The organism is Bacillus sp. 17RED48 (assembly GCF_019837545.1).
Classification (GTDB): Bacteria; Bacillota; Bacilli; order Bacillales; family Bacillaceae_G; genus Bacillus_A; species Bacillus_A wiedmannii.
On sequence record NZ_JADAXG010000005.1, the window covers coordinates 1 to 57671 of the forward strand.

Annotated in this window: 48 protein-coding genes, 8 pseudogenes and 2 riboswitches (1 of these 58 running past the window's edge); of the genes and pseudogenes, 21 read left to right on the forward strand and 35 right to left on the reverse strand. The window is 31.5% G+C overall.

The annotated features are described in order from the left end of the window. Positions 1–883: N-acetylglucosaminidase (locus ILT06_RS20095; RefSeq protein ID WP_222655407.1), on the forward strand; the 883-nt coding region annotated here is incomplete at its 5' end. A gap of 148 nt (positions 884–1031) precedes the next feature. Here ILT06_RS20095 and ILT06_RS20100 read toward each other — a convergent pair. Beyond that, the gene (locus ILT06_RS20100; protein WP_001059762.1) at positions 1032–1586 is read right to left on the reverse strand and encodes a helix-turn-helix domain-containing protein; all 555 of its coding nucleotides are present in this window, start codon (positions 1584–1586) and stop codon (positions 1032–1034) included. A 659-nt stretch (positions 1587–2245) separates the two neighbouring features. On the opposite strand from ILT06_RS20100, the gene ILT06_RS20105 reads away from it, so the two are divergent. The 3 genes from ILT06_RS20105 (at position 2246) to ILT06_RS20115 (ending at position 5669) form a co-directional block, all read left to right on the forward strand. Next, positions 2246–2749, forward strand: coding sequence for a DUF3902 family protein (locus tag ILT06_RS20105; RefSeq protein ID WP_000833556.1), 504 nt, complete (start codon positions 2246–2248; stop codon positions 2747–2749). A 134-nt stretch (positions 2750–2883) separates the two neighbouring features. After that, positions 2884–3705: a peptidoglycan-N-acetylglucosamine deacetylase gene (locus ILT06_RS20110; protein ID WP_000694599.1), complete on the forward strand. Its 822-nt coding sequence runs from the start codon at positions 2884–2886 to the stop codon at positions 3703–3705. A 221-nt stretch (positions 3706–3926) separates the two neighbouring features. Continuing rightward, entirely contained in the window at positions 3927–5669 is a 1743-nt protein-coding gene (locus tag ILT06_RS20115) for a methyl-accepting chemotaxis protein (protein ID WP_222655408.1), read from the forward strand. 177 nt (positions 5670–5846) lie between these two features. Here the strand turns inward: ILT06_RS20115 and ILT06_RS20120 are convergent. Next, positions 5847–6326 (reverse strand): annotated as a pseudogene (locus ILT06_RS20120) (FAD-dependent monooxygenase); the annotation flags it as partial. Between the two features lie 246 nt (positions 6327–6572). On the opposite strand from ILT06_RS20120, the gene ILT06_RS20125 reads away from it, so the two are divergent. After that, a complete protein-coding gene (locus tag ILT06_RS20125) occupies positions 6573–7610 on the forward strand; it encodes a serine hydrolase domain-containing protein (RefSeq protein WP_222655409.1) in 1038 nt (345 codons plus the stop codon). A gap of 221 nt (positions 7611–7831) precedes the next feature. Here ILT06_RS20125 and ILT06_RS20130 read toward each other — a convergent pair whose 3' ends face one another. Beyond that, positions 7832–8950 carry an FtsW/RodA/SpoVE family cell cycle protein gene (locus tag ILT06_RS20130; RefSeq protein WP_222655410.1) on the reverse strand — a complete coding sequence of 373 codons (1119 nt, stop codon included), beginning with the start codon at positions 8948–8950 and terminating at the stop codon, positions 7832–7834. A 185-nt stretch (positions 8951–9135) separates the two neighbouring features. After that, positions 9136–9312: riboswitch (M-box (ykoK) riboswitch) on the reverse strand. A 507-nt stretch (positions 9313–9819) separates the two neighbouring features. Continuing rightward, positions 9820–9987, forward strand: a riboswitch (M-box (ykoK) riboswitch). Positions 9988–10266: 279 nt separating this feature from the next. Between ILT06_RS20130 and mgtE the strand changes: the two genes are divergently transcribed. Continuing rightward, entirely contained in the window at positions 10267–11595 is a 1329-nt protein-coding gene (gene mgtE / locus ILT06_RS20135) for a magnesium transporter (protein WP_222655411.1), read from the forward strand. A 158-nt stretch (positions 11596–11753) separates the two neighbouring features. Further along, positions 11754–12848 carry a phosphodiester glycosidase family protein gene (locus tag ILT06_RS20140; protein ID WP_222655412.1) on the forward strand — a complete coding sequence of 365 codons (1095 nt, stop codon included), beginning with the start codon at positions 11754–11756 and terminating at the stop codon, positions 12846–12848. A gap of 180 nt (positions 12849–13028) precedes the next feature. Here the strand turns inward: ILT06_RS20140 and xerS are convergent, their stop codons facing one another. Together xerS and ILT06_RS20150 are read right to left on the reverse strand one after the other, a co-directional pair. Beyond that, on the reverse strand, positions 13029–14105 hold the full coding sequence (xerS, locus tag ILT06_RS20145) for a tyrosine recombinase XerS (RefSeq protein ID WP_098103235.1): 1077 nt from the start codon (positions 14103–14105) through the stop codon (positions 13029–13031). A 1076-nt stretch (positions 14106–15181) separates the two neighbouring features. Further along, positions 15182–15283, reverse strand: a pseudogene (locus ILT06_RS20150) (DUF4879 domain-containing protein); the annotation flags it as partial. Positions 15284–15811: 528 nt separating this feature from the next. Between ILT06_RS20150 and ILT06_RS20155 the strand changes: the two are divergent. Continuing rightward, positions 15812–16573 (forward strand): hydralysin-2, encoded by a 762-nt coding sequence (locus ILT06_RS20155; protein WP_222655413.1) that lies wholly within the window; start codon positions 15812–15814, stop codon positions 16571–16573. A gap of 438 nt (positions 16574–17011) precedes the next feature. On the opposite strand, the gene ILT06_RS20160 is transcribed toward ILT06_RS20155, so the two are convergent. From ILT06_RS20160 to ILT06_RS20180, 5 genes are all read right to left on the reverse strand, one after another. Then, positions 17012–18364 carry an ANL family adenylate-forming protein gene (locus ILT06_RS20160; protein WP_061530405.1) on the reverse strand — a complete coding sequence of 451 codons (1353 nt, stop codon included), beginning with the start codon at positions 18362–18364 and terminating at the stop codon, positions 17012–17014. A gap of 38 nt (positions 18365–18402) precedes the next feature. After that, the gene (locus tag ILT06_RS20165) at positions 18403–18720 is read right to left on the reverse strand and encodes a hypothetical protein (protein ID WP_064474063.1); all 318 of its coding nucleotides are present in this window, start codon (positions 18718–18720) and stop codon (positions 18403–18405) included. A gap of 167 nt (positions 18721–18887) precedes the next feature. Beyond that, on the reverse strand, positions 18888–19976 hold the full coding sequence (locus ILT06_RS20170) for a hypothetical protein (protein ID WP_222655540.1): 1089 nt from the start codon (positions 19974–19976) through the stop codon (positions 18888–18890). A gap of 28 nt (positions 19977–20004) precedes the next feature. Further along, positions 20005–21327 (reverse strand): alpha/beta hydrolase, encoded by a 1323-nt coding sequence (locus ILT06_RS20175; protein ID WP_222655414.1) that lies wholly within the window; start codon positions 21325–21327, stop codon positions 20005–20007. 172 nt (positions 21328–21499) lie between these two features. Then, positions 21500–23584 (reverse strand): alpha-amylase family glycosyl hydrolase, encoded by a 2085-nt coding sequence (locus tag ILT06_RS20180; protein WP_222655415.1) that lies wholly within the window; start codon positions 23582–23584, stop codon positions 21500–21502. Positions 23585–24494: 910 nt separating this feature from the next. Between ILT06_RS20180 and ILT06_RS20185 the strand changes: the two genes are divergently transcribed. Beyond that, complete coding sequence (locus ILT06_RS20185; RefSeq protein ID WP_222655416.1) at positions 24495–25748, forward strand: MFS transporter; 1254 nt, start codon at positions 24495–24497, stop codon at positions 25746–25748. Positions 25749–25867: 119 nt separating this feature from the next. After that, complete coding sequence (locus ILT06_RS20190; protein ID WP_222655417.1) at positions 25868–26449, forward strand: hypothetical protein; 582 nt, start codon at positions 25868–25870, stop codon at positions 26447–26449. 647 nt (positions 26450–27096) lie between these two features. Here the strand turns inward: ILT06_RS20190 and ILT06_RS20195 are convergent. From ILT06_RS20195 to ILT06_RS20230, 8 genes and pseudogenes are all read right to left on the reverse strand, one after another. Beyond that, a complete protein-coding gene (locus tag ILT06_RS20195) occupies positions 27097–29079 on the reverse strand; it encodes a methyl-accepting chemotaxis protein (RefSeq protein WP_222655418.1) in 1983 nt (660 codons plus the stop codon). Positions 29080–29947: 868 nt separating this feature from the next. Beyond that, positions 29948–30238: a hypothetical protein gene (locus ILT06_RS20200; protein ID WP_041184987.1), complete on the reverse strand. Its 291-nt coding sequence runs from the start codon at positions 30236–30238 to the stop codon at positions 29948–29950. Positions 30239–30323: 85 nt separating this feature from the next. Next, a pseudogene (locus ILT06_RS20205) lies at positions 30324–30460 on the reverse strand (IS1595 family transposase); the annotation flags it as partial. A gap of 450 nt (positions 30461–30910) precedes the next feature. Beyond that, positions 30911–31138: a hypothetical protein gene (locus ILT06_RS20210; RefSeq protein WP_000438636.1), complete on the reverse strand. Its 228-nt coding sequence runs from the start codon at positions 31136–31138 to the stop codon at positions 30911–30913. Positions 31139–31396: 258 nt separating this feature from the next. Beyond that, a complete protein-coding gene (locus tag ILT06_RS20215) occupies positions 31397–31801 on the reverse strand; it encodes a PH domain-containing protein (RefSeq protein WP_222655419.1) in 405 nt (134 codons plus the stop codon). A 135-nt stretch (positions 31802–31936) separates the two neighbouring features. Beyond that, the gene (locus ILT06_RS20220; RefSeq protein WP_222655420.1) at positions 31937–32572 is read right to left on the reverse strand and encodes a hypothetical protein; all 636 of its coding nucleotides are present in this window, start codon (positions 32570–32572) and stop codon (positions 31937–31939) included. Between the two features lie 12 nt (positions 32573–32584). Continuing rightward, positions 32585–32847: pseudogene (locus ILT06_RS20225) on the reverse strand (hypothetical protein). Positions 32848–32852: 5 nt separating this feature from the next. Further along, a pseudogene (locus tag ILT06_RS20230) lies at positions 32853–33050 on the reverse strand (recombinase family protein); the annotation flags it as partial. A gap of 297 nt (positions 33051–33347) precedes the next feature. On the opposite strand from ILT06_RS20230, the gene ILT06_RS20235 reads away from it, so the two are divergent. Genes ILT06_RS20235 through ILT06_RS20250 form a run of 4 tightly spaced genes read left to right on the forward strand, consistent with a single transcriptional unit; the run spans position 33348 to position 35988 of the window. After that, positions 33348–33728 (forward strand): GntR family transcriptional regulator, encoded by a 381-nt coding sequence (locus tag ILT06_RS20235; protein WP_098103513.1) that lies wholly within the window; start codon positions 33348–33350, stop codon positions 33726–33728. After that, positions 33725–34423, forward strand: coding sequence for an ABC transporter ATP-binding protein (locus ILT06_RS20240; protein WP_222655421.1), 699 nt, complete (start codon positions 33725–33727; stop codon positions 34421–34423). The genes ILT06_RS20235 and ILT06_RS20240 overlap by 4 nt, the downstream gene beginning before the upstream one ends. After that, positions 34420–35214: an ABC transporter permease gene (locus tag ILT06_RS20245; RefSeq protein ID WP_222655422.1), complete on the forward strand. Its 795-nt coding sequence runs from the start codon at positions 34420–34422 to the stop codon at positions 35212–35214. The genes ILT06_RS20240 and ILT06_RS20245 overlap by 4 nt, the downstream gene beginning before the upstream one ends. A 39-nt stretch (positions 35215–35253) precedes the next feature. Then, entirely contained in the window at positions 35254–35988 is a 735-nt protein-coding gene (locus tag ILT06_RS20250) for a Bax inhibitor-1/YccA family protein (protein WP_222655423.1), read from the forward strand. Between the two features lie 387 nt (positions 35989–36375). Here the strand turns inward: ILT06_RS20250 and ILT06_RS20255 are convergent, their stop codons facing one another. Together ILT06_RS20255 and ILT06_RS20260 are read right to left on the reverse strand one after the other, a co-directional pair. Further along, entirely contained in the window at positions 36376–36747 is a 372-nt protein-coding gene (locus ILT06_RS20255) for a hypothetical protein (protein WP_078183139.1), read from the reverse strand. Positions 36748–36820: 73 nt separating this feature from the next. Next, positions 36821–37492 carry a lipoprotein BA_5634 family protein gene (locus ILT06_RS20260; RefSeq protein ID WP_078183138.1) on the reverse strand — a complete coding sequence of 224 codons (672 nt, stop codon included), beginning with the start codon at positions 37490–37492 and terminating at the stop codon, positions 36821–36823. A gap of 282 nt (positions 37493–37774) precedes the next feature. Between ILT06_RS20260 and ILT06_RS20265 the strand changes: the two genes are divergently transcribed. Beyond that, positions 37775–39199, forward strand: coding sequence for an IS4 family transposase (locus tag ILT06_RS20265; RefSeq protein ID WP_222655424.1), 1425 nt, complete (start codon positions 37775–37777; stop codon positions 39197–39199). Between the two features lie 268 nt (positions 39200–39467). Here the strand turns inward: ILT06_RS20265 and ILT06_RS20270 are convergent, their stop codons facing one another. The 5 genes from ILT06_RS20270 to ILT06_RS20290 form a co-directional block, all read right to left on the reverse strand. Next, positions 39468–40493 (reverse strand): alpha/beta hydrolase, encoded by a 1026-nt coding sequence (locus tag ILT06_RS20270; RefSeq protein ID WP_222655425.1) that lies wholly within the window; start codon positions 40491–40493, stop codon positions 39468–39470. A 349-nt stretch (positions 40494–40842) separates the two neighbouring features. Then, positions 40843–41016 (reverse strand): asparagine synthase, encoded by a 174-nt coding sequence (locus ILT06_RS20275; RefSeq protein ID WP_098103517.1) that lies wholly within the window; start codon positions 41014–41016, stop codon positions 40843–40845. Positions 41017–41515: 499 nt separating this feature from the next. Further along, entirely contained in the window at positions 41516–41794 is a 279-nt protein-coding gene (locus ILT06_RS20280) for a putative quinol monooxygenase (RefSeq protein ID WP_002169788.1), read from the reverse strand. A 359-nt stretch (positions 41795–42153) separates the two neighbouring features. After that, the gene (locus ILT06_RS20285) at positions 42154–42585 is read right to left on the reverse strand and encodes an SgcJ/EcaC family oxidoreductase (protein WP_222655426.1); all 432 of its coding nucleotides are present in this window, start codon (positions 42583–42585) and stop codon (positions 42154–42156) included. 296 nt (positions 42586–42881) lie between these two features. Next, entirely contained in the window at positions 42882–43019 is a 138-nt protein-coding gene (locus ILT06_RS20290) for a hypothetical protein (RefSeq protein WP_170960703.1), read from the reverse strand. Between the two features lie 392 nt (positions 43020–43411). Here ILT06_RS20290 and ILT06_RS20295 point away from each other — a divergent pair. Then, a pseudogene (locus tag ILT06_RS20295) lies at positions 43412–43777 on the forward strand (DUF4158 domain-containing protein); the annotation flags it as partial. Between the two features lie 119 nt (positions 43778–43896). On the opposite strand, the gene ILT06_RS20300 reads toward ILT06_RS20295, so the two are convergent. The 4 genes and pseudogenes from ILT06_RS20300 to ILT06_RS33135 all read right to left on the reverse strand — a co-directional run. Further along, on the reverse strand, positions 43897–44769 hold the full coding sequence (locus ILT06_RS20300) for a hypothetical protein (RefSeq protein ID WP_098015909.1): 873 nt from the start codon (positions 44767–44769) through the stop codon (positions 43897–43899). Positions 44770–44840: 71 nt separating this feature from the next. Then, positions 44841–47138, reverse strand: coding sequence for a hypothetical protein (locus ILT06_RS20305; RefSeq protein ID WP_222655427.1), 2298 nt, complete (start codon positions 47136–47138; stop codon positions 44841–44843). 173 nt (positions 47139–47311) lie between these two features. Then, on the reverse strand, positions 47312–48373 hold the full coding sequence (locus ILT06_RS20310; protein ID WP_098101954.1) for an alpha-xenorhabdolysin family binary toxin subunit A: 1062 nt from the start codon (positions 48371–48373) through the stop codon (positions 47312–47314). A gap of 426 nt (positions 48374–48799) precedes the next feature. Beyond that, positions 48800–48898 (reverse strand): annotated as a pseudogene (locus ILT06_RS33135) (recombinase family protein); the annotation flags it as partial. Positions 48899–49281: 383 nt separating this feature from the next. Between ILT06_RS33135 and ILT06_RS20315 the strand changes: the two are divergent. Both ILT06_RS20315 and ILT06_RS20320 read left to right on the forward strand, forming a co-directional pair. Then, positions 49282–49665 carry a hypothetical protein gene (locus ILT06_RS20315; RefSeq protein WP_098015912.1) on the forward strand — a complete coding sequence of 128 codons (384 nt, stop codon included), beginning with the start codon at positions 49282–49284 and terminating at the stop codon, positions 49663–49665. A 640-nt stretch (positions 49666–50305) separates the two neighbouring features. After that, the gene (locus ILT06_RS20320; RefSeq protein WP_098015913.1) at positions 50306–50581 is read left to right on the forward strand and encodes a hypothetical protein; all 276 of its coding nucleotides are present in this window, start codon (positions 50306–50308) and stop codon (positions 50579–50581) included. A 70-nt stretch (positions 50582–50651) separates the two neighbouring features. On the opposite strand, the gene ILT06_RS20325 is transcribed toward ILT06_RS20320, so the two are convergent. The 5 genes from ILT06_RS20325 to ILT06_RS20345 form a co-directional block, all read right to left on the reverse strand. Next, positions 50652–50882 carry a YuzF family protein gene (locus ILT06_RS20325; protein ID WP_222655428.1) on the reverse strand — a complete coding sequence of 77 codons (231 nt, stop codon included), beginning with the start codon at positions 50880–50882 and terminating at the stop codon, positions 50652–50654. 238 nt (positions 50883–51120) lie between these two features. Beyond that, complete coding sequence (locus ILT06_RS20330) at positions 51121–51354, reverse strand: hypothetical protein (RefSeq protein WP_098015914.1); 234 nt, start codon at positions 51352–51354, stop codon at positions 51121–51123. 296 nt (positions 51355–51650) lie between these two features. After that, a complete protein-coding gene (locus ILT06_RS20335; protein ID WP_000738553.1) occupies positions 51651–51797 on the reverse strand; it encodes a BC1881 family protein in 147 nt (48 codons plus the stop codon). A gap of 549 nt (positions 51798–52346) precedes the next feature. Then, positions 52347–52808, reverse strand: coding sequence for a CarD family transcriptional regulator (locus ILT06_RS20340; RefSeq protein ID WP_180229441.1), 462 nt, complete (start codon positions 52806–52808; stop codon positions 52347–52349). Between the two features lie 163 nt (positions 52809–52971). Then, entirely contained in the window at positions 52972–53865 is an 894-nt protein-coding gene (locus ILT06_RS20345) for an acyl-ACP desaturase (protein ID WP_222655429.1), read from the reverse strand. 542 nt (positions 53866–54407) lie between these two features. Here ILT06_RS20345 and ILT06_RS20350 point away from each other — a divergent pair. Next, the gene (locus ILT06_RS20350; RefSeq protein WP_098103626.1) at positions 54408–54707 is read left to right on the forward strand and encodes a hypothetical protein; all 300 of its coding nucleotides are present in this window, start codon (positions 54408–54410) and stop codon (positions 54705–54707) included. A gap of 271 nt (positions 54708–54978) precedes the next feature. Next, positions 54979–55071 (forward strand): annotated as a pseudogene (locus ILT06_RS33140) (TetR/AcrR family transcriptional regulator); the annotation flags it as partial. Between the two features lie 69 nt (positions 55072–55140). On the opposite strand, the gene alr reads toward ILT06_RS33140, so the two are convergent. Continuing rightward, complete coding sequence (gene alr / locus ILT06_RS20355) at positions 55141–56259, reverse strand: alanine racemase (RefSeq protein ID WP_308010596.1); 1119 nt, start codon at positions 56257–56259, stop codon at positions 55141–55143. Between the two features lie 1294 nt (positions 56260–57553). Here alr and ILT06_RS20360 point away from each other — a divergent pair. Then, positions 57554–57671, forward strand: partial view of a cold-shock protein gene (locus ILT06_RS20360; protein ID WP_000434817.1) — the 5' portion only. The gene runs 83 nt beyond the window's last position; the window shows 118 of its 201 coding nt (coding positions 1–118); its start codon is at positions 57554–57556; the stop codon falls past the right edge of the window.

Sequence of the window (57671 nt, forward strand, 5' to 3'; positions counted from 1 at the left end):
GTCTATAACACGCGCCGAAGCCGCTCAACTTACTGCTAAAACTGATGTGCTGCAAAAAAATCAAAACGATGGTTTAGAAAGAAACGAAATCATTACTGCTACGTCATATGAAGATTTAAATTTAACAGTGGCTTCAAAAATTACAGCCCAAGAGATTGATAGTTTTATTGCAAAATACCATTCAGATAGTCCGTTAGTTGGCCATGGGCAAGATTTTATTAATGCGCAAAATCAATACGGTGTCAATGCACAGTATTTAGCAGCACATGCAATTTTAGAGTCTGGATATGGAAAATCAGAAATCGCATATCAAAAACACAATTTATTTGGGTTACGTGCGTATGATAAGGATCCGTTTAAATATGCAAAATATTTACCAACATACAGCGACAGTATTGCTTATAATGCCAATTATGTGCGAGAAAGATATTTAGAAGAAGATGGTATGCATTATAACGGACCAACGTTAGTTGGTATGAACGTAAAATATGCATCTGATAAAGGGTGGGCTGGAAAAATTGCAAATATTATGGAACGTATTAAACCGTTCCGTGTGGAAGACTATACATCTGCAAAAAAATTACCAAAGAATCCTGAAACATTAGATGTTGAAGCGTTATCTAATAACATTCCGTATAACATGTATGAAGATGGGACAACAGCAAATGTGGTATCATCAACTGCTTATTACCAAGTACCTTATCCATTTCATTTAAAAATTAAAAGTAAATCAGATGTTGCAGTCGAGGAAAATAAAGTCGGTACAGTAACTCCTGGAACAAACATCTTTATTTATCGTGAAGATCCAAATGGATGGGTAGAATTCTCTTTTGAAGCTACTGGAGAAAAATACTGGACATTAAAAAGTAAATTAAGTATGTAATTAGAAAGGTCTCTTTCACTACTCATAATCGTTTAGAATTAAATGACATATAATTATAAGACAAGTTTTTTACTTTATTAAATATAGTTATGTATACAAAAAAGTTAGAGAATTATTTTCTCTAACTTTTATGCGGTATTACTTGAAATTAAAAAGATGGTGGGGTTACTCCAAATATAACAGTGACTTTGTGTAAAGAAGTGTTTTCCCATTTATGTTTTGCGTATGGTGGGATTTTCACACTATCACCTGGATTAAGAAGTAAAACCTCATCATTTAGATATAGTTTTACTTGTCCTTCCATAACAAATGCTATTTCTTCACCTTTATGTGCCATAGGCTCCATAGAAGAAGCGGTTTGAGGCAACAGATTCATTAAAGCTAATTCCAGTGATCCTTCTAAATTAGGTGATAATAACTCATACGAAACATTGCCGCTTTCAGGGAAAGTTATTTTTTTTCTTTGATTAGCTCTTACAACTAATTCTTCTGTATTGGTATCTTCTAAGAAAAAATTAAATAAAGCAATATTTAATGCTGCAGAAATTAGTTTTAGTGTTTGTAAGGATGGATTCGTGATTCCTTTCTCAATCTGACTTAACATGGAAGGTGTTATATCAGCTAATTCAGCTAACCGTTTACTAGTTAATCCGGCACCTTTTCTAAATACCATAATTTTTTCACCGATATTAATATTGTTCATATGCGTAATCCCCTTTAAATAAGTAAATAAAATTAAAATTAATTTTATTCACTTATACTAAACATGTTGTTAATATACTTAATTATAATAAAGTATGATTAATTTTCAAGCACCTGCATAGTTGTGAGAATAGTAAATAAGACGAGACATGATTGATACTTATTCTTCAATGTGAACTATAAGTATGATGACCTGATTATATGATTGAATTTTTGTATAAGATTTTGGGATTGACAATAATGCAATAGCGGATGGACTGGCACTTGGAATAGCATCTGGGTTTGTAGGGAAAGCAATAGAACCATTTTTAAGTGGAGCATATACAGTTGGTAATAATCATTTATATAAGCTATTAAAAGAAATAGTGGGTAAAGAGGATATTTAGCTAGAACCATCAGCATTAGCAGGAATGATTAGACTTATTAAATTGCATAAAGGGGGGGAGAGACTATTTACAAAATAATGATTTAAAACATAAATTGAATCAAGGTACACAAATTGTACAGGGAACAGGAGGAAGTATAATTCCAAAAAAATTAATGGAAGAATACTATCAAACAGATTCTCAGTTAATTAAAAAGAATTTCTAATAAGTAAATGAAAACATATGAGTAAACACCAATGCTTTATTATAAAATTTTTTAGGAAGTGAAAACATTATGAAATCAGCTTTAACTAACATTATGATCTCCTTGATTCTTGCAGTAGGAGGCGTCATTTCGCTTTTGTTTACTTTAATAGGAGGTCAAGATTGGATCTGGGATTGGATAGGGCTATTACTGGCATATCTATCTTTGGGCATTTTAATAGGCTTATATAATAAAACGGTGGATCACAAAACATTTCCTAGAATACTAAAAAGGATTTTATTTATTTCCTTTAATGCTACAGTATTAGGAATAATAATAGGGATAACATGCCAACTATTAGGAAAGGCGAATCTTACTATAATGATGTATTATTGGTTGATAATGTTATCACTACATTTCATTACTATAATAACATTAGTTATCCTAGTATTTGTACATCAAAATAGTCAAAATTACAGCCTGTTATATACATTTATTGTAATTTCGAACATTTTCCTTACCCTAGGACCAGTATTATATCCTTTGGTTCTAACTATCATAGGAAATGGCATGAATGCTAGTGCAGGACACTAATTTTTACCTATATAGATTATTAAAATAAGTAATCCAAAATTGACATTGGTTAAGTTAAAGAACTTTATAAGCTAATAGGATAATATAACTAAACAACATAAAGTGAAATAATAGGATAGAAAGAAGATTATAATATGAAAATTAAACTTAAGAAAAAAAGAATTATAAGTGTATTGTTGGCTATTACATTAGTAGCAATAGGGTATTACATGTTTCAATCTATTACAAATCCTAAGCTGGTAAATGCAGAAGAAGTAAACAGTGTTCAACAAGTGAGCAGTCTACCTAAAAATGAATTGAAAAAATTGATACCTACTCGTTTTGATGGTAAAGAAAGAAAAGTTGCATATTTAACATTTGATGATGGACCAGGAAAATATACAGCTAACCTATTAGATATATTAAAAAGAAATAATGTGAAAGCAACATTCTTTTTAATTGGCGACAATGTGAAAAGGTTCCCAGATTTAGTGAAACGAGAGCATGTAGAGAACCATTATGTGGGCATGCATAGTATGACACATGATTTTAAAAAGCTATACACCAATCAGCAATATGTTAAGGAAATGAAAGAGGATCAATCTTTAATTAGAAATGTTATTGGAAACTCACCGAAATTAACACGCCCACCATATGGATCAATGCCCGGGTTAAATGAATCACTTCGAAATGAAGTGGTCGGAAATAATTTAAAAGTATGGGATTGGACAATTGATTCTTTAGATTGGAAATACAATAAATTACCCGTTGATGTAGCAGCCGCAAAAATTGTTCAAAATGTCTTAGCAGGTGCGACGTCTTCAAAAGAAATTATTTTAATGCATGATATTCATCCACAATCTGTCTCGGCAGTTCCAGCAATTATAAAGGGATTAAAAGAAAAAGGTTATGAATTTGAAGCTTATGATGAGAATAATCATTTTTCAATAAACTTCTGGCATGATAACCAAATATAAAAAGGCTTTATGAGTTAAATGAATAGAATAAGAAAATGATATAGGGTTTAAATATATGTAAGAGCGCGTTGACCTAAATATATAACAACACGCTCTTTTAACCATTTATATTTATTATTTAAGTTAAATTATAGTATTTTCAATGTATACAAGTAATTAAGTGTATTTTATTTTTATACATCTAATTATTTAATCAATATATAACAATAAAGTGGATTTAATTGTCGTTTTTAAAAAACAGTAAAATTGGAACAACACTAAACGTAATGGTAGTTATAGCAAGTGTCTCTTGTATAATATTATCTATACTAGGATTTTGGGGCCTTAAAAAAGGGGAACATGCTTCTACTACTATGTATGAAGATAGTTTATTACCAATTCAGTGGATAGGAGCTATAGAGTCTAATTTTTATCTTATCAATATGAATGTAAAAGAAACAATCCTATCAAAAGATGAAAAACGAATAAAAGAACTTTTAACAGAAATAGATGTAGCTCGTACAGAAACTGATCAGTTATTAAAGAAGTTTGAGACAAGAGTTAGTTCTAATAGAGAAAAGGAATTGTATAACACATTTTATACAATATTTAAAGACTTAAGAACACAACTGAAAAAAGTGCAAGATTTGGGACAATCTAATAATGAAGAAGCATATGCTTATTACCTAAAAGAGGTTGATCCCAATATGAAAAAGTCAATTCAGTCAATTCGTGAACTTATCCAATTTAATAATAATAATGCAGATCAATTACAAAAAAATAATACTGACAGTGCAACAAATACCATGATGCTGTTTGTTAGTATCTCCATTATAGCAATCGCAATCGTTATTTTTATTGGCTATATCATTAAAAGTGCGATTAAACAACCAATTGTATTATTACAAAGGGATATGGAGCGAGTATCTGAAGGTGACTTAACGATACGTACTTCTTATAAATCAAATAATGAATTGGGAAGCATTGTGAAGTCTTTTAATAGTATGCTGGATAACTTGCAAAAATTAATTGGAGAAGTAAAAAACACAACACAAGAGGTTATTTCTTCTACCAATGGGATGTTGCAAGATACTAAACGAGCATCTCATATATCAAGAGAGGTTGTCCAAACTATATCTGAGGTCGATAAAAAAATAGAAGGACAAGTTACTAGTATTCAAGAAAGTTCCTCATCAATGGAAGAAATTGCGACTGGCGTTCAAACAGTAGCTGAATCTTCAGCAACGGTTACAGAAGTGGCTGTCACAACAACAGAACAAGTCAATTCTGGTAGTGAAGTAATAAAACAATCTATACTTCAAATGAATAGTATTCATGAGGTTGTTGAAGAAACATCCAAAGTAATAGAGAGACTTGTTACACGTACGCAGCAAATTGATAAAGCTCTGGATGCAATCACTAATATTGCAGAACAAACAAATCTTCTTGCCTTGAACGCCTCAATTGAAGCTGCACGTGCTGGAGAAAACGGAAAAGGATTTGCAGTAGTGGCTACGGAAGTAGGAAATTTAGCTGAGCAGTCTAAAACATCTGCATATGAAATCAATCATTTAATACAAGCCATTCAACAAGATACCAAAGATACAGTTGCTGCAATGCAAAAAGGCCAACAAAAAGCTTCAGAAGGAAAAGAAACAGCTAATAAAGCAGATCAAGCATTCTCATCTATTATGTCGGATATTAATAAAATCACTAGTCAAATTCAAGAAGTATCTGCAGCGACAGAAGAAATGTCTGCGGGTACAGAAGAAGTCAATGCCTCTATGTCTAGTGTTTCTGAAACTGCCACGCAAGTAGCTAAGGAAACAACTCAAACTGTACAGTCTATCCAATCACAAGCAGCATCAATCGAGGAGATATCGAATCAATCGAACAAAATAAAAGAAAAAGTAGAAGCATTGTCAGAATTAGTTTTAAAATTTACTATCGAGAAGCAAGAAAAAGAGCAATCAAATATAATGTAAGAAAAATAAAAAATTGCTATTAAAATAGGGCAATTTTTAAGTCTGGTTAACAGTTAAATTTAAATAGTTAATTATATTGTTGGATTTCCCACTCGGAGTTATTAATAGAAATAACTATTTTTTAATTAATATAATATATGAATACTTATGTTTATATATAAATATTTATTAATATATTCTTGCGCCATCAGCGCTTACTACATATGGAACTTCTATTATATATATTGTTTTTCCTTGTTCTATTTCTAATTGTACGAATGTTTCATACTGTTTTAAATCTTTTAAAGTATGACCATGTTTAATGTCTACACCTAATTCTAACGCACGCTCTTCTAATATTTCTTCTATAATAGATTAGGGAATAAAAAGCGTATATGGAAAATCGGTATCTAAATTTTTAAAGTTTAATCTTGTATCTAGGGCAGCAAAATGGCTTGTATCTAATTTCTTCCCTCTGGATAAAAAGCGATTTTCAATACCTCTCATAGCCATTAATTCTAAGGAGCGGGGATGAAGTATGAGTGCTCTAGAATTTCTTATCCGATTTAATCTTCTCACTAAAACCACAACTTTTACATCTTGAATAGCTAATTCACATGCTGTCATAAGTCCAACCGGACCACCGCCAACTACCGCTACATCATAATAAATTTCCATGTCATGCCTTCCATTTTTTTACGTAATTAAGAGCTAAGACAAGATTTTGCACAATGGATTTGTAAACGATATCTATTGTACAGATATAATTATACCCCACTTTAGTTTCCCTGGAAACTAAAGTGGGGGTAATTTGAGATATTCCCTATATCAAACATTCGATACGAAGGATAATTGGATTCAATATGAGAAAGATAATAGGGTAATCTATTTTTAATTATTTAATGGAAGGGGTACGAGATTGAGATGGTTAATTCATATAATGAAAAGACACATACATTGATTAAACAATTATTTAACAAGTTTTCACCAAAAGCTCCTGGCTGTGCATATATTGCTAGTTTTGATAGCGGGGTAACTTATAAAGGTGCGGTTGGCTTAGCTTCTATAGAGGAAAATTTACCTATAACCACAAAGAATATTTTTAACATTGCCTCAGTTTCTAAACAATTCACAGCATTTTCTATATTACTCTTAGAACAAGAGAGAAGATTGAGTTTAGATGATTCAATTGTGAGGTTCATCCCTTTTATTGGAACATATGCTGAACATGTAACATTAAGACATCTAATTCATCATACTGGTGGACTAGTTGATTATATGGAATTGGCTGAAACAGCAACTATTAAATTTACTGATACATTAACTGTGGAAGAATCGCTAAACCACCTTAATGGTCATCAAATTGCAAGGTTCGCAGCTGGTACAAAATTTGAGTATAGCAATACAGGATATTTTTTATTATCACAAGTGGTAGAGAAGGTAAGCGGCAAGTCTCTACGTCAGTTTACAAAGGATCGTATTTTTGATCCTTTACATATGAAAGACACAACAATTGTGGATTGCTACCCAACTACTATATCAATTGCTAGAGGGTATTCAAAGAATGAACAAGGAGCATATATGGTCTATGAAAGTCCTTGGGAACATACAGGGGATGGGGCAGTTCATGCAACAGTTGAAGACCTGATAAAGTGGGGAGAAAATTTAACTACAGGTACCGTTGGTGGAAAAGAACTTGTTAAAAGAATGAGCGAAATAGGTCCAAAAATTTCCCCAACTGGGCAGACGATTATTGACAATGAAGATTATGCTTTTGGACTAAGGCTTGCTGAAGGTTTTAACTGTCGGTACTTGGAACATTCAGGAAGTTGGGTGGGTTATCGTTCACACTTCATGCGGTTTCCACAAGAATATTTGTCTGTTATAGTCCTAAGTAACTATGATGGATTTGATTCTAAAAAATATGCTAATGAAATAGCAGAAATTGTTTTAGAAAAGTAAAAAATAGAGGGTAGAAGTCAGTATTTAAATTTGCTTTATCCCACGTTGTTTTAGGTGTAATCAATTTTGAGAACGGAAGGCAAGCATAAATTTATGCTTGCCTTTTTAGGTATTGAAATAAATATAAATATTAGCATTCATACAGTAAAAAATTAATTAAAAATTCTTTGAATATAGATTAATTAATAGGGTGGAATTTCATAATTTTAAAACTAAATATTCTAATTATCAAACTTAATTTTATTGAAAATTGAAATATTAAGCAATATTCCTATTGCTATTAAATTGACCATTAAAGAACTTCCACCAAAACTTATAAACGGAAATGGAGTACCCGTAAGAGGAAATAGTCCTGTAATACCACCTAAATTTACAACGGATTGCATACCAATCATACACCCTATACCAATTGCTATAAAACTGCCGAATGGATCTACACATAATTGTGCTATTTTTAAAGAGCGAAGTACTATAGTCAAAACACCAGCCAATAGAATAAATACACCAATAAATCCTAGTTCTTCAGAAACTATTGCCATTATAAAATCAGTATGTGGTTCTGGAAGATAACCTGTTTTTTGTATGCTATTTCCAAATCCATGACCAATAATTCCTCCAGAGCCAATGGCAATAAAAGAATTTACAAGCTGGTATCCATTTCCTTGTGCATCAACAAAGGGATTGAAAATCGTAGTAATACGTGTCTTTTGAACTTCTGACAAACTATATTGAATTAAAAAATATGAAATAGGTAATCCCAAAATAGAACCGATGGTAGTTCTTTTAATTAGTAGATTTATATTTATTCCTGAGCAAAAAAATATGCTAAAACCTATACCTATTATTAAAAGTGCTGATCCTAAATTTGGTTGTTTAAAGATAAGAAAAAAAATTGTAGCTAAAAACAATAAAAGTTTTCCACTACCACTCCAGCTATTTTTAGCTTGTTCTTGTCGTAATGCAAAAAAACGGGCTGTTACGAGTATTGTTCCTAATTTAAGAAATTCAGCTGGCTGTATTCCAAAGATCCATGATTGAGCATTATTTACCACTTTTCCTTTCCATAAAACCATAATTAATAAAAAAATCCCCCCAACCATAATACAAATAGAGACTATTCGTTTTTTCCATATTTCATATGGGAGTATGGCACAAACTATTAACCCTATTGTTCCTAAAATTAGCTTTGTTAATTGAGAATCAATAAAGTGTCTACTGTTATAACCGTAATGCTGGACAGCGACAATGGAACTCGCACTATACATCATGATAATACCTAAGGTACATGTTATGAGTAGAGGGAGGAGCAATAGATAATCGAGTTTTAATATTTTTTTCATTTTAATATCCTCCTAATTTAAAACAAAACATAATATTACATTTGCTAATCCATTAAACCTTTTTCTCGTCAATTACTTAACAGGATTTTTGTTTAGGCAGATTCTATCGCTTACACCCTGTTTTCTTACGTAAAAATCCCCCTAGTATATAACTAGGGGGATTCAAAATGGCATGACTAAATAAGGCTTTTTCCCCCTAGTAGAGCTTTGGCACTATACAACGTAAAGTAATGAAAATTCATCACTTAGCTATCTTAAGAAGAGCCTTAATCCGACAATTCCTGTTCTACCCATTGGCGTCTTTCGACATTTTTGGGCAATAGCCTGTGTTTGCATAGGAGCCTCACCTAACAGGTTAAGCAATATAAATTTTATGTATTTGTTTCGTGTAGCAAGCATAAATATATATTTTTTTCTTGTCAAGTAACCGTATTGCTAATTTTATATGTTTTATTGCTTTATAATCCTTTGAGAAATGATGTGAGAAAATGTATGTAATCATTCCGTATAAGTACATATTTTCGACTTGTAGTATATAGTTTGATTAAGTAGTTTAACCATATAAATTTGATAAACAGTAAAGAAGATTTTAATCATAAAAGAAGATTTTTTTAAGAATGTTCTTTTAAAGTACAGAATGACTAATCATTTATCTTTTGCTATAAAGTTAAAGATTAATTATAAACAATAAGTTTCATATACGAAATTTCATATGTTTTTTAACGTTTCTTCGAATGAATTCTATGTTTTTTAGTGCAATTTTAAATTTGTGATAGATATATTTTCATTTTCTATAAAAAAGTTTTTAAGAATAGAATTGAAAGTGAGTTGACAAATATTAAATTCTGGTTTAAATTTTGAAGTAATTCAATAATCTTTGTTAGGTGAGGCTCCTGTATAGAGAAACGCTGCTGCCCAAAAATGTCGAGAGACGCCAATGGGTCAACAGGAACGGTCGGATTAAGGCCCTTCTTAATGTAGCTGGTTATAAAAACCTATGCTATACAGTGCTAAAACTCAACGAGGGAGTGGTATACGATTTGATAGAAAGGCACCTCTGTGATTTTGGCAGGGCGGTCTTAATAATCATTTATTTGTATTGTGAAAAAACCTTTACTCCTTTTTGAGTAAAGGTTTTTCTGTTTAATTTTATTTGTTTTTATCTTGTCTATATTCAAAAAGGAGGTAATTCTAACTAATGAATTGATTGCAATGTAACTATTATTGCTCTAATAAAAAATTTAAGACAGATAAAATAAAACAAAACCACTCATGAAACTCTAGAGTCTCCCTTAGCAATATGAGGAGGAGTTAACATGAAGAAATTATTAAAGGAATTACTTATAACCAAAAATAACGTGGATGCAGAGAAAGTTTTACGTCATCCGTCGTATGATATTGCGCAAGAAGTAAAACAGTTTTCAATTGAAGATCAAGTCATATTGCTAAATACAATACCTGTATTAAAAAGCTCTAAAATTTTTCAATATATGAGTGCAGAAGAAAAATATAATATCTTAATTCACTTATCTGAAAATAAAGCCAAAAAGTTGCTAAATTTACAACCGATTGATGAATTAGTAGATTTACTTCTAGCGGTTCATCCGGAAAAACAGGCTAAATTAATGGCGTATCTAGATAAAATTACAAAACATAACGTGAAAAAATTGATGACTTTCAAACCTGAAACGGCGGGAAGTCTTGTAACAAGTGATTTTGTTGCAGTTAGAGGAAATTGGTCAGTAAAAATGACATTGAAGTACATTAGGGAACATTCTAAAAATGTAGAATCAATATCTTATAGTTATGTTCTTGATAATCACGGTTATCTTAAGGGAATCGTTTCCATACATGAGTTATTACTAGCACCAGATGAAGAGATATTATCTACTATCATGATTCAAGAGGTAATTTCAGTACAAGCTGAAATTAATCAGCAAGAAGTTGTAAAAAAGCTACTGAATTATAATTTAGCAGCAATACCTGTCACAACAGCAAATAATAAAATGATTGGTATTATAACATTTGATGACGTAATGAATGTTATGGAAGCAGAAGCTACAGAAAATATTCAAAAGTTAGGCGGAAGTGAACCATTAAATCAATCTTACTTTGAAGCTAGCATTTGGAGCATTTTCTTAAAACGTCTACCATGGTTATTACTTCTTTTTGTTGCTGAGGCATATACAGGTACAGTATTAAAGTATTTTGAAGACGAAATTGAAACTGTAGTTGCCCTTGCTTTCTTTGTTCCATTATTAGTAGGTACTGGAGGGAATACAGGAACACAGGTTGTAGCAACAATTACTCGTGCAATTGGTATTGGAGAGGTGAAATTTAAAGACATTTTCCGTGTAATGAAAAAGGAACTTGCAATTGGTATGCTTCTTGGACTTGCACTTGCGGTAGCTGGACTCACTCGTGCTTATATGTTAGGTGTTGGAACAGAAGTTGCACAAGTTGTAGCAATCACTTTATTATTTATTGTTATTTGGGCCTCTCTTGTTGCAGCTGTTTTACCTTTAATTCTAAGAAAATTAAAACTGGATCCTGCAGTTGTTTCAGGTCCATTTATTACAACATTTGTTGACGGAACAGGATTAGTAATTTATTTCATGGTTGCAAAAACGTTATTACATTTGTAAATATACACTGAAAAAAAACAAATGCGGAATAAGTATTTTGCCTTGATTACTAAAATATAGTGGGAAATTTAGTAATGAGAAAATCAAGCACTTTTGTCTTTAGATAAATAATATTTTAATGGATTTATTGAATGTAATGAACACTGGAGGATAAAACTATGAAACATCTAAGAAAAATCTTCAAAAGAATCTTGCTTCTATTTTCTATTTTAATGATTATTGGCATAGGAATATTATTTGGTACTAGCTATGGCCGAGAGCTTCGTATAACAATCGCTGGGAGTATACTAACTTCTCAGCATCCACAATATGCGAAATATACACTCCTATCCCAAAAGGAACTAGATAAACTGCAAGATAGAATTAATCATCCGAAATGGTCAAACAGTGATGAGCATATTTATAAAAAAATAGTAGGAAAAAGATTAGAAGAATTAAAAAGTCAGCCATTAGAAATTGATGTAGAAACAATTAAAAGTAATAAAGATAGTCGCTTTCTATTCGAAGGAAAGTTAGTCACTATTAGTAATCCTTTCAATGTTAAACTTGTTAGCCATCAAGGAACACAGGGTGCTAACAGGGGAGAAAAAATTAGTGTAATGGCAAAACGTAATCATGCACTTGTTGCTGTGAATGCAAGTGGATTTGCTGATGAAACAGGAAGGGGTGGAGGAAATGTTGCAACTGGAATAGTAATAGAAAATGGGAAAGCTATTGATACGAATATGGATATTAATACCCCTACAATTATTACGGGTTTAACAAAGTTTGGGCATATGATAACAGGAAATTATTCTACCCGACAACTTTTGGATAAACAAGTCGTTTCAGCAGCAGGATTTATGCCACAGTTAATTGTAAATGGTGAAAAAATGATTACAGAAGGAGACGGTGGTTGGGGTTCTGCTCCGCGAAGTATTATGGCCCAAAAAGAAGATGGTACAATTATGTTTCTAGTAATAGATGGTAGACAAACACATAGCATAGGAGCTACGTTAAAAGAGTGTCAAGATATTCTATATGAAAAAGGAGCAATAAATGCAATGGCAATGGATGGAGGATCCTCTGCTACTATATATTTAGGAGGCAGGGTTATAAATTCACCTTCTACATTATCACATGAAGATCGTTATTTACCAAATGCTTGGGTGGTAACAGCAAATCCGAAACAGAAAATAAATATGACGATAGATGGAGAAAAAGTAAATTCCGAAACATTGGATAAGTTTGATACAAATATTATATCTCATTAAATAGTAATAAGAAGCAAATGTAAATATGAAGTGTTTTTATAAACCAATTAATGTAAAATTTATATTATGTATTTTTTATACAATAAAACTAAATTTCAAGCTAAATATATATAATATGTAAACCCTTTTTTGGGGGTAAGAAAAAGAATAAGAGTTCAGCAATACAAAATTGCTAAAACCTTATTCTTTATTTTTTCCTATTCTTCCTAAACTATCTTTAATAGTTGTTTCTCCAAGTTGAGTATATAACAGAGCTGTATCTTGACTGGTATGCCCAAGCTGCTGCATCACTTGTAACGAGTCTTTTTCTTCCATATATAACTTATTTGCCAATGTATGTCGTAATTTATGAGGAGACATTCTTTTTCCATAAGCCTTAGTATATTTTTCTACTATATCCTGAATAGCCCTAACTGAAAGAGGCTGTGCAGTATGTTTATACTTTGATAGAAACACATTCTTTAATTCTTTCCCTGGAGCGTATTTGTTATCTCTAGTTTCTATATATTTTTCAATATCATTTAATGCAATGGGGGTAATCCAAACGGAATCTTCTTTGTTTCCCTTTCGGATTACATCAATTAGTCTTTCTTTTAAGTTTATATCTTCCATGCGGAGATCGGCCAATTCACTTACACGAATACCACTACCAAGAAAGAGGGAAAGAATAGCTACATCACGCTCCTTATCTCTTAAGAAATAGAATAACTGATGTTTTGTTAAAGATTTTTCATGTTCGTACTTAACATAATCCAGAAATTCTTGATCATCATCATTATGGAATATTTTAGACCTCATACGTTTTGCACGAGCATTTAATGTTTCTTTATCTTTATGTATTTCAATTTTAGCCATTACATTTCTATAAAAATAGCATTCTCCATCTTCATTCTCTGATAGGGAGGTGAGGTACTTAAATAAAGATTTTAAGGCCGAAATTTTTCTGTTAACAGAGGAATTCTGCATGTTTTGTTGTAGTTTTAGAAACCTCATAAAGTTCTCGACATCTTTTTTCTTTAAATTCTCCAAATCAGAGAAAGATACGTCTTTAATGGGCTTAAATTCAATAATTTGTTCAGATAATAGCCAATTAAAGAAGACTCTAAAATCATATACATAATTCAGTAGGGTGGAGGGAGAGGCATCATGCAATTCTTTATACTCCACAAATTCTTCTATGTAAAAGGGCATTTCATTTAAATTTTCGTATAATTTTTTACGATGTACGGATTTTTGACGTTGCTTGCTGTAATCCATAAAAATCACCTCATAAATACTATAACAGAAAAAAGTTACGAACACAAGTTCGCGTTAAATTCAATTTTTACACAGACTTATTTACATAATTAAATTATGGGTTACTAAAATATACTCAAAATTAAATAAGGATAGTGTAGTCATTCTAATAAAATTATAGATATGCATGTGATAAATCTGTATTAAGCTATAAAAATCACATTCACAGGTGTACAAAATAAAACAATTTTCATATATAAATTCATACAAAATGAATACACGAAAAATTTTTAACAGTTGTTATTAAATACTAATTGGTTAATTTAATCATGATTATAAGGAGTTAAATAGATCAACATAAGAAAAACTTTTATAAATTTAAATGTAATTTACTATAAAAATTTTGCAATGAGTAATTTAGTATTTGATAATTTCTATATAAAATATGAATTATATGGACACATGCCAATATAGGGAGATTCATGCTAATGAGCTCGAAATTCCTAAATACTGTATTAGAGTTTTATTAATACATCTTATTGTTCGTAAAATTGGTATTTCGTGCGAAGTTATAAGGTCTTTACTTTTTTACTTTTTTTATAATACTCTTATGTTAATTCAATAAAATGCATCATTCCCTTTCATCAGTATGAATATCTTTTAGTTTCAGATACATTCACCTATACATATTATATTGATTACATGGTTGCTTATAGGCTATAGCTATCATGTAAATACACTTTAATAAAAACAGTTAACTTTAACCCCTTAAGACTAAATAGCTTGTGTTGTACTCAAAACTTAATAGTGCGTGATGTCGATAGAGAGTGTTTCCTTTAGTTCTTTTGCATCCAAGGTTTTTTTATTGTACTTTCTTTAGGTAAACATTCAGTTTAGTTTCATTCAAATGCAGATTTTAAAATATAGCTACAAAATTTTCCTCTTATCTCAATAAGATAAGTATTCTTTTCATTCTGAGACGAGTTTCACTCTTTTTTTAAACTTATCTATAAAATTTTTTATATAAACATGACAACTTTATTCAAAACATCATATTTTTTATAAGTGGTACAATTTTATTTCAAATCTACATTTCACTTATGATACCAACCAACGATTGGTTTTCCGCCAATTAAAGTGGATCCATTCATTTTTACAAATGGGTTTTGACCCTATTCCATTTCTTTTGTGGTAAAATATTGTATTGCTTTTTTTACTAATTCATTCATAAATGAATCCTTTCTTAACCCATTTTCAAACCATGTCCCCAGATTTGTCCGCTGGTTTTGTTGAGTTTAAATTGAAGTCTACTTCTCCCGTTTTCCTTTTTTATTAAGTATTTCAAATCTACCATGTTGTGTATCTAAAGCATAAAGATTATTTGATTTTGAATCATCATAGTTAAAATTTAAACAGAGATATAGAGTAAACTAGTTAATGGTATTCTTTATTCTACTAATATCCCCTAGAAAGTCTGAATTAACTCTAATATTTATTAGTTAGATTTATTAATTATAGCCTTCTATTTTCCTAAAATTCAATTAAATATTTATAAATTTCTAACGAGTATTTATTGATAGGAATCCTGCAGTAAAAAATGGAATTTATTCTCAATAGTGATTATTTATTGTATCTGTCAAACTATTAGTTTATCTTCTCCTCATATTTCAATTGCTTTTCCACCACGATCAAACAAATAAAATCACGGATAAGTAAGGAGTATTAGTATGATTATACAAGAAAAATTATCTTTTTCAGATCTAGATTCATTAGATTCAACTACAGATTCCATAATGGACGCGTTTAAAGATTTTTATGGAATACTTCCTGATGAAATCGCAGTAAATAATGAGACGTTTCCAATTCATAATAAGCCTGCAATTACTGAACGTTATGGTCACGCTTGTTATAAAATGCTTGGCCCTTTTATATTTCGCAATATTGAAGAGCCTTCAAAGAATGAAGTAAGCCTAGGGGAACAATTTGTATTTAATGCTAATAATGAAGAAGCAGAAATTGTAGTCTCAATAAAAGAGCAATGGGCCAATATTCAATCTTGGACTTCGGTATCTACTACAGGTTTAACTTTAACATCAGATTTTATCATGTCAGGTGAATTTCAATCCGGTAACAAATTTAATATTTCAACTTTTGTGGGAGAAAGTAATTCAAAATCAATCATTACCTCTCCTTCCATTGAGCGTTCTATTAAAGTACCTCCAAATAGTAAGATGAAGATAACAACAATCGGCACATTAATTACAGAAATTCTACATTTTCAATCAATTATATCGGTACACGGTATGTTTGGTGCATGTTTTCCACGGATGGTCCGTGGGCATTATGTTGGATTCAAAAGCGCTGGTCACATCCTAAATAAAACATTTGGATCCATTAAAGGTTCTATTAATAATACAGCAATTCAGGATATTCAAATACAAAATGGAGAAGTCGAACCTTATTTCATTAAACCAAAAGTTGGAAAATAAAAACCAATGCATTTCAACCTTATTTTCTATACTTTTGGCTGGACCGATTATTACCATAAAATTCAATAAAGGATTTATAGGAGGGTTTGAATTTGAGTTATTATTAGCTGTATCTTTATTTTTGTACTAACTAACATCCAATCTATTTCCTTAGATAAATTACTACTAAATCATAAAACTAAACAACAGCAAACTTTATAAGTACACTAACAAAAATAAAGCTTCTCCCCAACACTTCATTATTTGTGTTAAGGAGAAGCTTATTTATGCGAAACTTGTAATTAAATTAAAAACAAGCCAATTCGAAAAAGGATAAGATAACATATCCCAGACGTAAGTCAGGCCAATCTATTTCCTAAATTAAAAGAACTTAAATAGAAGTACTTTTTTATTTGTATTTTAATCTAAGGCGACCTCTCCCTATTATAAAAACTATAATTACATAAATACTTTCTTGTTTTTTTTAAACCTATCTGTATGCATTTTCTCAGTTGTTAGAACCACTTTCTGTGGAATCTTATATACTGGTAGTTTATCTTTACAGAACTCTCTCAATCGCTTTCTAAATTCACTTACAGTTTCATTCGTATTCAATTTAACAACAGCCTTAACCATTTGCCCCGTGATTACATTTTTTTCACCAACTACGGCGACCTCTTCTACTCCACTCATTAGCTGTATTACATTTTCAACTTCAGCTGGAAATACTTTTTCTCCGCCAATATTTATAAGCTCTGATTTTCTTCCTAAGATTTTAATATAATCTCCGTCTACTTCCACCATATCGCCTGTCATAAGCCAGCCATCTATGGTAAATGGGCTTGGAGCATTAATATAACCAATCATCGTAGACACTGATTTAACCTGCAACATTCCATCCACAACTCTTGTCTCAATATTCCCATCGCTTAGTTTGATCCACAAAGAATCATTCGATTTAGATTGTGAATATAAAACCCCCAATTCTGACAAGCCATACATTTGTATAATTTTAATGTGAGGGAAAATTTCGTTTATTTTATTTAATGTAGCCTCCGGCATAACTTCTGATCCATAAGAAATAGTCTGCAAACTATTTAATTTATACTTTTTATAAACTTCACTCAGTATAAGTAAATTTATAAAAGTTGGTGATGCGGGTAAAGCTTGCACTTGATGTTTCTCAATCATATTACATACTTGATTAGGGGTACGATCATCTATAATTACCAAACACCCTAGGCTAGAAAGAATTTGGAAGAGCGTATTAACTCCTCCAATATGATCAAATAACATAAATGGTATAACCCGCTTTGCACTTCTTGCAACGCTGTACTTCTTTTGAAGTAACGTAAAGTCATGTACAATTGCTTTACTGCGTCCAGTTGTGCCAGATGAAAACAATACTAATCCTGGATGTTTTAACTTTTTCAGTTGTAATAATAATTCATTTTGAATGTAATCTCTTTGCATATTAATGATTTCAAAACATCCACTTTCAACTTTAATTACTTTTTCTAATTCAACTATTTCATAGTATTCTTTCTTCTTGCTGTCAACCAAGGAATTTAAGATTGGTACTACTGTACATCCTAATTCAATAAGTGCTAAAAACATTGCTATGGAATATGGAGAATAGTCCGCTTCTAAAGAGACTATTTTATACTCCATCTTTCTATGTTCATTTAACTCCCTAGTATAAATCTTTGTTTGATTTAGTAACCACTCATACGTGTAAGTTTTATCCTCCCAAACAATAGCTTCGCATTCTTTGTTCAGTTCAAACCTTTCTAATAAAAAATCAATATGCATACCCAACCTCCTTTTAAGTTTTATCCTTTATTATTTTGCTATGTTAGTGATTTTAATGTTTCCTGGGATTGTATGATATACGCAACTAATGTATCTATTGTTTTAAATGGGCTATTATGTTGTGACATTGTATCTAAATTAACCAAATCAACGGATAAACCCAATTCATCTTCTAAGCCTTGTTCAATACTTACCAGCAAAGATACCAGTCCCAACGAATCTAAATACCCTTCCCAATCATAAAGATGTGCTTTCAAGCCTTTTTCAAGATCAATTTTATTTTCAAGATTTTCATTCACTTCTTCAACACAGCACAATACGATTTGAATAATCTTTTCTTTATTAGTATTTTCCAAGTAAATGCACTCCTTTTTATAAATCATTTTTTACTATGAAGATTTCCTTCCAACACCTGTAGAAGTGTTTAACATGAACACTAGATACACGTTTTCATCTACTACTAAGATACATAAGTATACACATAGTAGTTCCCTTACTTTACTTCTCAATTATCTCTTCTCTATCAAGACTGGAGACTATAATTATGTTGCAGAAGAAATAAAATATTCTCGTGTAATACACTCTCTCTAGTAATAACATCCATCATTATCAAATTAAAAGATTCAAGATCACTTAAGTTACTATCTTTTTTTAATAATTTAATATGTGCAATCTTATACAGTCTTTCCCATGATTGCTTTATATCCATTAAGTCACTAGCAAGATGCATAAATTTATCTTTAAATAAATCATTCATATCTATAAGTAAGTCATATAAAAAATATCTACTCCATCTCATATCAAATAAACATTTTAAATACAAAGGAAACATGTTTCGTTGCTTATGAAAATCGGTATTTATATTTTCTTTAAGTTCAAGTGCTGCAGTCTTGCCAAAATAATATATCTTATTGTTTTTTCTCATAACTAAACCTCTAATATACTCACTCGATATCTTTTGTAATGTTCTCAAAAAAATATCTCTAATATTTTCTAGGTTTATTTTTGTCTCTATAATCACATTAATTGAGGAGTAAGATGAGATTCTTTCTATTCCTTTTGCCTGAACCAATTCAGGTATACCTCTTCCACCTTTCCAAAAAGAATGAAACTCCTCAAGTGATATCTCTCCCATATATTTATTAGGGACAGGATCTTGAACAAATACACTATCTTCTGTAAGTTTGTTAATCGCTAAGTAGTGGTCTGTAACATACTTATCCGTATGGATATCTATATGACTCTTTATAAATTTTGGATTCAAATAATCATTACTATAAGGTAGAAAAAATGTACTTCCTAAGGCAATAAAAACTTCTTGACGATTCAGACATTCTTTTATAAATTGAAGACCATTTCCAAAATCAGAATACACATTTTTCTCCATGCGAAATGTTTGATTATATTCTAACAACTGTGTATATCTAGCTACAGAAGGTGCAGATGTGGTAGTATCCACACGGTAAGATGGTATGCTATATAATTCTTCATTTGCTATTAAGCTCAAGTAACTAATACTACCCATACTTTTTAATTTATCGTGAAGAATTGGTATATAACATGAATAATAATAAGGAACATCAAAGGTTGGTGTTAATTCCTTCATTTTCACTGCAGCACTCACCCCACACTTTTAATTTTTATAGTCCTATCCAGTTCTCGACAGTATAATTTAACTGTAAGTCCTTAGTAGCTTTAAATTTCCTATTTTGAATAGGTTGTCCAAATTTATCCACTTCAAAGAGCCTAAAGCCTCTTGAAAACTTAAACTTGCATGCAAGATCCCTAGGCACTGTAAAGTTCCCAGCAAAACGATTTTTTTCTATTCTATCTAGTATCATTCCTACACTCATATAAATTCGTTCACCAGCTGGTGTATTTTCAGGTACTTCGACTGTTACGGAAACATCTACAAATTCTGATAATGTTTCTATTACCTTATATTTTTTTGGTATTCCCTTCACACCTTGTGTTACAAAGGTGACTTCGGCTTCTCCTATTTTTTTGGGTATAATCGTTCCATCATTCATAACCTCTAATACATCTGGGTTATTGACTAAAAACACACCATCTAAATCACTCATTTTAAAGCCACTATCGTACGTCATAATTGGATTAATTTTCACCTTCATTCCAGTTAATCCAACTTCATCTCGCCCATCTAAGGTAACATTAACTATATTCCCTATATCTCCAAAGAAATATATTAATGGAAGATGCATACGATCTCCCCAGTCTTTTTCAAAATGAGCACCATTTGGATCCTGATAAAAAATTAAATTATCTTTATATTTATAACCATTTTTTAATAAAGTTTCTGCAATATCTCTTACATGTTTCACCAAGAAAAAGCCTTCTGCACTACCTATATCCATCCAAACTTTCAAGTCTTTTTTCCCTTTATACATCTCATATAATTTTAATTCTGAATGGTCATCTTCGACTTTCACAAAGAATGGAGATATCATCCCTATTTTCCCAAACACTTTAGGGTTACGGAAACCGATATTATAAGTTGATAAACCTCCTGCTGAAGAACCTATTAAAGCAGTATTTTTAGCGTCAGACATTGTTCTGAAATTATCATCGATATAAGGTTTCACCTCATTGATTATAAATTTTTCATATAATAAACCTGAGCATTTTATATGTTTATCTGGTGAAATAAAATGGCAAAACTCATTGTTCTCTATAATTCTTTTATGTGCTATACCTACAATTATTATTTTTTGAATTTTCCCTTCAAGAATTAGCTCATCAGCTGTCTTGTGGACATTCCAAGATTCATCATTTTTTATTAAAGGCTCAAATAGACGTTGCCCGGCATGCATATATAATACAGGATACCTTTCCTGTGAATGCTTTTCGTAACCAGGTGGTAAATATACAAATAATTTCCTACTATTTTCTAGTGTTTCAGAGTAAAAATCTTCAATAGTAATCACTTTAGAAGCTTGTACCATAGCAACCTCCAAAATTGTTTTTTTCACTTCTCTTCATACAGTTCAACACGGATTTTTTAAACTCCAAAGCTATACTCTAGAAATCTTTAGTATAAATTTCTGATTTAACCCTCAAAACGAAATAGCTCATGGATATAAATTAATATTTTTAATAGCAAGTAGATTCATATCATTAAATCTCAACCAAGATAGATTTTTCTGCGGTTTGCCATTTTACCACAACCTCACCTGTTCCAAACTTTGGTGTCTGGTATCTATGATTCTCTCCCCCTTCAATATGTAGTGTTTTATTTACCCTTCTAATAAATTTAAATTCAAGCAGGGTATCTGCTGGAACACATATATCAAAATAACCAATAGGAAATTGATACATGATTTGGTTAAAAAATGGCCCTACTGCTTTGCAAGGGTTCATATCCCCTAATGAATATGTATTCCCCATTATAAAAACTTCACTCTCGGGTATTTCATATCCGTTTTCAATAACAAATCGAATACAAACTTGTTTTTTATTTAAGACCTCCACATGTTTATAGATATTACTTCTAGTTCCTTTATCTGTTACAACAGTAATTCCATATTTACCGTCGTTCACCACTGGAATTTTCACTTGAATACTAGTATGTGACCATGAAATCACTTCCGCCTCTTCTTCCTCAAAAAATACAGATCCTTTTTTAGAAGTAAAACCACATCCATCAATACAAATTATTTGACCAACTGTAGTCATTTTATGTCCCACAGTTCCTATTAAAGGTAAACTATTTACTCCTTTATGGTGCCAAACATGTACTGATCCTGGTCCGAGCCATAATGAATTTATACTATTATTCTCAACCGTAATTACCTCACCATCTAAAAGGCCCTCTAATATATCTTTATACTTTCTAGAAGGAAGTGCTGTTTTAACACCTTTTATTTCATACCCTTCTGTTAAATTTCGATTCAAAGCTATTAATACCACATCACCGCCAAAGCATCTTTCATATACATAGAGATCATCTGTTATATACCGTTCCTTAGTAGTTCCATATGGAAGTGCATTATTTAATCTACGTAACGAAGATAAAGCTTGTATTATCTTAAAATTGTCTGTATTTACATTAAAAGATTCCATTTGACCACGATTATTCGGATCTCCATTCCCAACCATATACTGTTCTGTACCGTAGTATATAGAAGGGATCCCCCTTGAAGTTAATAAAAATACTAATGATTGTTCTACTCCACGTTTACTTTGTTCCTTCATGTGAAAACGATCCATATCATGATTGTCAATAAAAGTAACAAGATTGTTCGCATCATTATAAATTTGATATGTTTCTTCAATCATTTTGTGTAAACCATAAATGGAATCAATTCCATCTCGAAAAACTTCACGTACTTTATGAGCAAAACTAAAATCTAACAAACTCATACCACTATTATTTGCAAAGTTAATATTTCTATGATCATACTCATTCGGATTTATATACCATTCACCAAAAATAAATACTGGCCTATGATTATAGATTGAATTTAGCCAACTTTTTTGCCAGCCGTATGACATATGTTTCACTGCATCAACCCGTATGCCATCTATTCCTTGATCTAACCATAGTTTAATAGCTTCTTTAAAATACAAATCAATAACGATATTTTGATGATTTAGATCTGCAAGATCAAATAAATTACGATAAACTCCATCTTCATATTCTTCAAAATCCGTCCCACCATTATGATGAAAATAATGATTGTAATCATTATCGTATCCACCAAGTAATAATCCATCATCATATAATCTACCATTTTCAGCATAGGTCGCATCATCGTGTAATGCAGGTGAGGTATGATTCGGCGCAAAATCCATAATAACTTTTATGTCTTTTGCATGAGCAGTTTTGATTAATGTTTGGAAGTCTTCAAATGTCCCAAAAAAAGGATTTGTTCTTTTAAAATCACGAGCCCAATACCCATGATATGAAGTACTTCCTACCAAATCATTTATTGGTGTAAAGATATTTTCTACCGGTTGAGATATCCATAGAGACGTCACACCTAGTTCAGTAAAATAATTTGCATTTAATTTTTCAATAATCCCTATCCAATCCCCACCAAAGTATTTCTTTTTATTTCTCCTAGATTCATCGTATAACTCTCCTTTTGGGTTATATGATGGACATCCATTAAGAAATCTGTCAGTTACAATTTGATATATTATATCTTTAGAAAAATTCACACTACTCCTACTAAATTTAAGCCTATCTTTTTCTTTCAAATGACAACCTCCATCCTATAGAAGTATTAATCAGCTATTTTCAAACATTCAGCACCCTACCCTTAAGTACCATTTGAAAAATAGTTAGAATATATTTTCCCTCCTAACTAGTAACTACTGTTTTTTTAATTTTTATATAAAATAACGTCTACAAGTAGGTTCTATATTTGTCCTGTAAACTGTACCATTTGATTTATGTCGAAGTAAGGGAAAAATTGTCATTATATAGGGAGGATAAATATAGAAAATATTTTCATTGAATCAGCTTACAAAATAGAGAACTAATAAAATATATAGACAAAACATTTTTAATTTGGTAATATTCACCTGAAAATATTTGGTAAAATTTTCTGAAGAGAGGAGTATTTATAATAAATGCTAGATTTTTAATAAAATCACCATTTATACTACTAATTTCAATCTTATATGCCTAAATTAACTATAAAATACAAATATAGTTTCTGTTCTTACAAATATTAAAAACCTAGGAAAAAGTTGTAAGTAAATTTCAAAATAATCTGGAGAAATATTTTATTTTTGAAAATCTTATATAAAAGTTAAAACATTATTGTACAGTTAAAATGTTCTCCCTTAAATATTCATTAACAATTTCTCTGTACATTATAGACTTGCTTCTACGAATGTAATAATGCTATTAGTAGTTATTTTCATGTAATTTGATTTCATAAAAATAATGTATAGGGATTATATTAGTTACTTATGTACTTAAATCTATCTCATCACTGCCTTTATTACCTCAGAATAACAATATTTTATATTAATATAACTCTAATGCAGCAAGATTCTATTTCATTAGCCTTCTAATTAACTTGATTACTTAAATTCACCACTTTTAGTTTGTAAGCAAATTTTCAAAATTAAATACTTAAATTTGTGAGGTGGCCATACTATGCAACAACAAGTCGAATTAGATTCTTCTCTTGCTGTTTCTTCTAAAAAGACAATATGGAAAAATCGTACATTTACATTTGTATTTACAGGTTATACTTTGTCAATGTTTGGGAATTCATTTCACAGTATTGCTTTAAATCTCTGGGTACTGCAATCCACCGGTAGTGCTAAATTAATGTCTACCATTGCTATAACTCATATGGTTATGAGCATGTTATTTTCTTCCATCGCAGGTACTGTTGCTGATAGGGTCGATCGCAGAAAATTAATGTGGATAACAGATATGATACGAAGTCTTTTGATACTAGGTATTGCACTTTGTATTGCACTTCCTGGCACACCATTTATTCTCATTATTATCTTAACTGCCCTCACTTCTTGCGCAGGGCTATTTCAATCTCCCGCCTTCCATGCTTCCTTAATCGATATTGTAGGAAAAGAAAAAGTTCAACAAGCAACTGGTGTATTAAATGTCGCAGATAACGTTTCCCGAATATCAGGGCTAGCTATAGGAGGAATTGTCGTTGCAGCCTTTGGTGGGAGCATCGCTATTTCAGTCGACGCATTTACTTTTATGCTATCTGCCATTCTAGTGTTGTTAAGTGGAAAATTTCCTAATTCTATTAAAAAATCTGATGTGAAAAACTCATTTCATGAAGACCTTATTGCAGGCTTTAAGTATATATGGAAGAATCCATTTGCTAAGTCTATTATTATTCTCTCACCCACTTTAATTACATTTTTCACCGCTTCTTTAATGCTTATCCAGGTAATGTCTGTAAAAGTATGGAAAGCAAATCCTATTGAATTTGGAATAATAGAATCCAGTATTCCAATAGGTTATATGTTAGGCGCAGGGATTATCATCTTTTTTGATAAAAAATTACATCGTCGTGGTTGGTGGATAATTCTTAGTATGGTTTTATTGGCTCCAATCTTTGTAGGAATATCTTTTGCTCCATCAGTACTGTATGCAGTGCCTTTAATTCTACTCTTGGGAATACTTTTTTCGTTCTGCACACTCTTAGTCAATGTCATTATTAAGGTTGAAGTATCACCAGAATTGCAAGGTAGAACCTTTGGAACACTTGGTTCCCTTACGAGTATAGCATCACCAGTCGCTCTAGCTATTTCCTCATTTTTTGCTGACATATATGGTCCACCATTAATCTTATTAATAAATGGAGTCTTATTATTTATTTCAGGGCTAATTGTGCTGTTCTTTCTTAAATCAATTAGATCATATAAATAATATTCTTTCGATATACCAAAAACACAATAAGTATCTAAACATGAAAAATGCAGAAAGTGTTAGGGATACCGATACCCACTCTTTCTGCATTTTTCTATACTACTTAAGGAGAGATTCATATGACAAAAAAAATCCTTCTACTAGGAACCTTTCTGTTAGCAGCTAGCCTATTAGGTTGCAAAGATACAGAACACAAGGATACTCTAAATAAAATGGAAACATCTCAAAAAAAGCATGAAGGTGAAAAAGAAAAAATTCCATTTAATAATATGACAACAGAAGAATATTTGAAGAACTATAATAATATAAAGAGTACATTATCTGCTCAGGATATCAAAATTCTCCCATTTAATCTTGAGCTAGAAAAAAAATCTAATACATATAGATTTTATTATCCAAAAACAAGAGATGATTCAGATAGAAATGCAAAATGGGTAAGTGTTATGTTAAGGGAAGGCGGAAAAATGATTGATGGAATTATGTATAATGGCCATGCAGATAAACCTACGATTAAAGCGATGATACAAGCTACTAACATTACATGGACTAATGAATTAGATCAATTAATTGATTCAATTGGACATGAAGATTTTTCAAAAACAGTACAACTTGAAAAGATGAAACTATCAGTTAAAGGTAATTCGAATAATATTACAGTTATGATAGATTCAATTAAGTTAAACCCACCTGAATCTCTTTAAAATAAATTATGTTCCGAATTTCTATTAAATATGTGACGCTCCTTTGATTTTACACTCAAAAGAAATTTATATAACCTTAAACACTTAACTATAACTATGAGACTATACAAAAAAATCGTCAGTGCTTTTAAACAGCGACTGACGATTTTTTATTCTCCTACACCTTTGTGACAAAAAGGCATCAGCAATATGCTCCACCTTCTTATTTAATCTTAATCCCAAATCATTATTCAATGATTTGGGATTAAGATTATTACCATTATTACCACTTGGTAAAATGAATTTTACATGTTGGTCTGCTGGAATAGTTATATAATGATATTGATCGGGTTTTGTTAATTTATTAGTACTTTTCCAAGTTCCTGAAGTCCAATAAGTTACTTGTGAAAAAAATGCTAGTGGCGGAAATTTCTCTGGATCAGATGGCTTATCATTTTCTGAAATAATTTCAGGTTTAATTCTAATTTTCTTTCCTGCCGCATTTTTAAATTGAAAGTCGTAAACAATTCCATAATTCCCTTCAAGAGTTGGGTTAGAACTTCCTAGATGCCATATAGGTAATACATACTATAATTTTTACTATGATATAAGATTTCTAATTCCCGTTCTTTAACACGCTTTCTAGTATTCTATCCTAGAATCTGAACTTATATCTTAAACCCACCGATTAGCTCTTGAAGTTCTTCCGCCATCTGTGCTAATTGTATTGCTGAAGAATTTATCTCTTCCATAGAAGCATGTTGTTCCTCAGATGAGCCAGCTATCGTTTGCATGCTTGAAGAATTCTCTTTTACAGCCATAGCTATTTGATCAATTGATGTATCGACTTTCATTGCATCAGTTGTCATTTTATTTGATAGTTCCACCATACCATGCACTTTTGATACAATATCATTTGCAGATTTTGAAATCTCATAAAAACTTTGTTTTGTGTCATTCGCAACCTGAATTCCCGACTCTACTTCTACTCCTACTTCATTCATAGCTTTTACAGTCTCATGTACGTCTGCTTGTATTTCATTGATTAAACTTCCAATTTCCATTGAAGATTCAGATGATTGCTCCGCCAACTTCCTAACTTCATCGGCGACAATTGCAAATCCTCGCCCCTGTTCACCTGCTCTAGCTGCTTCAATTGCTGCATTCAATGCTAATAAATTTGTTTGTTCCGCAATATTTTGAATCGCTTCTAATATACTTCCAATTTGTTGAGATTTCTTATCTAATAATTTTATTACATTATCGGATTGAGAAACCGAGTGATGTATAGACTGCATTTGTGTTACAGTTTGTTCTACTAATTGTTCACCTTCATTGGCTTTTTGTTTTGTATATATGGATGAAGCCGATACTTCAGAAGCATTCTCAGCTATGTATTGAATATTTCGTGTTACCTCACCAATTAATTTCGCTCCAGACGCAACTTCATTATTTTGAACCTCTGCACTGTTCGAGATTTCTTCCATCTCTTTTGTAATTTGTTCTGTCGCAACACTTGCTTGCTCTACACTAGCAGTTAGTTCCTCAGAAGACGCAGCTACATGACCTGCAGATGTGTTGATTTGAGAAATAATATTACGTAATGACTCTGCCATTGTATTGAAACTACCACCTAATTGACCAAGTTCATCCTTTGAACGAATATCTATTTTCTCGGTTAAATCTCCCTGACTAATCCTTTGAGCTGAAATAACTAATTGTCTTAGTGGAGTAATAATGGATCTAAGTATGAATAAAATTACAATTCCGCCTAACAATAATGAAGCCCCTATTATAGTGAGCGTTTTATAAAAAATAGGATTGGTAGCTTCTTCAATTTCTTTCGTAGGCATTACGCCAGCTATTTTCCAACCTGTTTTTTTGTTTGTCTTAAAACTTATGTTTCGATCTTCCCCGTTAAGGCTATAAGTAATTACGTCATCTTCTTTCTTGTACAGTTCATCCGCTAATGATTTCTCTAATTTCTCACCTGGCTTGAGCGTAGGATGAACAACTATAGTCTTATCTTGACTGACGATAGATACGAAGCCTTGTTTACCTATTTTTATCATTTTAGAAGTTTTTACGATATCCTCAATATTCAAGTCAACACCAATGACACCACTTTTATCAGCATTTTGCTTTGCAATTGCAATTACCATATTTCCTGTAGACTTTGATTTATATGGAGATGAAACAATAATCTCTCCATTTGCTTTTACTGCATCCTTATACCAACTACTTTCTAATGGATTAAATCCTTCTGGTATTTTGCCAACAGGTGCATGAATAAATTGATTGTTACTGGATGCTGTATAAATCGTTTCTATCTCTGGATGTAACTGTATATATTGATCAAATTTACTCTGTACATTTTGCGATTGTTCAGGATTATAATCCCCTTGTGTAAGTACCTTTGCAAAATGAGTGACATCTGTATGCTTATTTTCTAATTCATCATCAACAATCTTATCTAAAATACTTATATTATCTTTTGCTGATTGTAGAATTATTTCATTAAGATCTGTTTTTGCTTTATTATAAGATGACACTCCTACGATAAGACTTGGTATAATTAATATTGCGATAAATGCCATAGACAACTTCGTTTTAAGCTTTATTTGTCCCAATCTTTCTTTTATATTAAACACTAGATACTCTCCTTTTCATTTTTACTACTTATATAGTTTATTTAAATTTTTCTCCTTTATTTTTTCCACATTCATTTATGGTACCATTCGAAATGAAACCACAATTACATCCTATTATCTACACTTTCTTATTTTACGATTTGTATTTCACAGTCAGCGTTTTATCTATCCTCCTTTCAAATATGTTATCTTTTCATTTTCAGCAATTCTAAGACTACGAATTGTTTCCAATAAAATGGATGAAACATAACCTTCATTTAACAGATATTATTTGTCCTTAATTGGATAAAAAATTTAATTTAGTGCTATTCAAATCGGATGAAATCCTTACCATTATAAATTCTCTAAAACGTAACTACGTAAATTTATTCTTTGCATGATTATGTTTAACAGCCTTTGAACCATTCGAAATGCATCACCCTATTCATGAATCATTCACTACGGCCGATTTTGTTGTAAGGGATAACTAAACCATAAAATCTAAATGGGAGAATAAAATACATTGGAGAAATTCATTGTAACACGTATACATAAGTTATAGATATAAAATCCAATAACATATTATTTTTTTATAATATATCAATAACTTATTATAAACTGTATTTTATTTCTATAGAAGAATCTTTCCCTATATGCAATATTACATATAATCTACCTTATGTAGTTTGTTATACTATGCATGTGGATTTTTCATCCAAAATTCCACCCTAATGCATATTGATGAATATGCCACCCTAATTGCTGAAAGTGAGAAGAATGTTATTCATTCTTCTCACTTTTTTATTTAGGCTCTGTTAATATTGATTATTGATAAAAAGTATTAAATATGGGAAGACACCTTAGAGTTAGTGCTTCCCTTAGTTGCTGATTATTCACATTCAAATCTAAAATAGGTATTTTCTAAGCCTATTTTTTGCTTTAATGTTTTGCCCAAAGCATAATTATTTGGTAATTCTTTTTCAATGACACAAATAATATAACCTGCTTTTCCTGTTGTTAAATTAGTTAGTTGTAAGTAGTTATTGTTGTCGTAGATATAAGAAATAATATATTCATAGAAATCATTTTCTTTGTCTTCTCTATTCATACCAACATTGTACAACCTAACTCTTGCTCCTGCCCAAATTTCTTCATCATCATCAACATTACTTAAAGGCATCCATTTCGAGTTATCCAATATTTCACCCTTTTCTTAATTCATTCGTTTATACACTGAATGTTGCTAGACGCAAACTATCATAAGCATCAGTCATTTCATTGATTACACGGCCACCTACAGAGAAAAAAGGCTCAACATAGCGTTTTCCCCACTGAAACACTTGCTCTCTCTGTGAGACAAATCACGAATATGTTTCAATAGATTACTGAACGCTTTGCTCAACCTTAATATATCACGAACGTTCGTTCTTATACAAGAATACTAAGATTTCGGATTGGTTTCAAATATCAACATTTACCTTTAACAGAGCTTTTATTTAAAATGTGTGCTTGTACTTAATTCTTTAGTTATTTTTACATTTTGAATCTACGAAAATGAATCCCCTTATAATTACAAAGTTGTTTCATTTTTCTAAAAAAAAAGGAACCCTTTACGGATTCCTTTTTGCCTTGCACTCTTTTTCAAATAGTGCATCTTTGCACCTAATTTTATTATACCTTATAATTCACATAAGATAAATAAGGTTAATTGAAATTCACTTATATATTTTCTTAAAAAAGATGTGAGTCTAAAAATTAATAATACTAAGTTCACTTACGAAAGATTTGTATTCTTTCACCAACAATAAAACATCATCATTCCTTATAATTTTACAGATAAAATAGCATATTTTTAAAACTCATCCCTTGAACATTCCTTTAGTTGTTCCATTGCGATCTTTCGCGCATGTTCCTCACTATCTATCAAAGTCAATCCTTGTGATATATAACTCCAAAATTCATATCCACAATCCTCCATCCATCTATACGCTTCTGTTGTATATAGACCATCTTTTCTTTCAATGATTTGAACCTTATAGTTTTTATTTGGAGAAAAAAACTCTTGTATAACCTGCTCCATTTATGAAATGTCCTCCTTAAATCCGTTATATGAAATTATTTTTTCACATAAACCCGTAAATAGAAACCTCTTTTATAAAGATAACTTACTGTAATTTTTTGATAGTGTGATATTCCTTGCGTAATCCCTTACATCTTCCCATCCAATGGAGTACAAGCATTAAGGATAATTCTTCCTTTTAAACAAAATTACTCACCTAATAAGTCTTTAATCAAGATCTTAATCAAAATGGATTTTTAACTTTATAGAGACTGATTTTTAACTATACATCTCTTGCAGTTTCACTAAATTTTTTTTATGATTTGACAATCCAATTGTAAAACTATTTGGATTCATAACGATATCTCCTTTGTTACCTTTTAATGTAACAATAACTTTAGATTTTATTAGCCCTCTTTTTACTTTTATCCCCTCTACATCTTCAATATCTATTATTATCTTATTGCCATTAAACTTACCAGTTAATGGATTCAATTCAAGCAATATTACCCTCTTATTAGTAAAACAAATCACCTGATGTTGATTTTCTAAAAATGCACCAGGACCAAATTTAATATATTCTGATGTTGCTGCCATTTTCATAGTGTAAAAATAATAAAAATACGATTCATCCTCATGTGCTACCTCATTAAATAGTTCATCTAATACATTATTGTTTAACAATTTTTATTCCCCCGATATATTAATAACCCTTACCGTTTATATTGAGATGATAAATTTATTAGAATTTTCTTATTTTAATAAATTCAAATTTGCATATAATAATGTTGTTTAATTTTAGAAGCAGATATTAAAGTTTTACTTTGTTATTTCTTTATTGCTTGTAACTAAATCTTCGGCTTCATATCTAGGGTCTATCTTAACTTTATCATCTTTTGTTTTGATGACTCTTAGTCCACCAAACCACTGTGCATCGTTGAAGGTTATTCTACCTACTCTTACATTATACTCTTTACCGTCTATCTTTACGATTAGTATTCCATGTTCAGATATAAACCCTTTTTCTACATGTCTCCCTGTAATTTCAGCGTTTAATGAAGTTCCTTCGTGTACCAGTTTTGCTTCATAATACCCATCAATCATTGGAAATCCGAAAAAGACGAATGCTATTAGTCCAAAGACAATTACCTTCTTCTTTGTACTCCATTTATTCTTCTCTTTCAATTCTTTCTGTCTTGCTTCTTCTTTTTCTCGTTCTTCTAATCTCTTGTTTAAGTCTTCTTCCCATGCATCTAAATATTCTTCTTCGATTCTTGCTAGTAATTCTAGTTGTTCATCGGTTGCTACCATTTCATATGAGTTTTCTTCGACTAAACGAATTTCAATACCCGTTTTTCTTATTTCTTCTAAGTCTTCTTCTGTACCATTTAACTCTCGAATGACTTCCCCTTGTTTGTTAACGAGTTTAGCGCGAATGTTTTTTTTCTTAAACATCTGAACTCCTCCTTATTTGTTTCCTATCATAGATAACCCTATTGCAATTAAGAGAAAGAAAACAATAATAAGGACCTTTTTTCCTTTACTTACTCGTATATTAGAACTTCCCATGACAGCCCATATAAGAATTGGAAATAGAAGAATACCAAGGAGAACGTCAACAAACTTATTACTACTCTCCTTAGATGGTTTTTCTTCTCCAACAATTGGTTTCATCTGAACAGTTTTTTTCTTATTTGTTTCGGTTTCTTTTTCTTGCGTCTATGATTCACCCAATAATTCGATCAAGTTTGTAAACAACTATCTTATCGCCTTTGCGTAATACCTTTAGTAACTCTTCGAGTTGCGGACGATCTTTTTTTATTGCTGTCATTTTCTCCTGATATAGCTTTTCTACACCATATTGTTGCAAAGCATCTATTTGCATATCGAGATTTTGTTCTTCTGTGCTGACACGAGCATAACCAAAAATCAAATTGTTTCACTTCCTATCTAAATATATCCATTAAAATAGTACCAAAAACCTCATTGGATTAAAATAAAGAACTTTGTTTTTGAATATGAGTTTTGGTACTCGATATGAATGATTTTTTAACGCTTTTGTTAAAAAGACAAACCAGTTCCATAAACGGTCGTTTTTGGCACTTGGGTGTTTACATGAATTCACTAAATATATCACCTTCCATTTATTATGGTTTTCAAAATAACTATTTACATATAATTTACATTAGTGTACTATTTGTCTAGTACACTAATACAGAGGAGGAAAGAAATGAAAACTGAGTTTTCTCCTAATATCCCTATTTATGTTCAGGTAATGGAATACATCAAAAAAGAAATTGTAACAGGACGTTTGGCGCCAGGTAAAAAAATTCCTGCCGTACGTGAATTAGCGGGTGAATTACAAGTTAATCCAAATACAATTCAACGTACGTTTCAAGAGCTAGAACGGGAAGGTATTGCTGAGACACGTAGAGGAACAGGAAGATTTGTAACAATGAATGAAGAAAAAATTACAGGGCTACGCAAAGAAATGGCAAAAGAGTTGCTTGATAATTTTATAAATGGAATGAATAACTTAGGATTTATGGAAGAAGAGGTTCTCTCAATACTCCGTTCTTCTTTGGAAAAGAAAAAGGAGGGAAATGAATGAAAGAATTATTGAAAGTTGAAAATCTGTCGAAAAGATATGATTTAAAAACAGTGATTCAAGATGTAAGCCTAACAATCTCAGAAGGAAAAATTATCGGTCTTGTTGGTGAAAATGGTAGTGGGAAAACGACATTATTAAAAATGATTTCGGGTTTACGTTTTCCTTCTAAAGGAAGTATTACAATTAAAGATAAAAAGGTGGGATTAGAAACGAAAAAAATCGTTTTATTTATGCCCGATAGTCCTGTTTTTGAAAAATGGATGACCGTAAAAGATGCTTTGTTGTTCTATCGAGATATGTATGCTGATTTTAATCTACAACAAGCAATAGATTTAATAGCTAACTTTAAAATCCCGCTAGAGGAGAATATAAGCATTTTATCAAAAGGGAAAACAGGGATATTACAGCTAATATTAACTTTTTCAAGGAAAGCAACGGTATATGTATTAGATGAGCCATTAGGTGGAATTGATCTTGTTTCTAGAAAGCATATAGTAGATTTAATTCTTAACTTTTATCGTGAAGATAGTACCATTCTTATTTCGACTCATTTAATAGAGGAAATTGAAAATATATTTGATGAGGTAATCTTTTTAAAAGACGGGAGTATTGTATTGCATGAAAATGTAGAAGAAATTCGTTTTCACCATGGAAAAGCAGTACATGAGTTATTTAAGGAGGTTTTTGAGAAATGAATCCACTTTTTCGCTATTTATTTAATTGTAATAGAAAAAAGATAGCCATCCTTTATTTTGGATTTATTACTATTTCGTTACTTCTTTTATTTAATATGATGGGACTATCAAAGCTAACAAATCAGCTTACAAAGGATATAACATTAGGTATATATGTATTAATTATAGGTATCACTGCATTTTTACTGCTTTTAATAGCTTTACCTTCTTTCAATAAAATGCTAAAAAATACAATGATACGTTATACAGCCATCTCAGGAAAAAAATATATATATGCAAATTTATTCTTTTTCACGTTAATGTTTATTCTTTTACTAGTAATAGGCTTAATTTTTCTATACTATTTCTCCCAAAGTACCTACGGAGGAAAAGTGGTCGGGGGATACCAACAAGAATTTCATAAGTTATATGCATATGGATTTCACCATCACATACTTTCTGTTTTATTATGGGGAATCGATTTCATGAGTATATTAATCTCCTGCTATTTCACCATGGTAATTACAAAGCTGATTCCTTTAAAGTCATCAATGAGTAAGATGGTTTTATCAGTTATTTTCCTTGCTTTATTTTTAATAATCCAAACATTCATACTGGACGTTTTAAGTAAATTAGAGAAATATGTAATCACCATAAAGAGTACGGGGTTCATAGATAACAATGGTTTTATTGACACATCACTGTATCCTAGTGAAGGGTTCACTATTTTAGATATTTGTTTCACTTGCTTATTCATAATTGTCCTAACAGCTATTACAGGTCGTATCATTGATAAAAAATTAGAAATATAAAGATATGCTTCAAAGGTAGAGTGTATTTAGGAGGAAAAAATGAGAACAACTAATCCAATATTAAAAAAAGAAAAATTTCATAAAGAGAATACAAATGCTTCTAAGATGACTATTGGCGGAACGATAGCAAAAACATTCATTTTGCTTATCTTACTTCTTGTAGCATCTGTCTATTCATACGTACAGATGACACAAGGGACAATGAAAATACCTGTGTTAATTGGAATTATAATAGTTACTCTAATTGTCGCATTTGTAGTTATATTCAATCCTCGTATATCACCAATCTGCGCACCGATTTACGCAGTATTACAAGGAATTTTATTAGGAAGTATTTCAGCGTATTATACAATGCGATTTGGTGATTCTATCGTTTTAACTGCTGTATTACTGACAATTTCAATTTTATTTTCCATGCTTTTGTTATACGCAACTCGAGTAGTAAAAGTAACTAAAAAGTTTCGTGCGGTTGTAACGGTTGCAACACTTGGAATTCTTATTATGTATTTTATTGTTTTCTTACTGGGCATCTTAGGGGTGAAAGTTCCATATATTCACCAAGGTGGGACAATTAGTATCATTATAAGTACAATTGTAATTATTGTTGCTGCATTAGATTTATTACTCGATTTTGTTTCCATAGAAAATGGTACTCAGAGTGGAGCACCTAAGTATATGGAGTGGTACAGCGCAGTAGGGCTTATGATGACATTAGTATGGTTATACTTAGAGATCCTTCGTTTGGTTTCTTACATTATGAAAAATAAAGACTAAAAAACATCCTGCATGGTTCAAACATGCAGGATGTTTTTTATATCTCGTATTTTCAATTAAATTAATATAGGTAGTAACAAATGTATGATGTTGCTGTACAAAAAGTCCAACCAATACTTATAAGCTTTCAGCTCCCCCTCTGTAACCTTCCTTCGATTACTACAGACGAAATTAACTGTAAAAAAATGATTAACCCTTAGCGTATGAAATTCGCGTTTTGATAGTGCTACCCCATTGCCATCAAGCTAAGATTTTGAGACACCCCCATAACGAAATTTGTACCTTTTACAGTTATTTATGAGAATATAGTCTCTACATCAAAAAGACCACTTCTTGAAATAAAAGAAGTGCTCTTCCTAAATTATATATTTCATTAAAATAAAACTATTATAATATGGTCCCATTCAGCCAGCCGTTTATAGCAATAAGATCCATCAATACATGTAATTCTGTACCTATTAAAGCAGAAATAAAAATAATTTTTAATGAAGAGCTCTGTTTATAAGTAAACAGTTTCATTAATCTAGGCATCGTTTTAAGTCCTATCATAATTAGTAATGTCAAAACTAAAGCACAAGCTAGTCCACCTAAGAAACTTTCATCCACAGCCCCCCCTGGTATAAGGGGTACCTTTCCAATGAACATACTTATAGCATCCGGAATCGCCATACCGAAAAATAAAGTTGTAATATTTAAGTGTTTTTTATATATTAATCCTGCAGTTGCGGTAACTACTGTATGTCCTATAACGCCAGCCATATGAATCCTCCGTAATATTTATATTATTTTCTAGTTAATACCGAATTTAATTTTCACCTTTTTTATAAGCTTATTATTGTTTTATAATTGATAATCCTTCTAAAAACTGTGAATTATCTTTTCTACTCTCAATAAGTTTTTGAAATTCGTTCTCCACTTGTACTGATTTTTTATCCTTGGTATCAACAACTCCATGATTATTTCCATAAACTTTGTTAAGTTCAAAAATTCCCATATAAGTTTCTTGTACAGGAATTTGAGTAAATGTAGAATTATTGACAATTAAAATACATTGTTCATAATTCGAGTCACGACTATGCCCAAACCAAGTATTACTATCATATTTTACCGGTATTTCCTTGTCAGCAATTACTACTTTTTTTAGTTTTTTATTTCTTTCACCTGCAAATAACACAGCATTATCATTTGTTATTTTAGGTATAGACTTTATTGGATCTGAAATCGGTATAACATCATCTTCCCCCTCTCGTAATATCCCTTTTTTTATTACGGCTTCACCAGTTTTTTGATCCATAATAAATACGGATTCTCCATTATATTGTGCTGTTTTAACTTTATATAAATCGATAGACTTAATTTCACTTTTGTTTTCACTTCGTATATCTTGTAGAGCCTGTTTATCTCCTAATATCAAAATTCCATTTCTTGGTTCCTTAGGTGTGAACGCCAAGTATAAACCAAATAAGAGGGCTCCAATCACACATAGGTTAATGATTTTTCTCATTTTTAATCTCCTTAGAATTATTGTTTAAAAGTTGGTTGACTAGTTAAGATAATTGCTGCAAATCATCTATACCTATACCATTTCTTTAATTCGTATTTGCTCCTTATATAGAATAATTGTTTGATGGAATTTCACATATTCATTTACCTTACATTTATATTACATTTATGTAAGGTAAATAGATTATTAGCACCCTACGCTATCAATCTCAAAAAACTATATCGATAAAATGAAAAAGTGTTAGTCTTTCTGTAAAATCCTAGGAAAGGATGGCGTTTCTTTATGAATCTTCCGATTCTTGACGAACTTCAACCGATTGCTGAAGAATTACAACGACATATGTCTCCTCATGCACTAGAACACCTAGCTAAAGAAAAAGGATTCGTTCAGCGAAAGAGTAAATATCAAGCACAGAAGTTAGTTGCTTTATGTGTATGGCTTAGTCAACAGGTCGCAAGTACATCCCTCACACAATTATGTAGCTGTCTTGAAGTATCTACAGGTGTTCTTATTAGTCCTGAAGGACTTAACCAACGATTTAATGCTTCCGCAGTACAATTTCTTGAACAAGTTCTAGCTAACCTTCTAACTCAAAGAATTCATTTAACAAAAGAAATAATTCATCAATATACCACGATTTTTAAGAGTATTCGGATTCTAGATTCTACAACATTTCAGCTTCCAGATAAATTTTCTTCACATTATCAAGGTTCAGGTGGAAGTAGCCATACGGCAGGAGTCAAAGTTCAATTGGAGTATGACCTATTGAGTGGGAAATTCTTGCACGTTTATGTAGGAGAAGGAAGAGAAAATGATAAAACCTTTGGTTCAACAAGCCTACAAACCATTCGACCAAAAGACTTGTATATAAGAGATTTAGGCTATTTCGACTTACAGAAGATCCATGATAAAGGAGCTTACTATATCTCACGTTTGAAATTAAATTCCCGAATCTATTGTAAGAATGATAAGCCAGAGTATTTTCGAAATGGGACCGTGAAGAAAGGAACACTTTATATTCAGTTAGATATGGAAGAACTCATGAATCAATTATCCCCTGGTCAAACAATGGAAATTTCAAAGGCATACATTGGACAGTATCAAAAATTACCAGCTCGTGTTATTATTCATCGATTAACAAAGGAACAAACAGAGAAAAGGTTAAAGGAACAAGCCAAAAAAGAAAAGAAGAAAGGTATTACCTACAAAGAACGAAGTAAGCGGTTGAGTGGGATCAATGTATATATTACAAATCTTCCTGCAGAAAATGTTCCAACAGAACATATCCATGACTTGTATTCATTACGCTGGCAAATTGAAATTTTGTTCAAAACATGGAAATCTTTCTTTCAAATCGACAAGTGCAAAGAAATCAAGAAAGAACGCTTACAATACCATTTATATGGGCAACTCATTAGTATTTTACTCTGTTCATCGACGATGTTCAAAATGCGTCAGCTACTCTTGGATAAGAAAAAGAAAGAGTTAAGTGAATACAAATCCATCTATATGATAAAGAATTATTATCTATTGTTTTATGAGGGACTACAGAAGGGCATCCATGAATTATTAAAAGTTTTATTGCGTCTGTTTTACCTGTTAGAAAAAAACGGACGAAAATCTCACCGTTACGAAAAGAAAACAGTCTTTGATATCTTAGGCGTTGTGTATGATTGTACGTTGTCACAAAGTTTCCAAGTTGCATAATTTTTTTAAAACACCTATTTAATAGGTTTATTTGTTATGCACATCTTTAATGTAGTCGCACAAATTTCAAAAAACATATTCACATATACCCTCTTGTCCCCCTTAACTTGATAGCGATGTGGTGCTACCCCATGCCCATCAAGCTAAAGTTTTATTACACCCCCAGAACGAAATTTTTAGGCTTTCTTGTAACGAAAAAGCTTATTTATCGTTTTGGGGTATTTGCTTTTCTTAGGTTGATAGCGATGTGACGGTATCCCTAAACGTATCATTTATTTTCACTTAAAAATTCCAGAACTTTGTTAAAGGTTTCTAAACCTGCTTGGGTATTCATTTTAAATTGAAATTCATGTGCTAACTCACCAGAAATATTTTTATCAAAGAAAAGACTATCTACAGGCACTCCTTTACTTTGTAAAGCAGAAGCCAATGTTTTACCTTGCTCTTCGAATGATCCAGTGTTCCCATCTGTGATAAATGCTGGTGGATAATTATTTGTAACATGATTTAAAATCGAAGCTATTTTTACTTCTGATGATCCTTCCCAATTTTTTTTGCCCAAATAAGCCCAACCAGTGGTACGCATAAAATCTTGTATTTCTTTAGTTGATTCTATCTTAGCTAATTCAGACATATTATATGGACCGCAAAATAGCAGTATGCCCTTTATTGTAGAAGGATCAACAATAGCGTCAATCTTTGTTAATTTTGCATACTCTTCAGATGTCTGAATATTAACGAATTGACCAGATATTTGTGCTCCAGCAGAATCTCCTGCAAAATAAACACGATCTAGTTTTAAGTCATATTTCTTTACATTTTCTTTTATGTATTCATAAGCTTCACCTAGTTGGAGTACTGGCGTAGGATATTCTCTTTTAGGAGCAAGAGCGTAGTTTATATTCACCACTGTATAACCACGAGCAGCTAATTCTACCGCATATCCAGTAATATCTGATTTATCTCCCCCCACAAATCCACCTCCATGTACCCAAAAAATAACAGGAGTTTTTTCTGTATGATTTTTCGGATAAACGATGTCCAATGTTCCATCTGGAAATTTAGATTTATAATTGATATCTCTAACGATTCTTGTTTCTTTTAAGGCATTGTCATAGTTATCCGATTGAACAAATGTTCCTCCGTCAAAAGCTTTTTTAATCAAAAATGCCTTTGGATCTGGTGAAAGATTCCAATAACTGACTCCCACAAGAGCCAATCCGAAAACTACTATAAGGGATATAAGCATCCTTTTTTTCCATACACTTTTAGATTTTGGTTTTGCTATTTTCATTTTCAAAGTAACTCCCTTCCTTTGAAACTATTTTTGATAAATCTGTGTCAAAAGATAAAGTAGAATATTATGAAATTTATGTTTCTTTATTCCATATATAACTTATATTAATTAAAAAGAACTTTCCCAATGACCATAACTAATACTCACTATATATCCTTCTGCATGCGATATCTTAAGTACGTTTCTTTCATTAACCTTATCGGACTTTAGCTATTTTCAGCAAGATTAACAACAAAAGTTTACTTTCAAAACACTATAAATAAAGAGCTCGAGAAATCTATTAACAAAAATAATACATACTGACGATATTAAAAAGGTAAGCATCAAAATGTGCTTGCCTTTTCTTCTAACGACGATGTTCTAAAAGATCAATTACACCTAAAACAACGTGAGCTAAGCCAAATCCAAATACTGTATTTGCAATCATCTTATTAGATCCACGAGTTTGCTTCAAAGCATAACCCGCAGCTGTAACTGCTGTACCTAATGTAGTCGGAATTAATCCTTCACGAATATTCATAGTAACGTCCTCCTAGTATCGCAGTTAGTAATCCTGTTTTAATACTTTGGAATTAAAGTACTAAAACAAGTATTAGTATTTTCATGTCATGTGAAAATATGTGGGTTTATTTTAAATATTTTCTTTATATTATACCTTTATGAATAAAAAAACTCCTTCCATGATTTACGAAAGGAGTTACGATACTTTGAAAGGGTATTTTCATTTTAATATAAGAGGAAAAAAACTTGCATTGATAAAGTATAACTTTTTCGAATAGTTTTTATTTTCACACTTCTAAAGATGAAAGAATCCTTTATACGTCTGTGAAGCGTTTCGAAAGGTACAACTTTTAAAACATGTTTAATGTTCATTTAGTGAAAACGAGTTTTACAAATGTATGAAAATAGCAAACACCCTTCTAACCACTTTATATTTTTCTACATATACCAAAGCACCTAAACATAAAAAAAATCATCATTTTTATATTTTATCAAAACTACAAGAACAACCAATCTTGTTAATTCACATTACTTCTAATTACCCATTCTATTTCTGCTAATTCTTGTTTTAGAGTATTTTGAGTGTGTGGTTTGGTGAAATGAACATTAAGAGCTTCTTCATTTTCCCAAATCTCCCACAGCATTAATTTTCGTTCTGAGGGTTCAAGAGGGTACACATGAAATTGAATACATCCTTCTTCTTTAATAGTTTCTTTTTCAAGTTTTTTGAACTCCTCTATTATTTCATTAAGGTCTTTATCACTAATAATTTTCAAGCATGCAGTTATGTAATGCATCAGATTGCCCTCTTTCCATTCCTAAATTTTAGTCGGTATCAAAAAATATATTCAATTAATATTTTATAATTCCTTGTTTTTAGATGCGAGGTGATGGCTGGGTGAAGCAAGCCGAGGAGCTAGCCCTTCTAATTTCCCTTTCCTTAGACTTAAAACATGAAAGTAAACTTTTGAATATTAGTTTACTTTCAGTTCCTTTTAAATATTTACTTCTCCCCGAAATCCTTGATATCCTCAAAATCAACAAGAAAATTATACATTTAAAACACTATAAATAAAGAGGTCAAAAATCCATGAACAAAAAATTACATTGGAATCAACAAAGAAGAAAAAGATAACGCTCTAGATATATTTTGTATTTAATTATGGACAAATGTATTCTGTCCAGCAGCGACCTGCCAAGTTCCGAGTTCTTTGACCATCACATAAATAGCAAGACTGCCTTGCCCGTTTTCTATTATTGTCCCTTCAGAGGTTGTCGGGTATTGCCTAATATGTGTAATTGCTACATCCGAACGCACAAAGTTAATGCTTTCAACTGTATAGGAAGCATATGAGTTGCGAAGTGGTCCTGCCAAGATAATCTTGTGCACTTCATTGATTTGCTTCCAACCTGATAGCAGTTCACCAAGTACATTTACCCATGTAGCGTCTGAAGTGAAGTGACGATCTAATTCATCCGCATCATGTTGATTAAATGCAACCTCAATCTCAGTGATCGTTTGTTGAATGGCGTCAATTTCTTCCTGCTGATTCTCTTTTAAACCGTGAACTTTAGACTTGTTAGACATATTCTTTTCTCCTCCTATGTTAGTTTGATATCTATAGTTTATTCAAGTAAAGTCATCATAACATCCAACAATAGTAGTATCTTTCTAAAGAGAAATTCATACCACGGTAGGATGGTAAGACATATTTTGTATACCCTTACTTATATTTATCTGCAAATTCCCCTTGTATATTATATACATGTCATGTTTACATAACTTCACTTATCAGTAGTCAATGTATCTAGCAACCTAGAAAAGTCCCTTCAGAAGATCTGAAGGGACTTTTCATTCACACAATCAATGTTATCCGTAGTTAATTAATCAATGACATTTATTCTAATCCAACCTGTTTCACCAAGGAAATCTTCTCTTGTAAGTTTTTGCTTCGTTAAGATTTCACGATATGCTGTAATTGTTCCATCATGAGAAACGATAAAAATCTTTTTCCTTCTCATGGCTTTACACCATAGGAGAAAGTTATTTGCAATTGAGTTGAATTCCTTATGAGGCATACAATTGATTCCTTTTTTCCATAAATCATCATTGGTATTATGTATTTGAAAATAAGGAAAATCTTTTCTAATTGAATCAATGGACAACATTTGATCACAAGGTAATGTTCTATCTTCTGTTAGTAAAGGAAACGTTCTTGGGGAAACCAAAGGACTTACGTATTTTTCACAAGTAATTGAATCACTCCATATGGGCCTAGTGACAGGGTTGCTACTCTAGTCCGCAGTAACATTTCCTAATAATGGATTTTCTGTGTTTTTAAGCGTTAATTGTCCATTTCCTTTATTGGAGTTTATACTCTTTAAAAACAATATAGAGAAAAGGGGTTCAAGCATTGAAAAGAAACTGGAGCCAAATTGAACTAGAAGAACAATTTTCCTTATTCCCAAATGAAATTAACTTAATCATGAATAAACGAACTAATGCTAACCGTCTGGGTTTTGCAATTCTACTTAAATACTTTCAACAAGAAGCTCGATTTCCTAATGACAAACATGATGTACCCACAGTTGTTGTACAATATGTAGCTAATCAAATTGATATTGCTGGTACTGATTTTTTTGATACATACGGTTGGGGTGGCAAGGAGCGGAGCTAAACAGCTCATCGAAAAGAAATACGTAATCGAGAACTTACTGCGAAAGATAAGGAACTCTTTTTTGAGTGGTTAAAAGAACAAGTTCAATCTACACATGATACGGTTCGATATGATAATCGTTCACCTAAGCCAAGTAAATATAAAAAAGCTCAAAAACAGAGGTTTCTGAGCTTTTTTATAACATAACTTCTATTAAAATATCTACTTATAAATGCTTTTCTTCAAGAAAAGTTCTCTGCATTTTTTTGAAAATCTTCAGCTTCCTCACGAATTGCACTCCAATTTTCAAATGCTAATTCAAGTTCTAGAGCAGCAATAATATCAGGAAGACTAACTAAATCCTCACTCATGTTCTCCCCTAATTCTTTTAAATCATAAGAGATAGCACTCCATATTAGATGGATTTTTCGAATTACAGGTAAAATCTTTGTTTCAGAAGGAATTACGCTGCTAATTGCACCTAATAAAAAAGTTCCCGTATTATGTACAACGGCATATTCAAGATGATCTCTTATTGCTATGCGTGAAATCAGATTTAGGCAACTTTGATGCGTATCTTTACACTCTCCAATTACTGTATAAAAATCAGATAGATATGCCAGCATCGTTTGAGACTGTAAATGATATCTTAGGGCGTGTTCAGATAAATCTTTACATACATTTATAAACTTAGTTTTAGTACTTGGAGACATATTTCCATTATGCGCTTCCAATAGAACTTGATTAAGATCATCACGGTGTTTAATACAAATCAGATCTGCATAAGCTACAATATTTTGAGCGAGAGCAATGATTGCTGCACGTCCTCCAGTGCCCCAAAATCCAGAGGCTTCTTTTACCCTAGTAGTCATTTCTGTACCTGTTAATACTAGTGTAGAATATGCAGTACTTCTTTCTATGAGGTTAAACCAACTTTGCGTTAATTGTCCGTTATTTATATTAGATATTCTCTCCTGTAGAATGCTTTGAGTAGTTGGTAGTGAGATGCATTTTTTCATATAATTAGAAAAATCTCTCCATTCTTCTACTGAGAGGAGAAATGGAGAACTTTTCCCTCCCAATTCATGTGTTGAAAAGGCTGCAGCATAATTCATATAAACCCCTCACTATTCATTTTTTGATTAATGAATCATTATATTTTAAAAATTTATCTGTACATGTTTAATTAAATTAGGGATTTTTTCTTATAATTAGTAACTAGAGAACCTGCTAATTCCATTCTGATTTTTGTCACGTTAGAAAGGTCTGGTCCATCCTGTACTTTAATTGTCCAAGTTGTGTAAGGGTTTGGAATAAAGTAATCGTAAGCAAATTCGTCCGCAATGATTCCATCAGTAATAATGGTAGCTCCTTGATAACTAAATCCTCGATTAAAGGATTCCGAATTAAATTGAAACTTTTTCTCCATATAATTATCATAATAGTGTCCTGAATTCGTAATCCGTATTTGTACTTTAGAAGTAGCGTCCATTCCATCTAACCAAATTCGCATTAATTTAAGGCGAACACGAAACTCATTTTCAAAAAGAGAATCGTTTAAGTTGATTTCCCAAGAAGCTTCTCTTTGTTCCTTCAATAACTCTAGAATTTTTGAATCTGTAATTTCTACTATTCTATTTTGAAAGAGTTGAGGAGGTGGATTAAATTGTTTTAAAGCCTGCATACAATCCGTTTGTATTGTGGCTACATCCACTTTTAGCTCGGCTACATCTTTTAAGATATTTGGGTTTACATCTGAATCTCGCAGAGCCCAATATTTATAAGCATGTTTGTAATTTGCTAATGCCACAAATAGAATTTGCTTCATGTCTATATAGCGTTGATACAACTTTTGTTCCATTTCTTCATTTTCAGATTCTTGTCCCTCTAGATTTCTAATATACTCTTCTAATCTTGCAAGGTCAGCTTGATGGATATGTTTTTCAATTAACAGACGGAATAGTTCTTGACCACAACGAATGACAGCTACTTGAATTGAAGCAAGTGTTTGTCCATAAACAGCTAAAATGTCTAACTCTAGTAGATATGCCCTAGCACCTTCAATTTCTTTCTTAATTGCATCGTCTAAAGCTGCAGCTGTCTTTAACTTAAATATGTCCCAAGTTGTTTTACCAGTTAAATCTTCTTGAGGAATATCCCATTCCGTATCTTTAATTTTTTCAAATAAATCATCTGGGAATTGCATATCTCCTGATGCCTCTGATATATCTTCTGCTAATGCATATACCTTGTTAATTAATTCAACGAGGTCATTTAGTTTCTCCATATTTTCTTTTAATGCTTGAGCTAATGCTGATAGCTCACCACCAGCTTCTATAATTTCCTTTAAAGCATTAATTATCCCTATTATTTCTCCAGGGGCAGAAGCTCCTCCTGAAGCAATTATGGAACCCATAGATTGTGCGAAATTTAGTACAGTACTTACCATTTTAAAAGCTAATCTCATCTGTTGTTCATATTCATATTTCTTAAGTCCATACTCGAACTCAATTTTAGCTAATGTTAAGACATGTTGCTGTTTTTCAAATTGGCGTAAAGATGTCTCAATGGCATCTCGAGAATTTTTTAAATTGTTTTTTGCTTGATTAATTAATGTTTCTTTAAATAATAGGGTATCTTGTTCATGTTTTAGCATGAGCAAGGCTGCATTTTTGCGATCTTCAATTGACAAATTTTTATCTAAGTAACGATGATATTGTGCCTCAAATTGCTGTGCAGCTCCCAAGAAAGCATTAATTTCATCTCTGTAGAGTTCTTTATCTAAAAGGGGCACAAACGTATTATCACCACGATTAGCAGTTAAAATAGCCAACAATGAAGTGCTTTGTACACACAATGAAGTTAGTCCGTCATATTGGGTAGTAAATATCTTTAACCAATTTAACTGATTGGCTGCAATATCAGGCCTTGATTCAAAAAATAGACATGCTACTTGGAAAACTGAAGTAAAAAGCTTTGGAAGTTGTGGTGTTGGGACTACGTGTGTAATTTCTTCTGCAGTAAATATTCCATCCTTATCAGACAATCTTACGCCTTTATTTTTGAGCTCTATAGAATAAGGAGGTGGAGAACTTTGATTATAAATTGGAGTTGCATGTAACACTCCAGAAAGTTCAATACCATATATCGTCAACTGAGCTAACTTGCCTCCATTCTTATAGTCTAGTACAATCTCTGCGGTCCCTTCTGATTGTATTTCCACTCTTCTTGCTCTAATAACTAGTTGTATATCTTGTAAAGTACAACTAAATTTGTCAGGAATTCGAACAACATCCGCAAAGATTGAAATCATTCTTGGTGCTAATTCACCGTTCTCAATAGACTTATATACTTCACCTAAGTCCACAAATAAATCTCGAATTTCGTATTTTGTTCTTGTTGCATTTAAGTAAGACGTTCCTGGAATTGGTTGATTTGTTAATAATTCCTCATACAAAGCTTTATAATCAATACTACTAACCATTATGAATTCCTCCATTTAAAAAATGAGAGACAAAAGAAAGAATGTATAGAATAAATGCGGATTTATCCTTCTTATTCTTCTTTTGTCTCTAGATTTATAGCCCAAGCTGTTTTTAATTCAGTTATTTTTATATTAGGGCGGTTTATATTATAAGTGACATGAATATTTCATACTTAAGCTGTGTATTGTTCAACAACAAACCCAACATCTGCATTAACTCGGAAGTCATCCGCTTGTTTTCCAACAGCTTCCCACTGCATAATAGCCAATTCAACCCCAAGATCAGCAAATTCTGGATCATCATGAATATCTTCCATAACAATTTTAGATAGTTCATCAAGATCACTATGAAGAGAATTCCAAATGCCATGAATTTTCTGTATGATAGGTAACGCAGCAGCCATTTGTTCTTGGATTTTATCCGTACCTGTATCAGTTTTATCAAGTAAAGACATCAGATAAACATTTCTTTGAATTATTTTATCAGATTCTTCAATTTGTTGTTTTGTAGCATCAATTCGAGCTTTTAATGCTTTACCTTTTGTACTATCGAGAATCCCTTTTAATACAAATCCAAAAATCGGACCAAGTAACAGAGATAACCATGATTGAGATTGATAGTCCTCATACTCATCCATATACTCCTCTAAGTCTTCCCGTAATCGCTCTACCGAAGCTCTAAGTTGTTTTACTTCTTCACTATGTTCACCATATTTTTTATCATATTTATCCTTAACTACTATTAAACTCTGATAATCGTTTGCCGTATCAGTTGCAAATGCTCCAATCATCGTTGCCAATGCACCGGCATGATCACGAAATTCGGCTGCTTCCCTTGCTAGCCTCTCACAAATTCTCTTAAACATTTCTAAAGCCTCAGTATCGCCATCTATAATAGCTGGTAAATAATCGATTAATGGTTTGTAGTAAACTTTTGCTCTTCTTGCATAATTTACAATTTCATTAGCAACTCCAAGAACTTCTCTATATGTGTTATCTGTCCAGTTTTGACAGTGATTTTTAACATTTGTATAAACAGAATATAATTCATTAAAATCTGGCATCTCGTCTGAGGCTGAAAGTGCTAAAGCTTTACGCATTTCGGCTTCATTCACAGGTACATATGCTCCATCTCCTGTATATTTTTGAATCGTAATCCATTCCTCTTTAGAAAGTAAAAATGGGGAATCTTCTTTACCTCCAAGATCTCTTGGAGAAATATCTCGTTTTACCATTACAATACACCCTCTCAATTATATAAAATTAATTCGCATTATTGGTAATACGCCTGCTATACGTAGCAATACAATTAATATTTCGAACTTCAAACTTTATATAGTAAAATACAATGCAAGAGCAATAAGTAACTCATCACCTCTTAATTTCGTTATTTTAATACCCATTAAGTATAATTTACTAACTCCTAATCTAGAATTGAGAAATATATTTGTCGGTTTAATTCCTAGAGTGTTCTCTTGGACTTTACGTACCTCATATAGATACTATTAGAAATTACCATTTCCAGAATAGAAAATTATACGTTTAGGAATCAGTATTATTTTTATATTTGAGAGATATGTGAAGTGAACAGCTAATACGGAGCTAATATAGAATTCCACTAAAAAAAGAATCAGATTACGACTGATTCTTTTTAATGTACTTTCATATTCTTTTATTACCTTATAAAGTGTATTCCTCTTCAGTTCTACCATTTCGAGAAACTTGACTTCATTTATTTCTCCAATTTTCCACTTAGGATGTTAGGATGGGGTGAGTATCAATTAGATTTGTTTTTTGTTCATTGGGTTCTACACCTATTTATGTATAGTGTTTTGAATGTATACTTTCGTTACGTATTTTGAGGATATTAGAGGATTCAGCTTGAATTCAATGTTTGTGAAGAACTTAATGTAAACTAATGGGCAAAAGTTTACTTTGGAAAATAGATAAAAAAATTATTCATATCATTCGCGAACATAATTATCCAATAAAGATACTTAATTACAAATACAATTTTTTAATTTATAATTATATTTAGAAAATATAATAAAAAGGTCTTGGTAATTTGTTGGGTATTATGGTATATTATTGAATATATTGGATAACATTATTATGTAAATCAGGTAAAGAAAGGGTGGATAAAATGAAAAAATTTGGACAACTACTTTTAACAGCACTTATCTTAACTAGCGGATTGCTTTTCAGTACTTCAGATGCCTTTGCAATGGGATCAAAAGGTGATGCTAAGTTGAAGTTAAGCACTAATGCAGATGTGTATTCTAATAATACTCCTATCGTTGTATCTGGATGGACTTCTGGAGGAGCTGTTTCTATCGAATTAATAGCTAAGGATGGTAAAGTTGTAGGCCGTAAAGATGTAGATTATGAAAATATGAAAAATGGGAATTTTACTGTTAGTTTCCCAACAAAAGGACTAAAAGGTTTATATGATGTACGTTTAAATGGCGCTTGGGGAAAAGAAGACTATCATAGAGTACTTACAAACTACTTGAAAGTAAATCAATAATAAAAAATAAAGATCATAGCAACAAGTATTTATACATACTTGTTAGTAAAAAAGAACTTGTAGAAATACTACAAGTTCTTTTTGTTTTGAATTAGATTGTAATTCTAAATCCTTCTGGATGATGGCCTTTGATTATACATTTCCATGCACTCTAGGTTTACATAACAACTGATTATCGGTAGCGAGGAAAAAAGCGGGTCCAATAGTAGCTGTTTGTAGCTTTGAAAAGTAACTTAAATCCTTAGAGATCTCTTCAAAAATAAGAAACAGTTTTTATCCAACTTTCATACAAATTATCAATCTTTTTTTAAATTACCAAACTTTATGCAAATGATACAAAAAGCCAATGCACATATGCGTATTAAAAAAAAAGAAGGTCATAGTGCGGAAATAAATTCCATGCTATGACCCAATTTTACACGCATCTCGGCTGAACCCCTTATTTGTGGTCACCATATCAAAAAAAGAAAATTGTACGTTTAGACATAAAAATGACACATTTCAATTAGTTCTCTGTACGTTAAGGAATTAGTTTGTATATTTGAGGAGATGTACGAGACAGATGTGAATTTAGGGGGATCCAATATTTTCTATTCAAATATGATAGAATAGAAGTATATGCAAAACGGAGGAAAAACAAATGAACTCAAACACAAAACAGTTTATTAATGATATCCAGCAAAGAAAGAACAATTATATAGAAAATGTATTAATAGCAATACAACACCCTAAAAAAGAGCAATCTGAACAGGTCATTCAAAATATAGTAGAGAAGATGGATATGATGATTAGTCTAGTTACTACTTACATGAGGATTGAAACAGGATCTACGGAAGAATTAAAAGAACTTCAAAAAGAAATTATTCATGCTCAAGCATATATTCAAAAACGAAAACTTGAAGAAACACAGAGATAAAACCCTGTGTTTTTATTGGGTCGTTTATGACGCCAATCTGTTATAAATTAAATTAGATGTAATTTGATTATTATTTTGGCATAATCCATACAATTTGTTGAATGCGTACGATATATGGCACCGTATCTTCAATGAGCAAATGATCTGGTTTCACATCTTTTAACTTTCCTCTTACATTACCTCTTACAGTTTCAATAACCACATGTTTACCAATTACTGATTGTAATGTCTGATATACGTAGGGATTGGGTACACTTACCATATGTTGTTCACTCAAGTCATTTCCTTCCGAATAACTCATTCTATAAGACTCCTTTCTAACTTACATTCTTTCTCCTAATATATGATATAAATCTTATAAATATGCTAGAAGGATAATTCATTATAGGAACGGAAATAACATTTTAATACGGTACGGTTTCTATTCCTAAATTGCTAAAAAATTATTTATATTAGATTACTTTTACTAGTTAATAGGTAATGATTTAGGGATATTTTGAATGTACATCTAGGTTGTTCCTTTCAAGATATGTATCATTTTAAATGCGCCCTTTATTAGAATAGTACTCATACTTTTTTTGAGATTCTTTCGTAATACGTGCGTTAAGTAAAATTGCTAACAATAAATACACTCCATATTTCCCCCCTGTAGCTCCTATAATAATCACACTGCTACAAACAAGCACAATTAATAGGATAAACGAAACTGAATACATACGGTCATAATTCTTTGACATCTTTTCGTATTTTATGCGTTCTTTCCTTGCATCCATCTAAATTCCTCCTTTAAATTATCCATTTCACTATCAAATAAATCTCGCCCTTAAAAAGGAAACAATATATCGTTATGTAAATTAGTTTGTTTTTTTATCAACTAATTTATATAACGTAAAAAGAAATCCTACCAATATTAAGCTTTCCACCAGGATAATCCCGACCCTCTCCTTCCTTTTAACCCCAACACATCAGAAAAAAGTTACGTATATCCCAGATTAGCTGTAGCAAACAAAAAGGATCTTCCCTTCTCGTAAAGGTTGATCCTTTTCTTCTTTCATTCAACTATTTTTAGCTATTCTTGATTAATTAGAATAACAGCTGGTCCATCTACACGAATTCCACCAACTTCAATTTTTTCATAAGACTCAACTGTAATAGAAATGACGCCTTCTCGCTTCTGTAATTCATTACTTAATTCTTTTGTTAACATTTTTTTCATTTGTGCACTCCTTCTTACTGCTTCATTTACTATTGTAATGTAAATAAGATTAAAAATGGTTTCCTGGTCTGGAAACCATTTTTTTGTAGTTGACCATATGGTGTTACCAGTTCGTTTATCAATTTTACGTAAAGAAGATAAACAATTACTATTCACTGTCTCAGTAGATGTAAGGAACTCTTAAAGAGATAGCGGTGAGATTGATTGTTTTTTCTTCTAGAAATAATGACTTAGATAATATATTACCTAAAACAATGAAAGCCCTACCTCTCTTCCATCCTTACGGATCCTTGTCCGTGCCAGTGTGAATCAGGATTGCAAAAATCAAGTGACTATTTAATCGAGTTATTTGATTAAACTTTGAACGTTCGTAAAAGAAATTTAAAAATAAAAATGGATAAGATTGAAGTAATAACAAAAGAGGTTCCTACTCTAAAAGTGAGTTGAAGAAGTTGAATGTCTTTGAAATGATTTACTTTTAATACTCATCATATTCCCGAAAAATTCAGGATATTTTCGGGGGATTTAATACATTATCTATAATGAATCTTAACAGAAACTTTTTATTTGATTTTCAGTGATCCCTTTAATTAATCCTAGTTCACTAATCAAAAATTCATGTGCGTTATCCAACATTTTTTTTTCGCTTGTATTCAGTGCCTTCTCTTTCTTCATACGCATTAAATCACGTACAACCTCAGCACCTTCTTGTATTTCACCCGTTTTTATTTTGTCCGTGTTCACTTTATACCTTTGTTTCCACGGCAATGATTTATCTGATTCCCCATGCTGAAAAATGTGTATAATCTGTTTTAATGCAAGTATATCAGTAACTGGGCGTATACTCGAACTTAGTATTTTACCCATAGGAATCATGACTTGCATATTACTGATTGACATTTTTATAACATAATACTGTTGTTTTTTCCCTGAGAATTCTTTTTCTTCTATGGCTTCAATTATACCTGCTCCGTGCATTGGATAAACAATGTTATCGCCAATTTGAAACATATAATCCACCTCCATATGTGCTAACCTTCTCAAGCTTAACACACATGTTATTTTTTATCAAAAATTTAATAATATCATAAAATCATTTTTATCGTCAACCACTTTTTTAATAAAAATTAAATTAAGTAAAAAACACCCCCAAAACAATAAGGAGTGTGTCAGCTTACCCTTGAAAACGACCAAATCGATCCCGTATTTTTTTCAATCTTGTGTGGTATTCCAAAATCTCAATTCTTGCTTTTTCAGCTAAAGGTGCAATTGGTCGTAAGTCTTTTAACCCCCAATAATCAACCACTACATCAAGTACTTGATCAAAATATTGTAGTGGTCCATAATTCGCTTCTTTTGCAATCACAGCCATTCTATTTTCAAAATCAGGCATAACGGCACCTGGCATTTTAAAATTCTTAATCACATTGGCAATATGATAGCAATAATTAGGTTCCAATTCCAAATGTGTTCGAATGACATCTCGATAAAACGCATAATGAAGAGTCTCATCTTTTGCAAGACGGCGTAATAATGTAGCAAGATCTGGATCATGCTTACTTGCAACCTTAGCAACATTATTGTAAAACACCATCGTTGCAAGTTCTTGTAGGGTCGTATACGTCATGGCTTCGATTGGTGTATGAAAATCTGGCTCAAATCCACCCTCAACGACTGACTTTCTTAATTCATGTATTCGTTTAGGGTTCACACTTCGAGTGAGTAGTAAATATGTCTCCAATAAATTCGAATGTTGATCCTCTTCTGAAGTCCATGTGTGAATAAAGTCCGTAATAACAGAAAGGGATCCTTTAAAAGTTGCAGATAAATACGTTGTAAACCATGGTAAATTCACTTCTGTTAATAAAGCTGTTTCAATGGCTGTAATTACACCAGAAGGAAGAGTAACTTGACTTTCATCCCAAGGAACTCTTTTAAAGTCCATTCCCTTATCCCATGGTAAAAACTCATGATAACCCCAGTCTATCTTCTGAGCTCTTATTTTATGTTGTTCATACAGTTCTTTTAAACTTGGTTCTAATCGGAAATCTAAATCATTTGTTAGCATCTATAAGTGCCCCCTTTTCTTATCATATAAATAGTCATTCTATTTTTACTCTTAAAATTTTCTACAAATAAATATTACGTTCCTTTTTTAAAGTCAAACATAATAAATTTGTAATAAAATTCTTTAAGAGCGCAATATTTTTATAAGATTTTTTTATATCAAAAGGGGGACCCGTTACATATATTTTCTTTTTTATAAAATAGATACTGAGGCATACAATATGTTAGTTAGCCTAAATAAAAAAACTAACCTCAGTAAATACAGAATAACATTCATGGATGAAGATTATCGTCATGTTGTAAATCTTGGTGAGTGTAAAAAGGTGCATGCCTATAAAGAATCGTTTTATAATAAAGTTTGATAGTGTTTTATACACACTATCAGCTTATTTAGACGTAAAGATTAAGCGCTTGAAAAACAAATATAGTTGATTAGATGGCCTTAAACGACAAATCCCAACAAGATCAATGTACATTGGCTATGGATGAGTTAGACCAAATTTTGTGAAACGGTATACAACACAAAAGGAAGAGGCGATAAACATGCAGTCAACGGAAGCGCATATGAAGGAAAAACAACGTAGAGAAAAAATAGAAATTATATTTAGTCACATGGTAAAAGGAGAGAGTTATTTTCACTGCTCTTCCCATCAATGGAAAAACATTGTATATCAAAATTATAATAGAATACAACAAAAAGAGTTGAAAGTTGAACAACTCATTTCGAAAATAGAAAAATCAGGGATTCATTTTACGCAGCACCGTTCACTCATACACTATCCCGTCATTGATTTTGTAAAATATATAGCTAAGATTTATAATGAACCCCTCGAAATACAATAATCATATTTAAAGGAAACCTTTATAAAAGGTTTATTTTCGAGGCTTTTAACTAAATAAAGCTATTAAATTTCAAAACCTAAAACAAGCATAACCCCGTTCTAAATTTAGGACGGGGTTAAATTATAGTTGTTTAATTTTCGAAATAAGATATTTCACTGTACTCAAAAATATAACAATACAGTTGTTTGAAAATCTTAGGTTTATTCAACAATAGCTCCCTTTTATGGAAGAATTGATTTCAAAATAAATTATAGGAATGGGGTGTTGTAAATTGGGTAGAAGTATAAATTTTAACAAAGAACATGTTTTGAATAAAGCTATGTATTTATTCTGGGAAAAGGATTATGACGCTACATCCATTTCATATTTTTTCAACATAGTGACCTAATACATAACAATCGAGATAATTATGATGAATGCTGTCTTTAGCTGGTTATTTGTAAATTCTAGGAACTCTCTGACCCAAGTTACAAGCAACTTCATACGATATCGTTCCTAACATATTTGCCACTTCATCTAATGATATGAAATAATCCCCTTGACCTCCATATACTACCACCTCATCACCAATATTTACATTCTTAATATCAGTAACATCAATCATACAAAAATCCATACATATTCTACCAAAAACAGGAGCTATTTGTCCGTGTATAAGAACATAAGCCGTTCCAGATAATCGCCTCGAATATCCATCTGCATACCCAATTGGAATAGTTGCAATAATTGCTTTATCTCTTTCAATGTTAGTTGCTCCATATGATACGCCATACCCTTTCTCAAGTGTCTGAATATAGATGACTTTGGTTTTTAACTGTATTGCTTGTTTAAGATTAACTTTTGTTTTATTCACCTCTTTAGATGGATAAAGACCATACATTGAAATTCCAATACGAACCATATCGTAGGTCATATCTGGCATTTCTATTGTTGCAGCACTATTCGCAATATGAAATAGGGGAATAGAAACTTTTCGTTTCTCCAATTCTTCCAATAACCTTTTCCATCGGTTCTTTTGTTTTTCTGCATACCGTTTGTCAGCTTCATCTGCGGTAGCAAAATGTGAGTACACTCCTTCTAGATAGAGCCCATCCATTTGTGACACGATATGGATAAAATCACTTGCTTCTTTTACTTGAAGTCCCAATCGTCCCATTCCTGTATCGACTTTGATGTGAACCTTTGCCTTTTTTCCTAAGATCTGCCCAGACTTTGATAAAGCTTCTGCATGTTCCATATCAAAAATTGATTGTGTTAAATTCCAATAAACAACATGATTTGCTGCTGATGGAGGTGTGTATCCAAGTATAAGTATAGGTGCCTGAATATCTGATTTTCGTAGTTTAATAGCTTCTTCTAAACTGGCCACTGCTAAATAATCCACTCCACTATTAATAGCTTTTTTGGAAACCTCGACAGCACCGTGGCCATAACCATTCGCTTTTACGGTGGCCATTATTCTTGTTGAGTTAGGTATTATTCTTCGAAATTCACTAATATTATGTGAAATATTGCTAAGGCTAATTTCAGCCCATATTGGTCTATACATCATTTCCCCTCACTTTAGGTGAATTTTCAATGATCGTTTCAAGTAGCTCATTAAACGGATTATCCGCTAATTGTGCACTTTTTAAGAACAGACTTTTTTCGTCTTCCCAGGCAATTAATTAACTTCCAATACATAAGGGATACTATACAGGACGGCCGTCTATAAGATTAAAATCGTTAAACACTACATTCATACCCTTGCTAAAATTTTTACATACCTGCACTAATCCCAAAAGGTCCACGCAATATGTATTTTTACGTTCTTATGGTAGGGTGTAGAACCACCAAGATAGATGGTAGCTAGAAAATATGATGGTGGGTCAACTCCCTTTAGAGTAATTAAATTCAAATAAATTTTACAAGGAGTTATTCTATTAAATGGCCCAATTATTGAATAACATGACCAGCATTTTTTAAACAATTTTATTATGTTTTAAACAAATCTATTGTAAATTAAACTTCTTTTTTATCTCTGGACAATTATCTATATTGTTTTCGACACTTAAATGAAAGTAAACCTTTGGGTAAAAGTTTACTTTGGAGTTTTGAATCTTTTATAACTAATTTTGTAATAAATTTCTCAATATAGATATACTCGTTAATTATGGTTCTAATATTCAAAATTGACAAAAAATAAATTATAATAACAATATGATGGTTATCCTTTTGTTTACTCCTTGTGCTAAAGATAAGATCCTGTTCCCGGATCTTATCTTTTTATTTTTGGATTTTAGATACAAAAAAGGAATCCTTAATAGCTTAAGGATTCTGCAACAGGAAAGAACAAACATATAATAATAAAAAGAATTACTTATATTATAATTTAATAATAAGATAAAAATATTGAGAAATTTTAGAATGAATTGAATGTCACTACTCGGGGTACCGCCAGCATTTTGGAAAAAAACCACGCTAAGCAAAAAATAAAATAAGCCATCCATTTGGACAGCTCATTTACATAATTATCGTTATCAGAAGTAAAATTTAACTCGAAAATAGCTAATTTTATCAATTATTGAATGTCTGAAAAAAATCAAATCAATGATATTGTCGAGATCCTTTAGCAACTTCTTGCTGCGATGACTATCATAGTGACTTTTTCTCCAGCAACCACTATTAGTGGTTAATTACCATAAGGACTTATTTTTGAAATTTGCTATTTTTTAGAAAGTATGTTAATTTAAGAAAGACCTATTTTTGTTCGGTTTGAGATTAAGAATAAATTTTGTTTTTCGTCTAAGGTATTTGAGCAAGGGTAGTAACATATGTGTGGGTATCCACACTAGGAGGCAACAATTATGGAACAAGGTAAAGTAAAATGGTTTAATGCAGACAAAGGTTTTGGATTCATCGAGCGTGAAGGTGGAGAAGACGTATTCGTACATTTCTCAGCTATCCAAATCGACGGTTACAAAT

What these genes read in the sequence shown, in the direction of transcription:
- ILT06_RS20100 (WP_001059762.1), bottom strand. Translation starts at nt 1,586, where the DNA reads ATGAACAATATTAATATCGGTGAAAAAATTATGGTATTTAGAAAAGGT.
- ILT06_RS20105 (WP_000833556.1), top strand. Translation starts at nt 2,246, where the DNA reads ATGAAATCAGCTTTAACTAACATTATGATCTCCTTGATTCTTGCAGTA.
- ILT06_RS20110 (WP_000694599.1), top strand. Translation starts at nt 2,884, where the DNA reads ATGAAAATTAAACTTAAGAAAAAAAGAATTATAAGTGTATTGTTGGCT.
- ILT06_RS20125 (WP_222655409.1), top strand. Translation starts at nt 6,573, where the DNA reads ATGGTTAATTCATATAATGAAAAGACACATACATTGATTAAACAATTA.
- ILT06_RS20130 (WP_222655410.1), bottom strand. Translation starts at nt 8,950, where the DNA reads ATGAAAAAAATATTAAAACTCGATTATCTATTGCTCCTCCCTCTACTC.
- mgtE (WP_222655411.1), top strand. Translation starts at nt 10,267, where the DNA reads ATGAAGAAATTATTAAAGGAATTACTTATAACCAAAAATAACGTGGAT.
- ILT06_RS20140 (WP_222655412.1), top strand. Translation starts at nt 11,754, where the DNA reads ATGAAACATCTAAGAAAAATCTTCAAAAGAATCTTGCTTCTATTTTCT.
- xerS (WP_098103235.1), bottom strand. Translation starts at nt 14,105, where the DNA reads ATGGATTACAGCAAGCAACGTCAAAAATCCGTACATCGTAAAAAATTA.
- ILT06_RS20155 (WP_222655413.1), top strand. Translation starts at nt 15,812, where the DNA reads ATGATTATACAAGAAAAATTATCTTTTTCAGATCTAGATTCATTAGAT.
- ILT06_RS20160 (WP_061530405.1), bottom strand. Translation starts at nt 18,364, where the DNA reads ATGCATATTGATTTTTTATTAGAAAGGTTTGAACTGAACAAAGAATGC.
- ILT06_RS20175 (WP_222655414.1), bottom strand. Translation starts at nt 21,327, where the DNA reads ATGGTACAAGCTTCTAAAGTGATTACTATTGAAGATTTTTACTCTGAA.
- ILT06_RS20185 (WP_222655416.1), top strand. Translation starts at nt 24,495, where the DNA reads ATGCAACAACAAGTCGAATTAGATTCTTCTCTTGCTGTTTCTTCTAAA.
- ILT06_RS20190 (WP_222655417.1), top strand. Translation starts at nt 25,868, where the DNA reads ATGACAAAAAAAATCCTTCTACTAGGAACCTTTCTGTTAGCAGCTAGC.
- ILT06_RS20200 (WP_041184987.1), bottom strand. Translation starts at nt 30,238, where the DNA reads ATGCCTTTAAGTAATGTTGATGATGATGAAGAAATTTGGGCAGGAGCA.
- ILT06_RS20210 (WP_000438636.1), bottom strand. Translation starts at nt 31,138, where the DNA reads ATGGAGCAGGTTATACAAGAGTTTTTTTCTCCAAATAAAAACTATAAG.
- ILT06_RS20220 (WP_222655420.1), bottom strand. Translation starts at nt 32,572, where the DNA reads ATGTTTAAGAAAAAAAACATTCGCGCTAAACTCGTTAACAAACAAGGG.
- ILT06_RS20235 (WP_098103513.1), top strand. Translation starts at nt 33,348, where the DNA reads ATGAAAACTGAGTTTTCTCCTAATATCCCTATTTATGTTCAGGTAATG.
- ILT06_RS20240 (WP_222655421.1), top strand. Translation starts at nt 33,725, where the DNA reads ATGAAAGAATTATTGAAAGTTGAAAATCTGTCGAAAAGATATGATTTA.
- ILT06_RS20245 (WP_222655422.1), top strand. Translation starts at nt 34,420, where the DNA reads ATGAATCCACTTTTTCGCTATTTATTTAATTGTAATAGAAAAAAGATA.
- ILT06_RS20250 (WP_222655423.1), top strand. Translation starts at nt 35,254, where the DNA reads ATGAGAACAACTAATCCAATATTAAAAAAAGAAAAATTTCATAAAGAG.
- ILT06_RS20255 (WP_078183139.1), bottom strand. Translation starts at nt 36,747, where the DNA reads ATGGCTGGCGTTATAGGACATACAGTAGTTACCGCAACTGCAGGATTA.
- ILT06_RS20260 (WP_078183138.1), bottom strand. Translation starts at nt 37,492, where the DNA reads ATGAGAAAAATCATTAACCTATGTGTGATTGGAGCCCTCTTATTTGGT.
- ILT06_RS20265 (WP_222655424.1), top strand. Translation starts at nt 37,775, where the DNA reads ATGAATCTTCCGATTCTTGACGAACTTCAACCGATTGCTGAAGAATTA.
- ILT06_RS20270 (WP_222655425.1), bottom strand. Translation starts at nt 40,493, where the DNA reads ATGAAAATAGCAAAACCAAAATCTAAAAGTGTATGGAAAAAAAGGATG.
- ILT06_RS20275 (WP_098103517.1), bottom strand. Translation starts at nt 41,016, where the DNA reads ATGAATATTCGTGAAGGATTAATTCCGACTACATTAGGTACAGCAGTT.
- ILT06_RS20280 (WP_002169788.1), bottom strand. Translation starts at nt 41,794, where the DNA reads ATGCATTACATAACTGCATGCTTGAAAATTATTAGTGATAAAGACCTT.
- ILT06_RS20285 (WP_222655426.1), bottom strand. Translation starts at nt 42,585, where the DNA reads ATGTCTAACAAGTCTAAAGTTCACGGTTTAAAAGAGAATCAGCAGGAA.
- ILT06_RS20290 (WP_170960703.1), bottom strand. Translation starts at nt 43,019, where the DNA reads ATGAGAAGGAAAAAGATTTTTATCGTTTCTCATGATGGAACAATTACA.
- ILT06_RS20300 (WP_098015909.1), bottom strand. Translation starts at nt 44,769, where the DNA reads ATGAATTATGCTGCAGCCTTTTCAACACATGAATTGGGAGGGAAAAGT.
- ILT06_RS20305 (WP_222655427.1), bottom strand. Translation starts at nt 47,138, where the DNA reads ATGGTTAGTAGTATTGATTATAAAGCTTTGTATGAGGAATTATTAACA.
- ILT06_RS20310 (WP_098101954.1), bottom strand. Translation starts at nt 48,373, where the DNA reads ATGGTAAAACGAGATATTTCTCCAAGAGATCTTGGAGGTAAAGAAGAT.
- ILT06_RS20315 (WP_098015912.1), top strand. Translation starts at nt 49,282, where the DNA reads ATGAAAAAATTTGGACAACTACTTTTAACAGCACTTATCTTAACTAGC.
- ILT06_RS20320 (WP_098015913.1), top strand. Translation starts at nt 50,306, where the DNA reads ATGAACTCAAACACAAAACAGTTTATTAATGATATCCAGCAAAGAAAG.
- ILT06_RS20325 (WP_222655428.1), bottom strand. Translation starts at nt 50,882, where the DNA reads ATGAGTTATTCGGAAGGAAATGACTTGAGTGAACAACATATGGTAAGT.
- ILT06_RS20330 (WP_098015914.1), bottom strand. Translation starts at nt 51,354, where the DNA reads ATGGATGCAAGGAAAGAACGCATAAAATACGAAAAGATGTCAAAGAAT.
- ILT06_RS20335 (WP_000738553.1), bottom strand. Translation starts at nt 51,797, where the DNA reads ATGAAAAAAATGTTAACAAAAGAATTAAGTAATGAATTACAGAAGCGA.
- ILT06_RS20340 (WP_180229441.1), bottom strand. Translation starts at nt 52,808, where the DNA reads ATGTTTCAAATTGGCGATAACATTGTTTATCCAATGCACGGAGCAGGT.
- ILT06_RS20345 (WP_222655429.1), bottom strand. Translation starts at nt 53,865, where the DNA reads ATGCTAACAAATGATTTAGATTTCCGATTAGAACCAAGTTTAAAAGAA.
- ILT06_RS20350 (WP_098103626.1), top strand. Translation starts at nt 54,408, where the DNA reads ATGCAGTCAACGGAAGCGCATATGAAGGAAAAACAACGTAGAGAAAAA.
- alr (WP_308010596.1), bottom strand. Translation starts at nt 56,259, where the DNA reads ATGATGTATAGACCAATATGGGCTGAAATTAGCCTTAGCAATATTTCA.